Origin of the sequence: Hydrogenophaga sp., assembly GCF_050182545.1 — a bacterium.
Classification (GTDB): domain Bacteria; phylum Pseudomonadota; class Gammaproteobacteria; order Burkholderiales; family Burkholderiaceae_C; genus Hydrogenophaga.
In genome coordinates, this window is the sequence record NZ_JBFXCD010000023.1 from 1 (window position 1) to 53,177 (window position 53,177).

The window sequence follows — 53,177 nt, forward strand, 5'->3', positions numbered from 1 at the left end:
CGACTTGCATGTGTAAAGCATGCCGCCAGCGTTCAATCTGAGCCAGGATCAAACTCTTTAGTTCGATCTTGAAATTACTCATAAAAACGGAATTGAAGTGAACTTCACTTCTATTCTCATGAGCGTCTAAAGTCTTGCGACTCGGACTCTTTCGAGCCCATCTTCGCAATCGCCTTCAAACGCCCACGCTTATCGGCTGTATGTTTTTAATGATCCGGCCAACTCCAGCAGCTCTCACCGCCTTCATCAACCCCTCAGCCGCGATCAGCTGAGCCTCGTATTATGACACAGTTTTTTGCGTACTGTCAAAAAAGTTAGGGTTTTCACTCGCTTTTTTGCACCGCCTTTGCCTGGCGCATCTTCGCCGCCCTATCGGGCGTCTTGCGACATCTTGTCGAAGAGCGAAGCCTTGCAGTATACGACAGTTTTTGAGCTGTCGTCAAAGCCACAACAAACTTTTTCTCGACAGTGCGCGAAGGCAATGTCTCTTCGAGACTCTCATCTGTACCAAGCTGTACCAAGCTCGCCGCGCCATCACGTCGTCCCTCCAGGTCGGCTCGCTTGCGGCGTGGGACCAAGGAGCCCTCGGGGGATGCCACGGGGATAATCGCGTCACTTTCGACTCGGGCTTTTCATGGCACTCATCACCCTGCAGGATGCGCAACTGGCTTTTGGCCACGTTGCGCTGCTTGACCACACGGATTTCGTACTCGAGGCCCAGGAGCGCGTCGGCCTGATCGGGCGCAACGGGACAGGCAAGTCGTCGCTGCTGAAGATCCTCGCGTCCATGGAAAAACCCGACGACGGCACGCTGCAGGTTCAGACGGGTGTGCGCATCGCTTATGTGCCTCAGGAGCCTGTGCTGGATATGGCATCAACGGTCTTCGAAGCTGCCAGCGTCGGCCTCGCCGATGCACGAAATGCGCGTGATCTCTATCTGAGTGGCGCCGACGGGCTGGACCTGGATCAATTGCAAGGCCGTATTGAGGCACTGGATGCGTGGAACTGGGAGCAGCGGGTCGAGGAAACCCTGCATCGCCTGCATCTGGATGGGCAGACGCAAGTCGGCACACTCTCTGGCGGCAACAAGAAACGTGTGGCGCTGGCGCAGGCGCTGGTAAGCCGCCCAGACGTGCTGCTGCTGGACGAACCCACCAACCATCTGGATCTTGACAGCATCGCATGGCTGGAAGACCTGCTGCTGGAATACAAGGGCAGCGTGGTCACCATCAGCCATGATCGTGCGTTTCTGGATCGCGTCGCCACGCGCATGGTCGAACTCGACCGGGGACGGCTATTGAGCTATCCCGGCAATTTCGCGCAATACCAGATACTGAAGGAGGAGCAACTGGCGCAGGAGGCGGTGATCAACGCCCGCGCGGACAAGTTGCTGGCGCAGGAGGAGGTCTGGATTCGCAAAGGGGTGGAAGCGCGTCGCACCCGCGCGCAGGGACGCATCACGCGACTGCAGCGATTGCGGGAACAGCGCGCCCAGCGACGGGACGCGCTGGGGAACGTGAAACTGGACATCGCCAGTGGTCAGGCCAGCGGCAAGATCGTGGCGGAGTTGGAGAAGGTCACGCAGTCGTTCGTCACAAACGAGGGCGGTCTACGCACCGTGGTGCGGGACTTTTCGGCCACCATCCTACGGGGCGACAAGATCGGTCTGATCGGGCCCAATGGCGCCGGCAAGACCACACTGCTCAGAATCATCCTCGGCGAACTGCAACCCTCGAGCGGCACCGTGCGTCAGGGCAGCAAGCTCAGCGTGGCCTACTTCGATCAGATGCGAGATCAGCTCAACCTGGATGCCACGCTGGAGGACTTCATCAGCCCGGGCAGCGAGTGGATCGAGATCGGCAGCAAACGTACGCACGTGAAGAGCTACCTGAGCGACTTCCTGTTTTCACCGGCGCGCGCCCATGCGCCCGTGCGCACGCTGTCGGGTGGCGAACGCAACCGCCTGCTGCTGGCGCGCCTGTTCGCGCGCCCGGCCAATGTGCTGGTGCTGGACGAGCCGACCAATGATCTGGACATCGACACCCTGGAGCTGCTGGAGGACTTGCTGCAACAATATGAAGGCACCGTCTTCCTGGTGAGCCACGACCGGCGCTTCCTGGACAATGTCGTCACCAGCACATTGGTCTTCGAGGGCGAGGGACGCTGGCGCGAATACGTGGGTGACGTGCAGGACTGGCTTGTGCAGTCCGCGCGCGCCGAAGCCCTGCAGCGCGGAAGAGAGTCGCTAGCGCCCGTTCCTGTCCGGCCTGCCAATTCGCCGGTCAGCGAAGAGCCACCCAGGCAGGGAGCCCTCAAAAAAAAGCTCAGCTACAAAGAGCAGCGCGAGTTCGACGCCCTGCCTGCGCGCATGGCCGAACTTGAGGTCGAGCAGGTCAGCATCGCCAAGGAACTCGAAAATGGCCAACTTTTTCACAGCGATCCCGCCCGCGCGGCTCAACTTGCAGCCCGGCACGCCGAAGTCGAGGGGGAATGGCTTTTGGCTCTGGAACGCTGGGAGGCGCTTGGCGGCAGCTGAGGGCTCTGCACGGGGCACACTTGCCTTGGCACCACCTCACACACGCCCATGACGCCTGATCGTCTTGCTTTTGACTTGCAGCGCACGCTCAACGAGCTTGAGCATGAGCGCGAGCGCACGCAGAAGCTGCTGGGAGAACTCGAGCACCAGAACCGCGAGCTCGACCGCCTGCGCGGCACGGTGCACCGCGAGTCCAATAGCCGCCTTCTGGCCGAAGAAGCGCTTGACGAGACCCGCGACCGGCTGCAGCTGGCCGTGGACGCCGCCGGCCTCGCGCTGTGGGACTGGCAATTGCCGGCCACCCAGGTGTTCCTGACGGCCCGTTGGGGTGAGTTGCTGGGCGACATCGCTGCCGACGGCTACTGGGAGGTCCCCGACCTGCGCGCACGCCTGCACCCGGACGACCTGGAGCCCTTGCGGGCGCTGGTCATGGCGTTGCTCGAAGGTCGCAGCCAGCGAGGCGTGGCGCAGCACCGCGTCCGCACCGCCGATGGCTGGCTGTGGGTGGAGGCGCACGCCATGGTGGCCGAGCACGACCCCAAAGGCAAACCACTTCGGCTTATGGGCACGCTGGCCGACATCAGCGAGCGCAAGCGCATCGAACATGATCGCGTTCGGGCGCAGGAAATGGCCGAGCAGGCCAGCCGCGCCAAGAGCGAATTCCTGGCGAACATCAGCCACGAGGTTCGCACGCCCCTGAATGCGATCATGGGCCTGACGCGCATGCTGACAGACTCGCCCCTGAATACTGAACAGGCCGAGTGGCTGGCGCTCATGGACAGCTCCGCCCACACATTGCTGGGGTTGCTCAACGACATACTGGATCTCTCGCGCATCGAGGCCGGCAAGCTCGACATCGAGAACCTTCGCTTTGACCTGCACCAGACGCTCGAACAGGTCACCGCGGTCTACGCGGAGCTGGCACGTGCCAAGTCCCTGAATGTGCGTTTCGATCTTTCGTCGGCGTTGCCGCAGTGGGTGATGGGCGACGCCGAGCGGTTGCGCCAGGTGATGAGCAACCTGTTGTCCAACGCCGTCAAGTTCACGCCGGAAGGAGGCCTGATCGAAGTCCGCGCCACCGCGCTGGCGTCAGCCGGCGACGCGCAGCAACGCCTGCAGGTGCAGGTGCGCGACAACGGAGTCGGTATCGCGCCCCATCTCCAGGCCACGATCTTCGATGCTTTCACCCAGGCCGACGCGTCCACTGCCCGCAGCCACGGCGGCAGCGGGCTGGGCCTGGCCATCTGCGCGCGCCTGGCGCGCCTGATGGGAGGCGACATTGCGTTGCAAAGCGCGCCCGGCGAAGGCAGCATCTTCACCCTTGCGCTGCCGCTGCGCGAGGTGCCGACCCTTGAGCGCAGCCCACAAAGTGCCCCTGCCGAGCTGCTGGAGCTTGCTCAGGCCGGGCCGCGCTATGTCGGGCTGGTGGTCCTGCTGGCCGAAGACCACCCGGTCAACGAACTCATGATGCGGCAACTGCTGCTGCGCCTGGGCTGTACCGTGCGCGTGGCGCGCGGCGGCGTGCATGCCGTGGCGCAATGGGAACAGGGTGGCATCGACCTGGTGTTGATGGATGTCCAGATGCCCGGCATGAGCGGCCTGCAGGCCACGCAGGAGATTCGTGACATCGAGGCCCGCCGCAAGATGCCCCGCACACCGATCGTGGCGGTGACGGCCAACGCCATGCCCGGCGACCGTGAAGCCTGCCTGGCCGCCGGCATGGACGGCTACACCGCAAAACCTGTGAGCCCGCAGGCGCTGATCGAGGAAATGGACCGCGTGCTGAAGGTGAGCGAATCCACCGGCGTCCCGCGTGCCCCTTCGGCGGAGCAGGCGCAAACCGCGCCTGCGGCGGGCTCGGCGCGAGCTGCGGCGCACCTCGAAGCGCTGGACGTGGAGAAGCTCTTGCGCCGTCTTGATGGTGACGAAGAAACGCTCAGTCAACTGGCGCAGGCGATGCGCGCCGATCTGGCCTCCCGCCAGCACGATCTGCAACGCGCGCTCGCGGAACGCGACACGGCAGCGGCTGTGGCCCACGCACATGGTCTCAAGGGCTCGCTGGGCAGCATGACCGCTGAACGCGGTGCCCGCCTGGCCAAAGGCCTGGAACTCGCCGCGCGTGCCGGCGACTGGCACCTGTTCGCGCGCGCGCTCCCGCTGCTGCAGGCCGAAGCGCGCCAGATCGATCAGGCTCTGGCCGAGTTGCTGCACGCGCGCGGCCGCGACCTGTTCGACACGCGGCTCTGAAGCACGGGCCTCAGCCCGAGGCCCTCAGGCGCGCAAACACACGCCAGAAGGCCGCATCCTGTGTCGTCGCGAAGTTGATGCGCATGAGCGTGCTCGGTGTGCGCGCCGCGTGGAACAACGCCCCAGGCGCGATGAGGTAGCCCTCGTCCAGCATGCGCTGCGCCAGGGCGTCGGTATCCACCCCTGTGTCGACCCAGCCGAACAAGCCCACCGGCTCGGCGGCAAACGTGCAGCCCGCGCCCAGCGCCAGCTTCACGCTGCGCGCGCGCGCCGCGTCGAGCCTCGTGCGGATCCGCTCGGCGTGGCGGCGCAACTGCCCTTGCTCGATGCACAGCGCCAGCGCCCTCTCCAGAAGCGCTGGCGTGGTCAGCGTGGACAGCAGCTTGGTATCGAGCAGAGGCTCCACCAGGGCTGACGGCGCTGCCAGGAAGCCGATGCGCCAGTTGGGTGCGAGGATCTTGGCAAAACCGCTCACGTAGATCGTGCGCTGCAGGCCATCGAGTGCCGTCAGGCGCGTGGCGTGCTCGGGCGCGATGTGGCTGTAGGTGTCGTCCTCGACGATGTGAAAGCTGTGCTGGTTGGCCAATTGCAGCAAGCGGTGCGCGCTGCCCGGGGAAAGGCAGTAGCCCGTGGGGTTGTGGAACACGCTCACACTGACGTACATCTTCGGCTTGTGCACCTCGCAATACCGGGCCATCACCTCCAGATCGGGACCATCGGCCCGCCGGGGCACGGGCAGAATGCGCATGCCCAGGGCGGCCAGTCGCGCGAATTCCACCGCCCAGCCCGGCTCTTCCACCATCACCGGATCGCCCGCGCGCAGCAAGGTGCGGCTCACGATGTCCAGCGCATGGGTGGCGCCCACCGTGGTAATGATGTGGTCAGGCTCGGCATGCACGTTGAGCGTGGCGAGCTTCTGCGACAGCACGCGACGCAGGCCAGCATCACCGAGCGGCTCGCCGTACTGGAGCGAAAAATCCTGCAGCGCGCGCGTGCCGGTGACCTTGCGCACCGCGGCGGGCATGAAGGTGGATTCGAGCCAATCCGGCGGAAACACTCCCATGCCGGGGTGCGGCTTGTTGCTCACCTTGTGGAACATGCCCCGGATCAGCGCCGTGGCGTTGACGGGCGATGCAGCGGCTCCATTCGCGGCGCGCACGGCCGAGCCCGGCACGGTCCTGGCACCATCGGACACCCGGCCCTCGCCACGCGGTGTTGCCATCTCGCGCACGAAGAAGCCCCGGTTCTTGCGCGCATGCACGAGGCCCTGCGCGAGCAGCTGGTCGTAAGCGGCAACCACGGTGGACGGGCTCACCCCATGTTGCTGCGCGCACTGGCGCACCGAGGGCAGGCGCGCGCCGGGCGCCAGCAGCCGGCTGCGAATGCGGTCGGCAAACCGCAGGGCGAGCTGCTCGGTCAAGGACTGCGCAGAGGTCTTCATCAGCATGGCGGGGACTTTCTTGGCGGGGCGTGTACTGTCGAAACAGGCAATACAGTTTCACAACTGCCATGGCCATCTGTACTGGTCGTGTACTGGCACTGAACATTACATTGAACCTTCCGCATTGACAAGCCCGACCATGAGCGCCACCGAGCTGACCGCCCTGCTGCTGTTTGCCACCGCGATGAGTTTTTCGCCAGGCCCGAACACCACGCTGTCCACGGCGCTGGCCGCCAATCTGGGCCTGCGGCGCGCCATGCCTTTCTGCCTGGCCGTCCCGACCGGATGGACACTGCTGATGCTGGCCTGCGGCCTTGGGCTGGGTGCCCTGGTGCTCAACGTGCCGACCCTGCGCTGGGGCGTGAAGCTGCTGGGCGTGGCCTACATGCTGTGGCTGGCCTGGAAGGTCGCTGGCGCCTCAACGCTGTCCCGGCTGGACGGTGCGCGCCTCGACATCACGTTCCTGCAGGGGGTCGGCCTGCAGTTCCTCAACATCAAGGCCTGGATGCTCGCGCTCACGCTCACTGCGGGCTGGGTGGTCAACGCCGCCGGGCAACCCGCGAGCAATCCTGGCGAGCGCCTGGCCATCATCTGCGGCGTGATGGTGTTCTTTGCCTTCACCAGCAACTTCGTCTATGCGCTCACGGGTTCGCTGCTGCGGCAGTGGCTCACCCAGGGCAGGCGACTGGTGTGGTTCAACCGCGTGCTCGCCGGCGTGCTGGTGGCCACGGCGTTGTGGATGGTCACCGTATGAACACCCAGGCACTGCCCGCGCCACGCTGGATCGACCAGCCCGCCAACCGCGGCCTGCTGCTGGGCCTGCTGGGCGTGACGCTGTTCGCGCTCACGTTGCCGATGACACGCCTGGCGGTCGGGACGGTCGACGCGCCGCAGATGTCGGGCGTGTTTGTGGCGCTGGGCCGGGCGGTCGTGGCGGCGTTGCTCTCCTCCGTGTTTCTCGTGGCCACGCGCGCACCGCTGCCCGGGCGGGACGACCTCGTGCCGCTGGCCATCACGGCGGCCGGCGTGGTGTTCGGCTTTCCGCTGTTCACGTCCGTGGCCATGCGCTACGTGGAAGCGGTGCACGCGAGCGTGATCGTGGGGGTGCTGCCACTGGCCACGGCCGCTGTGGCCGCACTCCTGCACCGCCAGCGGCCATCTGGCGGCTTCTGGTTCTGCGCGGCGCTGGGCAGCGCGCTGGTCATCGGCTTTGCCCTGCTGCGCTCGGGCAGCGCCGGCCTGGCCCTGCACCCGGCAGACGCGCTGCTGCTGGCGGCCATGCTCTGTGCGGCCATTGGCTACGCCTACGGCGCGCGGCTGTCACGGCACATGCGGGCCGAACACGTGATCTGCTGGGCACTCGTGATCGCGCTGCCGATCACCCTGCCACTGGCCACCCTGGCCCGCCCTCAGACAGCGCTGGATGCCTCGGCCTGGTGGGGTTTTGCCTACACCGCCGTGTTCTCGATGTGGATCGGCTTCTTTGCCTGGTACCGCGGCCTGGCCCTGGGCGGCACCGTGCGCGTGAGCCAGGTGCAACTGGTGCAGCCCATCCTGGGCATGCTGTTTGCCGTGCCCCTGCTGGGCGAACGGCTGGACGCGCTCTCGCTGGGCTTTGCCGCCGCCGTGATCGCCACCGTCTTCATCGGCAGGAGAATGCCCGTGCACGCGAGCGAACGCGCCATCACCGAACGGAACTGACCGGAGAAACCATGAAACCCGACGACCTGCCCACCCCGTCTCCTGCCGCCACGCCCTGGACGCTGGCGCGCCGCGCCGAGCGCATGAACCCTTCGGTCATCCGCGAGATCCTCAAGGTGACCGAGAAGCCGGGCATCATCAGTTTCGCGGGCGGCCTGCCCTCGCCCAGGACCTTCCCGGTCGCCGAGTTCGCCGCCGCCTGCGCCCAGGTGCTGGCGCACGACGGCCAGGCCGCGCTGCAGTACGCCGCCAGCGAAGGCTACGCCCCCTTGCGTGAAGCGGTTGCCGCGCAGCTGCCCTGGCCGGTGGACCCGGCCCAGGTGCTGATCACCACCGGCAGCCAGCAGGGTCTGGACCTGGTGGCCAAGGTGCTGGTCGACAGCGGCAGCCGCGTGCTGGTGGAGACGCCCACGTACCTCGGCGCGCTGCAGGCCTTCACGCCCATGGAGCCTGACGTCCGAGGGGTGGCCAGCGACGCCGAGGGCATTGACGTGGACGATCTTGAGCGGCAGGCGGGCAACGGCGCGGACCGCGCGCGCTTCCTCTATGTGCTGCCCAATTTCCAGAACCCCACCGGGCGCAGCATGAGCGAGGCGCGCCGCGCCGCGCTGGTGGCGCGCGCCGCCGCGCTGGGCCTGCCGATCGTGGAAGACAACCCCTACGGCGACCTCTGGTTCGATGCGCCGCCGCCATTGCCGCTCGCCGCGCGCCACCCCGAAGGCTGCATCTACCTCGGCTCCTTCTCCAAGGTGCTGGCCCCAGGCCTGCGACTGGGTTTCATCGTCGCGCCGGCCGCGGTCTACCCCAAACTGCTGCAGGCCAAGCAGGCGGCCGACCTGCACAGCCCGGGCTTCAACCAGCGCATGGTGGCCGAAGTGATCAGGGACGGCTTCCTCGAGCGCCACGTGCCCACCATCCGCGCGCTCTACAAGGCCCAGTGCGCCACCATGCTCGCCAGCCTGAACAGCGAGATGCGCGGCCTGGGCGTGCAATGGAATTCGCCCGACGGCGGCATGTTCCTCTGGTTGCGCCTGCCCGCCGGCATGAGCGCAATCGAGCTGCTGCCGCGCGCCGTGGACAAGGGCGTGGCCTTCGTGCCCGGCGCCGCGTTCTATGCCGACGCCCCCGATGCGCGCACCCTGCGCCTGAGCTTCGTCACCGCCAGCGAAGAGCAGATCCGCACCGGCATCGCGGCGCTGGCACAGGCCATCCGGGAACAGCAGGAAACATGAGCGCCATGCACCTGTGGGGCCGGCTGAGCTCGATCAATGTGCGCAAGGTGGTGCTGTGCGCGCAGGTGCTCGGCATCGAACTGCCGCGCACCGACGCGGGCTTGACCTACGGTGTGGTCGACTCCGCCGACTACCGCGCGCGCAACCCGAACGGGCTGGTGCCCCTGCTGGAAGACGGTGACTTCGCGCTCTGGGAAAGCAACACCATCGTGCGCTACCTGTGCGCGAAGCACGACCGCCTGTATCCCGCCGAGCTGCGGCAGCGCTTCGACGCCGAGCGCTGGATGGACTGGCAGCAGACCACGCTCAACCGCGCCGGTGGCCCGGCCTTTGTGCAGTGGATCCGCACCCCAGTGGAGCAGCGCAACCCGCAGGTGATCGCGCAATCGGTGGCCGCCACCGAGCCGCTGTTCGCGCTGCTGGACGCACACCTGGCGCGCCAGCGCTTCATGGTCGGTGACGAGCTGTCCATGGCCGACATTCCGATTGCCTGCGAAGTGCACCGCTGGTGGGGCCTGCCGCAGCCACGCCCGAGCTGGCCACACCTCGAGCGCTGGTACGCGGGCTGGCTCGCGCTGCCCGCGAGCCGCGGCGTGCTCGACCTGCCCCTGTCCTGAACCCTGGAGACGACCGATGGCGAAACAGCGCCCGTTCAAGCAAGTTGACGTGTTCACCGACACCCCCTACCTGGGCAACCCGCTGGGCGTGGTGCTCGACGGCAGTGGCCTGGACACCGGGGTCATGCAACGCTTCACCGACTGGACCAACCTGTCGGAATGCACCTTTCTGTTGCCGCCCACCGACGAAGGTCGGGCCGCCGGCGCGGACTACCGCGTGCGCATCTTCTGCCCGGGGCGCGAACTGCCCTTTGCCGGCCACCCCACCCTGGGCAGTTGCCACGCCTGGCTGCAGGCGGGCGGCCAGCCGCGCGCCGGACAGCACGTGGTGCAGGAATGCGGCGTGGGCCTGGTGCGCATCCGGCGCGACGGCGCGCGCCTGGCGTTTGCCGCGCCACCACTGCGGCGCAGCGGCCCGCTCGCCGAAGTGGACGTCGCCCGAATCGCACAGGGTCTGGGCCTGGCGCGTGAGGACATCGTCGCGCACGCCTGGTGCGAGAACGGTCCGCACTGGCGCGGCGTGATGCTGCGCACGGCCGCACAGGTGCTGGCGGTCCAGCCCGACGCCGCGGTTCTCGACGGCATGGAGATCGGCCTCGTCGCGCCGCAGCCGGCCGGGTCCGACACCCACTTCGAGGTGCGCGCCTTCTTCCAGGGCCACCAGGCCCTGACCGAAGACCCGGTCACCGGCAGCCTCAACGCCGCCGTCGCGCAATGGCTGATCGGCGCAGGGCTCGCGCCGCCCCACTATGTGGCCGCGCAGGGCACGGCCCTGGGTCGCGCCGGGCGCGTGCACGTGGAGCGCGATGCCGACGGCACGATCTGGATCGGCGGCGGGTGCGTCACCTGCATCGATGGCGAGGTGGCGCTGTGAAACCCGTGTCCATCACCGCCGACGACGACCTGCAGGCCGTGTACACCGGCGGCCAGTGGCGCTTCGCGCGCAAGGACGGCACACCCTATGAGTGAGGAACGCAGCCGCATCGACCATCTGGTGGTGGCCGCCCGCACGCTGGAAGAAGGCGTGGCCTGGAGCGAATCCACGCTGGGCGTGACGCCCGGTCCGGGTGGCACGCACCCGCTGTTCGGCACGCACAACCGCCTGCTCAGGCTCGATGGCAGCGGCTCGCCGGCGGCCTATCTCGAGATCATCGCCATCGACCCCAAGGCCATCCCCACGCGGGCGCCCCGGCAGCGCCGCTGGTTCGACCTGGACGACCCGGCCATGCGCGCGCGGCTGGCGCAGCACGGGCCGCAACTGGTGCACTGGGTCGTGGGCGTGCCCGACATCGCCGCAGCCGTGGCGGCGCTCCAGGCCATCGGCATCCAGCGCGGGCCGGTGATCAGTGCCTCGCGCCAGACCCCGCAAGGGCTGCTGCAGTGGCAGATCAGCGTGCGCGACGACGGCCAGCGGCTGTTCGACGGTGCACTGCCCACCCTGATCCAGTGGACGGGCACACACCCCACCCACCACATGCCCGACAGCGGCGTGTCGCTGCACCAGCTGCGCTTGCGCCATGCGGGCGCGGCGGGTCTGCGTGCGGCCTTGCAGGCGCTGGGGCTGGACGGCCACGCCGTGAGCGAAGGTCCCGCCGGCCTCACGGCCGAACTCGACACCCCGGCGCGGGGCCGCGTGGCGCTGCTCTCCTCGCCATGAACCACGCCCTGCCCACCCTGCACGAGATCGAGGCCGCCGCACAGGTGGTCTACCGCGAGTTCGCGCCCACACCCCAATACCACTGGGCCACGCTCAGCGCGCGCCTGGGCGCCGACTGCTGGATCAAGCACGAGAACCACACCCCCGTGGGCGCCTTCAAGGTGCGCGGGGGTCTCACTTACTTCGACCAGCTCAGGCACCGCGGCGAGCTGCCGCGCGAGGTGATCGGCGCCACGCGCGGCAACCACGGCCAGAGCATCGGCTGGGCGGCGCGCGCGCACGGTGTGGCCTGCACCATCGTCGTGCCGCGAGGCAACTCGGTCGAGAAGAACGCCGCCATGCGCGCGCTCGGCGTCACGCTGATCGAGCACGGCGACGATTTCCAGGACAGCCGCGAACACGCCACCGAACTGGCCGTGGCACGCGGCGCTCACATGGTGCCCAGCTTCCACGCCGACCTGTTGCGCGGCGTGAGCACCTGCTGGTGGGAGTTTCTTCGCGCCGTGCCGCAACTCGATGTGCTCTACGTGCCGATCGGCCTGGGTTCGGGCGCGTGCTCGGCGATCGCGGCCAGGCTCGCGCTGAGGCACCCGGTGCGCATCGTCGGCGTGGTCAGCGCGCACGCCACCACCTACGCCGACTCCCTCGCTGCCGGCCACGTCGTCGAGGCGCCGGTGAGCACCGCGCTGGCAGACGGCATGGCCTGCCGCCTGGCGGACGCCACCGCACTCGAGGTACTCGGGCCGCACCTGGACCACATCGTGCAGGTGACCGATGACGAGGTGGCGCAAGCCATGCGCATGCTGTTCGCCGACACGCACAACGTGGCCGAAGGCGCGGGCGCCGCGGGCTTCGCCGCCGCCTGGCAGGAGCGCGAATCCCTGCGGGGACAGGTGGTGGGCACCACCTTGAGCGGGGGCAACGTGGACAGCAGCGTGCTGGCCTCGGTGCTGAACGGGCGCTGATCCTGGCCTTGCGCCGAGGTGCCCCTGCTGTCAGTCTGGCTTGACCAGGCGCGCCACCACCTCGCAGAAGGCCTCCACCGCGTCGGTCTTGAAGACCACTTCGCGCACGCCGGCCGCCTTGGCCTCGGCCTGGAGTTCGTCGGTGATGTAGCCCGAAGCCACCGCCACCGGCAGGCTCGGGCTGAGCGCCAGCACCGCGCGCGCCACATCCAGACCCGACATGCCGGGCATGTTGTAGTCGGTAAGCAGCAGATGGAAGCCCTGGGGGTTTTCGCCCACGGCCTTCACCGCCTGCTGCTGGTCGGTGAACGCGGTCACGCGGTAACCGCGCCGCTCCAGCAGCCGACGCACCAGGAAAACGAGCGTGTCGTCGTCGTCCAGGTACAGGATGTGGGGTTGTTCGGCGGGCAGGGCATCGGCCATGGAAAGGGTCTCCGTTCGGTCGGTCTCTGGTTCCTCTGGGGAGCAAGTGGTCATTGTGACGGGATCGGCGGTCTTTGGAATGGCGGCGGGATCAGGGGTCGGTGGTGGCGGACCGTCGGGCGCCGCGGGGAAGTACAGCGTGAACGTCGTGCCCTGGCCAGGGTGGCTCTGCACGTCGATGGCACCGCCGTGCACCTGCACGATGCCCAGCACCACGGGCAGGCCCAGGCCGGTGCCCCGGCCCACCGCCTTGGTCGTGAAGAAGGGTTCGAAGATCCGGTTGCGCACCGCCTCGGTCATGCCGCAGCCGTTGTCGCTCACCCGCAGACGCACCGCGCCCACGCGCGCCTTGGTGCAAACCGCCGCCACATCGGCAGGCAGTCGCGGGTCGTTGCCGGGCAAACCATCGAGCCGGCATTCCACCCGACCGGCGCGCCCCTCCAGCGCGTGCACGGCGTTGGTGCCGAGGTTGATCAGCACCTGACCGAGCTGCGTGGCGTCCGCCAGAACAGCCGGTGTGTCCGGGTGGCACTCGTGCAGCAACTGCACGTGCGGCGGCACCGCGCTGCGCATCAGCCCGCAGGTCTCCGTCAGGATGGCCCCCACGTCCACGCGCGTGCGCTCGGCCGGCTGCTGGCGGCTGAAGGCCAGGATCTGGCGCACCAGCTCGCGCCCCCGGCGCGCGGCGGTGCTGATCTCGTGAAGGCTTTCGCGCGCCGGCGCATCGCGCGCAAGGTCCTGCCGCGCCAGGTCGGCGTTGCCCAGGATGGCGGCCAGGATGTTGTTGAAGTCGTGCGCCACACCGCCAGCCAGCGTGCCCAGCGCCTCCATCTTCTGCGACTGCGCCAGTTGCGCCTGCAGCACCTTCTGTTCGCCCTGCGCCGTCTTGAGCGGGGTGATGTCGATGAAGGTCAGCACCACGTGGCGCAACGCCCCCTGGGCGTCGTTCTCGGGATAACCGTTGCACAGCGCCCAGCGCACCTCGTCGCCGTCGCCCACGGGCACGCCGACCACCACGTTATTGACCGGCAACCCCGTCGCCAGCACGTGCTCGAAGGGCATGTCGTGACGGCGCATGGGCTGGCCATCCTCGCGCAGCATCTGCCAGCCCGGCCCGGTGGGCTCTGCCAGTGCGGGGTTGGCACCGCCCTCGCTCCAGCCAAAGAAGCGGCGCGCGGCGGTGTTGATGCTGGAGATGGTGTGATTGGGTCTGTACACCACCACGCCCGCGCTCAGGTTGTCGACCAGCGCGCGCGAATTGGCCTCGCGGGTCTGCAGGTCCTGGCGGGCCCGTTCGCCATCGACGCGCAAACGGTATGCCACGAGCGCTCCGCAGAGCACCGCGCGCAGCAGGCCTGCGAGCATGAAGAAGAAGATCGTCGCGGGCACCACCTGCTCCAGCGCCAGGCCACCGATCGGCACGGCGGCGGTGAAGGTCACGAGGGCCAGCAGTTCCACCACGGTCAGCGCCTTGAGGGCCTGGAGCTCGGGTACGCGCTTGAGCGGATCGGCCCGAACCATGTCGCGCAGCGCCAGCAGGGTCGCCCCGACCGTGAACAGCGCGAACCCGGCCTGGCGGGCCTGTGGCAGGTCCCAGGCCCAGCGAAAGGCGAGCTGAAGCACCAGCGCCAGGAACGAGGCGACCAGCACGCGCCCCATGGGTCTGGGCAGTTGCAGGTAGCTGCGCACGCCCATCCAGAACAGCAGGGGAATCACGCTCAGCGCCGCGTTGCCGATGCCGTACGTGAACACGTCGGGCACGCTGCCACGCAACCACAGGCCCACCGATCCCATGATCGACACCAGTGACGCGACACTCCACCAGCGCGGCCCACCGATGCCCGGGTAGCGGCGCACCAGGCCCCAGAACGCGAGGGCGATGAGCACGTCAATGCCGACCCGAACCGCCAGCAGGGTAGGTATGTCAAACAGCATGTGGGCACAGGTAGGGAAACATACACGGCCATTGAAGCACGGGGCACTCGCCGCCTAGGGCGGGAAAAGCACCGCAAAGCCGCGCGAGTTCCATCGACCGGGCGCTCCCGGCCTCGCCCACGGACACCTGCGCGACTGCCACGGCGCCACACAGTCGCTGTCGGGACAAATCGCAACCCCCGCAGCGCCACAGAATGCCGCCCATGGGAACCCTCTACCTTGTGCGCCACGGCCAGGCCTCGTTTGGCGCGGACGACTACGACCAGCTCAGCGCGATGGGACAGCGGCAGAGCGCGCAACTCGGCAGGTACTGGGCCGAGCGCGGCGTGCAGTTCGACGCGGTGATCACCGGCACGCTGCGCCGCCACCAGCAGACCTGGGCCGGCATCGCCGAAGGCGCGGGCCTGTCGCACGAGCCACTGGCCTGGCCCGGGCTGAACGAGTACGACAGCGAAGCGGTGATCCGCGCCATCCATCCGCACCCGCTGCAGAAGCCGCGCAACGCGGAGGAAGCGCCGGAGCTCTACCGCCACCATTTCCGGCTGCTGCGCGACGGGTTGACGCAATGGATGGCCGGCACCGTGAGCCCGCAGGGCATGCCGAGCTACAACGAGTTCGTGCGCGGCGTGACCGGCGCGCTCGACCATGTGCGTACGAACCACACGGGGAAAACCGTGCTGCTGGTCTCCAGCGGCGGCCCGATCTCGACCGCCGTCGGCCACGTGCTGGGTCTGAGCCCGGAGGCCACGATCGAACTGAACCTGCGCATCCGCAACAGCGCCGTGACCGAATTCCAGTTCAACCCCAAGCGCCACACGCTGCTGACCTACAACACCTTGCCCCACCTGGACGGCAAGGACTTCAGGGACTGGGTCACCTACGCATGAATCGTTTCGGTCGCCCCGGGCGCTGTCTGCAGACCCAGGGCGAACGGATGCGAGAGAACGCGATCAGTCCGCCCGGGTGCCGGCGCGGTACGCCGTGCGCTCGCTCAGCGTGTCGGGGGGCAGCCGGTCGATTTCCGTCAGCAATTGCGCCAGTGCGCGACCGGCCGCCTCCAGCACGGCGCGCCCTTTCTCGGCGCTGGCGGCGCCCGCATTGCCGACCGCGCCGGTGGCGTTGTAGTCCTGCATCTGCCAGGCCAGCTTGGCGCTCTTGCCGTTGCCCAGGATGGGGAAATCGCGCGCGCGGTCCTGCGAGGTGGAGCGGAAGTACTCGGCCTGTTCCATGCGCACCCGCCCGGGCGCGAGCGCGAGCATCAACGACGTCTCGATCTCGCCCGCATGGATGCCGAAGCGGTGCTCATCGGCGCTGAACAGCGCGTTGACGTCCTGGCCTTGCGCGTCGCGCAGCGGCAGGTGGAACCAGTTCACGCTGTAGACCAGCAGCCCCAGGCGCGCGCGCAGGTCGCGCGCCACGAGGTCCAGCGCGCCCACCTGCCCCCCGTGCGCATTGAACAGCACCAGCTTCTTCACCCCGCTGGCGGCCACACACTCGCCAAGCTCGGTCCATACCCGCAGCAGGGTCTCGATCTTGAGCGTGAGCGTGCCGGCAAAACGGGTGTGTTCGGGGCTGAAACCCACCGCCTGCGTCGGCAGGAACAACGCCGGCAGGTCGGTGGCCAGGTGCGGCAACGCGGCTTGCACGATGCCGTTGACGATGTCCGTGTCCACCGACAATGGCAGGTGCGGGCCATGCTGTTCGATGGCCGCCACCGGCAGCACGGCAATGGCGCGCGCGAGGTCCAGCGAGGCGAAATCGGCCGTGGACAGGTCGGACCAGAAACGGGCGGGGGCGGCGGGCATGCGCGCATCTTAAGCCCGCCCCGTAAGATGCCCGCATGACACAGGACCTCTTCCGCCAGGACGCCTACCTGCAGCAGTGCGAAGCGCGCGTGAGCGCCATCGACGAACACGGCATCGTGCTCGACCGCACCGTGTTCTACCCGCTCGGCGGCGGCCAGGCGGGCGACACCGGCGTGCTCACGCAGGCCGACGGCAGCACCATCGCCATCATGGACACGCGCAAGGGCAAGGACGCCGACGGCAGGCCGACCGCGGCCATCGTGCACGTGCCCGCGCCGGGACAGGATGCGCTGCTCGCGCGGCTCGCCGTTGGCACGGAGGTCGGTGCGCGCATTCACTGGGCGCGCCGCCACCGGCTGATGCGCTTTCACACCGCCACCCACCTGCTGTGCCATCTCATTCCCGTGCCGGTGAACGGCTGCTCGATCACGCCGGACTACGCGCGCATGGACCTGCACATGACCGATCCGCTGGACAAGGACGAACTCACACAGGGCCTGGCGCGGCTGGTGGCCCAATCGCACCCCCTGACGGTGGGGTCCATCACCGACGAAGAGCTCGACGCCAACCCCTCGCTCGTCAAGAGCATGAGCGTGGCACCGCCGCGCGGCAGTGGCGCGGTGCGCACCATCCGCATTGGCGACGCCACGCTGATCGACCTGCAGCCCTGCGGTGGCACGCACGTGGCCAACACCGCCGAAATCGGCCGCGTGGTGGTCACGAAGATCGAGAAGAAGTCGGCCAGCACCCGGCGGGTGGTGCTCGGCTTTGCGGACTGACTACGGGTAGATGAACCGCCGCGACCAGGGCAGGCCCTGCGCGCGCTGGCCGGCGGCGCGGCAGATCACCTGGTAGATCGACACCTCGTCGTGCTCGAAGGCCCAGGCGCAGCCGGCCAGATAGACGCGCCAGATGCGCCACTTTTTCTCGTCCACCAGCGGCTTGATCTGCGCCGTGCGCGCCTCGAAGGCCTCGCTCCAGAGCTGCGTGGTGCGCATGTAGTGGCGCCTCAGGCTCTCCACGTCGAACGCCTCCAGGCCGCCCTCCTGCATGGTGCGCAGCACGGTGCCGATGTGCGGCAGCTCGCCTTGCGGGAACACGTAGCGGTCGATGAAGGTTCCGCCACCATGGCGGGTTTCGCCATCGTGCGCGTCGGTGCTGGTGATGCCGTGGTTCATCGCCCAGCCATCCGGCTTGAGCAGCGCGCGGATGTGCCCGAAGTATTCGGCCAGGTGGTTCAGCCCCACGTGCTCGAACATGCCCACGCTGGTGATGCGGTCGAACGGGCCGTCGTTCACGTCGCGGTAGTCCTGCAGGCGGATGTCGATGCGGTCTTCCAGACCCGCGGCCTTCACGCGCTCGCGCGCCAGGGCGTGCTGGTTCTTCGACAGCGTCACGCCCACGCAGCGCGCGCCGAACTTCTGCGCCGCGCGCAGCACCAGCGCGCCCCAGCCGCAGCCGATGTCAAGCAGGCGCTGGCCCGGCTGCAGCTGGATCTTGGTCAGGATGTGGTCGATCTTCTTGACCTGCGCCTCGTCCAGCGTCTCATCGCCGTTCTCGAAATAACCGCAGGAATAGACCATGCGCTCGTCCAGCCACTGCGCATAGAACTCGTTGGACACGTCGTAGTGGTATTCGATGGCCTTGCTGTCGCTCTCGCGCGTGTGCGAGAAGCGCCGGCGCAGGCGCCCGAGCAGACCCCCTTCGGGCTGGGCGTTCTCGGCCAGCCGGTGGGCCACGGCCAGGATGTCGGCCATCGAGCCGTCGACGTCGATCAGTCCCTCCACATAGGCCTGGCCCAGCGTGTCCAGCCCAGGGTCGATCAGCAGCGGCAGGGCCGAGGTGTCGCGCACGCGGATCTCGACTTGCGGCTCCTCGAACTCCCCCAGGGCGAGCGAAGAAGCGCCGCGCTCACCCCAGCTCAGGCGAACCGGCAGGTTCACCCGCGTCTTCATCCGTTGCGCCCAGGGCAACAGGGCACGTTCCACGATCGATCCCATGCACGACCTCCATTTGGGCAAACCCTTCCCGCCCCCGGTTGTACCGAAAGCCGAAAAACCTGTGAAGCCTGCATGACAAAGACACCGGCTGTCGCAGGCAGACGAATAGCGCTCGCTTATATTTGAACGCCCCGCGGGGCCAGGAACTTGGCGCGAGCCGCCCCCTCCAAAAAGGCCTGGCGTCCTGCCACCTATCCCTCCCCCGCTCCCTCCCGTCCTGGTATCCGATGCCGCTTTCGCTTTCCGCTCTTTCCCCCCGGCGCGCCCTCGTCCGCCTGTGCGGCGCCGTGCTGTGTGTCGGGCTGCCTGTTGCCGCGCTGGCCCAGGGCCTCCTGTCTGGCACCCCGACCGCCCAGACCGTGGTGCAGAGCGACCAGGCCCGCGCCGAGTTGCTGGCCCATGCGCCCGAGGGCGCTGCCCCCGGGCAGCCGGTCTGGGTCGGCCTGCAGATCACCCACGCGCCCGAGTGGCACACCTACTGGAAGAACTCGGGCGACTCCGGCCTGCCCACCGAACTGCAGTGGACGCTGCCGCCAGGCGTCACGGCCGGGCCCATCGCCTGGCCCACGCCGCGCAAGTTCCCCATTGGCAACCTGGCCAACTACGGCTACGACGGCACCGTGCTGCTGCCGGTGCCGCTCACCGTGGGCCCGGGCTTCACCGGCGAGTCCATCGACGTCAAGCTCTACGCGGCCTGGCTGGTCTGCCGCAAGGAATGCATTCCGGAAGAAGGCCAGTTCGCGCTGCGCATCCCGGCCCGGGGTTCGACCGCACTCAACGGCGCCGCGTTCGACGCCAGCTTCAAGGCCGCCCCCGTGGACCAGCCCGCGCGGGACAGCCAGGTGACGCCCGACGCCAAGGCCCTGGCCGTCTCGCTGGCCGGGCTGCCGGCCGCCTGGCAAGGCCAGCCGCTCGAATTCTTCCCCGAAGCCCCGGGCCTGATCGAGCCCGGCGCGGCCTGGTCCCAGGCCTGGGAAGGCGAACGCTGGACCGCGCGCGTGCCACTTTCCGCCTTCCGCAGCGACAGCCCCGCGCGAATGGACCTGGTGGTGGCCCCGGCAGCGCCAGCCGGCCACGGCCCGGGCAGTCCCGGCGTGCGGCTGGAGGTGCCGGTGCAGGGGGCGTGGCCCGCCGCCGCGCCCCTGCCGGGCGCCGTGCCCGCGGCCTTGCAGGCCGCGCTGGACGCCAATGCCGCGCGCGCCGGCGATGCGGCGGCGGCACCCCTGACGAGCGCCACCGCGCTCAGCCTGGGCGCGGCCTTGCTGGGCGCCCTGCTCGGCGGCCTGATCCTCAACCTCATGCCCTGTGTGTTCCCGGTGCTGGCCATCAAGGTGACCGCCTTCGCCCGCCATGCGGACGACCGCGCCGCCCTGCGCGCCAACGGCATCGCCTACACCGCCGGCGTGGTGCTGTCCTTCACGGCGCTGGGCGCGCTGCTGCTCGCGCTGCGCTCGGCGGGCGAGCAGCTTGGCTGGGGCTTCCAGTTGCAAAGCCCGGCGGTGGTGGCGGCGCTGGCCCTGCTGTTCACGCTGATCGGCCTGAACCTGGCGGGCCTGTTCGAAATCGGGCGCGTGCTGCCCAGCCGCGTGACCAACCTGCAGGCGAAGAACCCGACGGCCGACGCCTTCCTCACCGGCGTGCTCGCCACCGCCATCGCCTCGCCCTGCACCGCGCCCTTCATGGGCGCCTCGCTGGGCCTGGCCATTGGCCTGCCGGCCGGGCAGGCGCTGGCCGTATTCGCCACCCTGGGCATGGGCATGGCCCTGCCTTACCTGGCCGCGAGCTGGGTGCCGGCGGTGGCCCGCGCCCTGCCGCGCCCGGGCGCGTGGATGGACACTTTCCGCCGCTTCATGGCGTTCCCCATGTTCGCCACCGTGGTCTGGCTGCTGTGGGTGCTGGGCCAGCAAAGCGGCATCGACGGCGCGGCCGCGCTGCTCATGCTGCTGGTGGTGGTGGCGTTGCTGGTGTGGGCGCTCGGCCTGCGTGGCAGGAGCCGCGCGGTGCTGGCCAGCCTGTCGCTGGCGGGCCTGGCCTGGCTGGGCTGGGCCATCGGCCCGAGCGTGACGCGCCTGCAGGAGACAGCGCCCGGCGAGACCGTGGCCACCGCCGTCAGCGGCCTGAACTGGCAACCCTGGAGCCCGCAGGCGCAGGCCGCGCTGATCGCGCAGGACCGGGCGGTGTTCGTCGACTTCACCGCCGCCTGGTGCGTGACCTGCCAGTACAACAAGCGCACCACGCTGGCCGACGCGACCGTGCTGGGTGACCTGGCCAGCAAGAACGTGGCGCTGCTGCGCGCCGACTGGACGCGCCGCGACCCCGCCGTCACCGCCGCGCTGGCCGAACTGGGGCGCAACGGCGTGCCGGTGTACGCGATCTACCGCAAAGGGCAGCCGATCCAGCTGCTGTCCGAAGTGCTGAGTGTCGAGGAGGTCCGCGAGGCGCTGGCCCGACTGTGAACCGCCCGGCGCCTCAATTTGTGTTCTTCAACCGTTCCCTTGTCCGCCCACAGGAGTCACACCATGCAACGCCGTCCCCTGCTCGCTCTCGCCGTCTTCTCGCCCCTGGGCACCATGCTGGTCGCGCCCGCGTTCGCCGCGGCGGGCGTGGGCCAGGCCGCACCCGACTTCACCCTGATGGACACGGCCGGCAAGCCGGTGAAACTCTCGGACTTCAAGGGCAAGACCGTCGTGCTGGAATGGAACAACCCCGGCTGCCCCTTCGTGCGCAAGCACTACCAGGGCAACATGCAGGCGCTGCAGAAGGAGGCCACCGGCCAGGGTGTGGTCTGGCTGGCGATCAACTCCACCCGCGACGACAGCGCCGACTACCAGACCCCGCCCCAGCTCGGCCGCTGGATGGCCGAGAAGGGCGCCAGCCCCACGGCCACGTTGATGGACGAGGACGGCAAGGTGGGTGAAGCCTATGCCGCGCGCGTCACGCCGCACATGTACATCGTCAACCCGCAGGGCGTGCTGGTGTACGCCGGCGGCATCGACAGCATCCCTTCCGCTCGGGTGGACGACATCCAGAAGGCCACCAACTACGTGCGCCAGGGCCTGAACGAACTGCGCGCCGGCAAGCCGCTGAGCGTGGCCACCAGCCGGGCCTACGGCTGCAGCATCAAGTACCGGAACGGCGCGGCGTAAACGCTGGCTCCTTGGGCCGCCGCGGTATCGGCGCAACCGCTTCGCCTAGGTGGCGACGCGTTGCGCCTGCGTGTCGCTCCACCAGTCGCCCAGCGCATCGATCAGCGGAATCAGCTTGAGGCCAACCGGGGTCAGCGCGTAGTCCACCCTGGACGGATAGCCTTCAAAGGCCGTGCGGCGCACGATGCCGGCCTTCTCCAGCTTGCGCAGTTCCAGCGTGAGCATGCGGTGCGAAATGCCCGGATTGTCCCGTTGCAACTCGCTGAAGCGTTTCGTGCCGTCCTGCATGTAGTAGAGCAACAGCGTCGGCCAGCGGCCGCTGAGCAAGACCATCGCCTCTTCGATCGGGCATTCGGATACGGCGGTTTTCATGGGGTTTCCATCCAGTCACAAAAAAGTGCGTCATTTACGTCGGCCCCGTTGCGCGGCAGAGTCCAGGCTCCTGCAACTCAACGGACCTCCCCAATGACTCCTGTGCTTGTTTACGGCATCCCCGCCGGCAGTTCGATGGGCCTCGTGGCCTCCCTGGAATGGCTGGGTCAGCCCTACCGCCTGTGCCGGGTCGACATGCTGGGCGAGATGCGCGAAGCATCGTACGCCCGCATCAACGCCCGCCACGAAACCCCGGTGCTGATCACCGATGACAGCCGCTCGCTGAGCGAAACCATGGCCATTGCCGCATGGCTTGAAGCACGCGACACCGGGCGTCGCATCAGCTTCGAGCCGCACTCCCCGCAGGCCGACCGCATGCACCAATGGATGGCCTTCATCAACACCGGCTTCACCGGCGCATTCGCACCGCTGTGGACGGCGCTGGAGATGGACCCGCCCGACCCGGGCCAACAAGCTGCGCTGCGCCGCTTCGGCCGTGAAGCCGTCATCGAACGGCACGACAAGCTCGAAGCGATGCTGCGCGACAGCCCGCACGCCTTTCTGGCGGGCGAGCGCCCGACACTGGCCGACGGCCTGCTCATCGGCGTGGCGCGCTGGCTGGACTTCCACGCCGTCGCCGAAGCCGAGCGCTGGCCACGCCTGGCCGCCCTGCGCGCGCGCCTGGAGGCCGATGCCGCCGTTCAGTTCGCGCTGGCCATCGAAAACGGCGAGCAGCCGCGTGGCTCGGGCGCGTTTCGCGGACACATTGCCCTCTCGGACCTGCTTGAACAAGCCGTGCCTGCCTGAGGTCCGGGCCGGGTGTGGCGGGGTTCTGGAAAACCGCAGCGCGACCCACACGGGATAATCCCCCGGATACCCCCACCCGCGTCCAGCACCTCGACATGCCCTTTGCCCCCCTGCAGAACGACACATTCCTGCGCGCCTGCCTGCGCCAGTCCACCGACCACACGCCCGTCTGGCTCATGCGCCAGGCCGGGCGCTACCTGCCCGAGTACCGCGCCACGCGCGCGCGGGCCGGCAGTTTCATGGGGCTGGCCACCAACGTGGGCTACGCGACCGAGGTGACGCTGCAGCCGCTGGAGCGCTATGCGCTGGACGCGGCGATCCTGTTCAGCGACATCCTCACAGTGCCCGACGCCATGGGGCTGGGCCTGTCGTTCGCGCTCGGCGAAGGCCCGAAATTCGAGAAGACCGTGCGCACCGAGGCCGACGTCGCCGCGCTCGCCGTGCCCGACATGGACCGGCTGCGCTATGTGTTCGACGCGGTCACCTCCATCCGCAAGGCGCTCAACGGCCGCGTGCCTCTCATCGGGTTCTCGGGCAGCCCCTGGACGCTGGCCTGCTACATGGTCGAGGGGGGCGGCTCGGACGACTACCGTGCGGTCAAGTCGCTCATGTACAGCCGCCCGGACCTGATGCACCGCATTCTGGCCATCAATGCCGACGCGGTGGCCGCCTACCTGAACGCGCAGATCGAAGCCGGCGCGCAGGCGGTGATGGTGTTCGACAGCTGGGGCGGCGTGCTCGCCGACGGCAAGTTCCAGGACTTCAGCCTGGCCTACACCCGGCGCGTGCTGTCGCAGCTCAAGCGCGAGCACGAGGGCGCGGTGATCCCGCGCATCGTCTTTACCAAAGGCGGCGGACTGTGGCTCGAAGACATGAAGGACCTGGACTGCCACGCGCTCGGCCTGGACTGGACGGTGAACCTGGGCCGCGCGCGCGCTCTGGTGGGCGAAGGCCCGCAGGCCAAGGCCCTGCAGGGCAACATCGACCCGAACGTGCTGTTCGCGCCGCCCGATCGCATCGAGGCGGAGGTGGCCTCGGTTCTTGAGAGCTTTGGCACGCCGCACCAGGGCGCGGGCACCGGCCCCTCACACATCTTCAACCTCGGCCACGGGATCAGCCAGCACACGCCGCCGGAGCACGTGTCGGTGCTCGTGGATGCGGTGCATTCGCATTCACGAAGGCTGCGCGCGACCGTCTGAAGCGCTGCGGATTTTGCAGCTGAACCGGGTCTGCGGGCGTGCTCCAGCGCGGTTCGCAGCCCTGTCCCAAGGGTTTGTGACACTGTCATCCGGCCGTCAAACTGGCGCCGTTCCAAGGTCCCATAACACAAAAAAAGCCGAAAAAGTCACTTGACAGGCTTCACTTATGCACAAAACCTGTGCTGCGGTGCGCCATAAAAAGTGGTCGGCCCGAGACAGTAGGAATTTCCCGCAATGTCTTTGCAAGTCGTTGATTCATATAGGTTTTAGTTTGTGCTTTTTTTGCGGGCATTTTAAGAAAACCCTTGATTTTCAAGGCCTCCAACGGCACGAACTCAAACTATCAACAAAGTTATCCACAAAAAGTCTGGATATGTCTTCATGCGCTGTCAAATCAACAACTTAGAGCGACTTCCGACAGAACAGCTCAAGAACAGGCGCTAAGCATGGCTTTCTGGCCCAGCGTCGTCGTGGCCACCCCGGCCCACAGCGGGGTGGGCGCGGCCCTGACCTATCGAAGTGAGTTGTCGCTCGCGCCGGGCACTTTGGTGCGGGTGCCGCTGGGCGCGCGCGAGGTGCTGGGCGTGGTGTGGGACTGCCCGTTGCAACCGCCGGCAGGCCTGTCCGAAGCCCAGACCCGGGACGTGGGCGGCGTGCTCGAAGGTCTGCCGGCGCTGAATGCCAGCTGGCGCCAGCTGGTGCGTTTTGCCGCGCAGTACTACCAGCGCAGCCTGGGCGAGGTGGCCCTGGCCGCGCTGCCACCGCAGTTGCGCGAACTCAGCAGCGCGCAGCTCGCGCGCCGCCTCAAGAAGCGGGCGCTGGCCGCGCAAGCCATCGGTGGGGGGGTGCCACCCGTGGCCGACGGCGAGGCCCCGGACGGCCCGGACCTCAGCGACGAACAATCCGAATCCCTGCGGGCGCTGGCACAGGCACAGGCGCCGGTGTTGCTGTTCGGCGCCACCGGCAGCGGCAAGACCGAGGTCTACCTGCGGGCCACGCTGCAGGCGCTGCGCTCGCATGCCGACGCGCAGGTGCTGGTGATGGTGCCCGAGATCAACCTCACGCCGCAGCTCGAGGCGCGCTTTCGCGAACGCTTCGAGCCCTTGTTCGGCGCTGGCGCGCTGGTCTGCCTGCACAGCGGCATGACGCCCGCCCAGCGCCTGGCGGGCTGGCTCGCGGCGCACACCGGCAGCGCGCGCATCGTGCTGGGCACGCGCATGGCGGTGCTGGCCAGCCTGCCGGGGCTGCGCCTGATCGTGGTCGACGAGGAGCATGACCCGAGCTACAAGAGCCAGGAAGGCGCGCGCTACTCGGCGCGCGACCTGGCGGTGTACCGCGCGAAGGTCGAGAGCGAAGCGCTCGCAGCGGGCGGCACGGGCGCACGCTGCCAGGTGGTGCTCGGCTCGGCCACGCCTTCGCTGGAGAGCTGGCACGCGGCGGACCAGGGGCGTTACCTGCGCCTGGCCATGCCGGCGCGCATCGGTGGCGGCGCACTGCCGCGCCTGCGCCTGGTCGACATGAACCACCAGCCCAAAGGGGCGGTGCTGTCCCCGCCGCTGGTGGCGGCGATGGCCGAGCGCATCGCGCGCGGCGAGCAGTGCCTGGTGCTGCTGAACCGGCGCGGCTATGCGCCGGTGCTGGCCTGCCACGACTGCGGCTGGAAGAGCGGCTGCCCGCATTGCAGCGCCTACCGCGTATTCCACAAGCTGGACCGCACGCTGCGCTGCCACCACTGCGGCTTCACCGAGCGCGTGCCACGCGCCTGCCCCGATTGCGGCAACCTCGACATCGCACCCGTGGGCCGCGGCACCGAGCAGGTGGAGGAGCAGCTCGCGGGCCTGCTGGCCGACGTGAAGCGCCCCGACGGCGGGCCCGCGCGCGTGGCGCGCATGGACGCCGACTCGACTCGCCTCAAGGGCAGCCTGGAGCTGCAGCTGGCCACCATGCACAGCGGCGAGGTCGACGTGCTGGTAGGCACGCAGATGATCGCCAAGGGCCACGACTTCCGGCGCATCACGCTGGTGGCGGCCATCAACGCCGACGCCGGCCTGTTCGCCAGCGACCACCGCGCGCCCGAGCGCCTGTTCGCGCTGCTGATGCAGGCGGGTGGACGTGCGGGACGCGACGCCGCCTTCATCACCGAGCAGGGCAGCGCCAGCGAACTCTGGGTCCAGACCTGGACGCCGCAACATCCGCTGTTTGCCGCGCTGCGCGCGCACGATTTTCCGGCCTTCGCGGCGCAGCAACTGGCCGAGCGCGAGAGCGCGGGCATGCCGCCTTTTGGCCACCAGGCGCTGCTGCGCGCCGACGCGCGCACGCAGCAGGCGGCGCAGGCCTGGCTGAACGCTGCCGCGCAGGCTGCCGAAGGCCTGCCGCACCGCGCGGACGTGACGCTCTACCCTGCCGTGCCGCTGACCATCCAGCGCGTGGCCAACGTGGAGCGCGCGCAACTGTTGGTCGAGGCCGCGTCGCGCGGCGCGCTGCAGCGTTTCCTGAGCGCGTGGCAGCCGCTGCTGCTCGAGTGCCGCAATCTGCCCGAGGCCCGTGGCCTGGTGCGCTTCGCGGTGGACGTCGACCCGTTGGTGGTTTAGGGCCTGTTCACGCGGCCAGCGGTTCGGGTGCGGGCCAGAGCTGCTCCAGCGTGTGGATCACGTCGCGCAGCCGGAACGGCTGCAGCAACAGCCGGCGCACGTCAAGTTCCTTGAGCTTCAGCACCAGGTCCGCGTTGCCCTCGCGCGCCATGGCCACCACGGGCAGGTCTGCGGCGCAGGGCAGGCTCCCCGCACGCAGGCGCTGCAGGAATTCCAATGCCGTCTCGCCTTCCGCCAGCGACAGCAGCAGGGCCTGGGGCGACCCCGATTTCAGCCACTGCTCTCCTGCCGCCACGCTGATCTCCTGGCGCACCCGGGCCAGTTGCAGCTCGCGGCACACCGAGGCCACCGTGCCGCGCACCAGACCGTCGGGCTCGATCAGCAGGATCTTGGGCAGCTTGCCGAACGGGCTCACGACACCGCCTCCTCGCGCCGGAACAGCTCTTCCACCACGAGGTCGCGCAGGCCACCCAGGATGGCCTCGTCGAGTTTGTCGAATTCGCGCGGGCGCCGGTCCATGATGCACAGCGTGCCCACCACCTGGCCATAGGGCAGCCGCAAGAGCGCCCCGGCATAGAAGCGGATGTAGGGGTGGCCGGTCACCATCGGGTTGTCGGCAAAGCGCGGGTCGCGCAGCGCGTCGGGTACCACCAGCGTCTTCGCCATGGCCACGGCGTGACCGCAAAAGGAAATGTCGCGTGGCGTCTCCTGCACGTCCTCCAGGCCGAAGGACGACTTGAACCACTGCCGGTCCTGGTCGACCAGCGAGACCAGCGCGATCGGCACATCGAATTCCTTCGCGGCGAACGCCGAGATGCGGTCGAAACGCTCTTCGGGCGGCGTATCGAGGATCACGAGATCGCGCAAGGCCTTCAGGCGCTTGGCTTCGTTGTGGGGCAAGGGGGCCTTGATCATGGGTGCTCCGCGCCGGCGGCGCTGGGCCGGCCTGACTACTACATCGGCAGTAGTTTCAGGAACGTAAGCCCTGGGGGACTTGATTCGCATCAAATATAAGCAAACTGCGATATAAGAGACTGGCACACCCACTGGAGACCCGCCCGTGACCCGATTAACCTCCCGCTGGTGGCTGGCGCCGCTGATGGCCCTGGCCTTTGCCGCCCACGCCCAGACCACCCCGCCCGCCGACACCGGCCCGGCCATGAAGGCGCAAGCCGTCGGCCCGCACAGCCACTACGTCGAAGGCCTGACGCAACTGGGTTCACCGAAGAACCAGAACTTCATCAGCAACGCCGGTTTCGTGGTCACGCCTGGGGGCGTGGTGGTGATCGACGCGCTGGGCTCGCCGCGCCTGGCCGAGCGGCTCACCCGGCTGATCGGCCAGATCACCGACCAGCCGGTGACGCACGTGATCCTGACCCACTACCACGCCGACCACATCTACGGGCTGCAGCATTTCAAGCAGTTGGGGGCGCAGATCATCGCCCACGGTGCATCACGCGAGTACATCCAGTCCGACACGGCGCGCCTGCGGCTGGAGGCCTCGCGCACCGACCTCGCGCCCTGGATCGACGCGCAGACCCGCATCGTGCCGGCCGATGTCTGGATCGACGGCCCGACCGCGCTCAAGGTCGGTGGCGTGGTGTTCGAGCTGGTGCCGGTGGGGCCGTCGCACACGCCGGAAGACCTCGCGGTGTTCGTGCCCTCGGAGCAGGTGCTGTACGCGGGCGACCTGTTCTTCAACGGCCGCCTGCCCTTCGTGGGCCAGGCCAACAGCCGGCAATGGATCCTGTCGCTGGACCGCCTGCTGGCCTTCGACGCGCGCACCGTCGTGCCCGGCCACGGCGCGGCCTCGACCAACCCGAAGAAAGACATTGCCACCACGCGCGACTACCTGCGGCATTTGCGCCAGAGCATGGGCGATGCGGTGGAGAACTTCGTGCCTTTCGACGAGGCCTACGAGAAGACCGACTGGTCGGCGTTTTCGGCCATCCCCATGTTCGGACCGGCCAACCGCATGAACGCCTACAACACCTACCTGCTGCGCGAGCAAGAAGCCTTGCAGGACCAGGCGCCCTCTACGTCGTCAGCGACACCGCCGCCGAAAAAGTGAGGAAGGCCGCGGCGGTGGTCACGAGGATGATGCGCGCGATGCGGCCGTTGTCGGCGCCGAAGCGCTCGGCCAGCAGCGAGACGTTGCTCGCGCTCGGCAGCGCGGCCACCAGCACCATCACCGTCAGCGCGGCCGGTGCGAGCGGCAGGCCCATCTGGATCGCGCCCAGGCCCACGGCCAGCACCAGCAGCGGGTGCAGCAGCAGCTTCATGACGGCCACCGGCAGGTAGTCCGACAGCGGCATCGGGTGGTTGGACTGCATCTGCGCGCGCGCCAGCACCGCACCAATGGTGAACAGCGCCACCGGCGAGGCCGCATCCGCCAGCAGCCACAGCGTCTGTTCCACCGGCTTGGGCAGGGTGAAGCTGTACGCCGAGGCCAGCGCGCCCAGCACGATGGCCCAGGGCATGGGGTTGCCGAGCACGCCGCGCAGGGCCTTGCGGCCCGCGTCCAGCATGGCCTGACGGCCATGGCCCTCGGCATCGTCCAGACGCGAAAGCGCGATGCACAGCGAGCTGGTGACCACCATGTCGATCAACATGGTCAGGATCACGGTGCCGGCCGCCGACGCGCCCAGCAGCGCCACGATCAGCGGCACGCCCATGAAGCCCGAATTGGGAAACGCCGCCACCAGCGCGCCGAGCGAAGCGTCGTTCCAGCGGATGCGCCGGTTCATGGTGATGGCGATGCAGAAGGCCACCATCACCAGGGCGCACACCAGGTACACGCCGATCACCGTGGCGTCGAGCAGCTGCGCGATCGGCGTGGTGGAGCCGAAGCGGTACAGCATGCAGGGCAGCGCGAAGAACAGCACGAACCCGTTCAACCCCGGAATCGCCTCCAGCGGCAGCATGCGCCGGCGCGCCGCCACGAACCCCGCCAGCACGAGCGCGAAGAACGGGAAAGTGACGAGCAGGATGTTCAGCACGGGGCCGATTGTCTCAGGCGGGCGTGGGCCGACCGCGACACCCCGACCGGTATGATCCAGCGCTTGTCTCCGAAGCGTCTCCTGTCTCCCGCCTCCTCTCCATGTCCCACGGCCTGAACCTCGCCCAACTGGAAGCCGTGAACCACCTGGGCGGGCCTTGCCTCGTGCTCGCGGGCGCCGGGTCGGGCAAGACGCGCGTGATCACGCACAAGATCGGCCGCCTCATCCAGGCCGGCCTGGCGGCCGAGCGCATCGCGGCCATCACCTTCACCAACAAGGCCGCCGCCGAAATGCGCGAGCGCGCCGGCCAGCTGGTGGGGCGCGAGGCGAAGAAGGTGCTGATCTGCACCTTCCACGCGCTGGGCGTGCGCCTGTTGCGCGAGGACGGCGCCGCGCTCGGGCTGAAGAAACAGTTCAGCATCCTCGACACCGACGACATCACCAGCCTGCTCAAGGACTGCGGCGGCACCACCGACGCGGCCACCGCGCGCGGCTGGCAGTGGGCCATCAGTGCCTGGAAGAGCGCGGGCCTGAACGCGGCCCAGGCGCTGGCGCAGGCGAAGGACGAAAACGAACGCGTGACCGCGACCATCATGGCGCGCTACGAGGAGCGACTCAGCGCCTACCAGAGCGTGGATTTCGACGACCTCATCAGCCTGCCGCTGAAGCTGCTGAGCGAGCACGAGGACGTGCGCGCGCGCTGGCAGAAAAAGATGGGCCACGTGCTGGTGGACGAGTACCAGGACACCAATGCCACGCAGTACGAGCTGCTCAAGCTGCTGGTGGGCGAACGCGCGCGCTTCACCGCCGTGGGCGACGACGACCAGTCCATCTACGGCTGGCGCGGCGCCACGCTGGACAACCTCAGGCGCCTGCCCCAGGACTTCCCCGAGCTCAAGGTCATCAAGCTGGAGCAGAACTACCGCTCCACCAGCGCCATCCTGCGCGCGGCCAACAACGTGATCGGCCCCAACCCCAAGCTGTTCCCCAAGACGCTGTGGAGCGATCTGGGCGAGGGCGAGCCGGTGCGCGTGGTCGACGCGGACAACGAGGACCACGAGGCCGAGCGCGCGGTGGCGCGCATACAAAGCCTGCGCGCGAGCTCGCAGCACAAGGAGTGGCGCGACTTCGCCATCCTCTACCGCGCCAACCACATGGCACGCTCGTTCGAACAGTCGCTGCGAAAGGCCAACATTCCGTACAAGGTCTCGGGGGGTCAGAGCTTCTTCGACCGCGCCGAGATCCGCGACCTCTGCGCCTGGCTGCGCCTGCTGGTCAACAACGACGACGACCCGGCCTTCCTGCGCTCGGCGACCACGCCCAAGCGCGGCATCGGCCACACCACGCTGCAGCAGCTCGGCACCTTTGCCACCCAGTACAAGCTCAGCCTGTTCGAGGCGTTGTTCTCCAACTCGCTCGGCACCGCCCTGCCCGCGCGCGCCGTGGCCACGCTGCACGAGTTCGGCCGCGCGGTGAACGACCTGGAGTACCGCGCGAAGAGCACGGTGGGCCACGAGGCGGCGCGCGCCTTCCTGAACGACTGGCTCAAGGACATCGCCTACGAGAAGCACCTGTACGACAGCGAGGACAACGAGAAGGTCGCCGCCGCGCGCTGGACCAACGTGATGGACTTCTGCGACTGGGTGGCCGGGCGCTGCGGCGGCAAGATCGAGGACGAAGCCGGCGTGCAGGTCGAGACCGAGCGCAAGAGCCTGCTCGAGGTGGTGCAGACCATCGCGCTGCTGTCCACCCTGAGCGAGCGCGAACAGGACCAGAACGTGGTCACGCTCTCCACGCTGCACGCCTCCAAGGGCCTGGAGTGGCCGCACGTGTTGCTGGTCGGCGTGAACGAAGGCCTGTTGCCGTTCAAGATGGACGAGGAGCCCGGCCAGAGCGACGCCGCCGCCGAGAACATGGCGCAGCGCCTGCAGGAAGAGCGGCGCCTGATGTACGTGGGCATCACACGCGCGCAGCGCACGCTGGCGGTGAGCTGGCTCAAGCGGCGCAAGAAAGGGCGCGAGAGCATTCCCGGCCAGGCCAGCCGCTTCATCCAGGAAATGGCGCTGGACCAGAACACGGTCAAGGAAGACCCGCGCGAGAAGCTGCGCGCGCTGCGCGCCGAGTTCGCGCAACGCGCTACCGAACAGGCCGCGCAGAAGGCGGCGGACATCGCGCCATGACCCGCTGTCTGCCGCTTCTCGCCCTGACGTGCGCCGCGCTGGCCCTGCCCTCTGCCGCGCAGACATCCGCGACACCGGCACCCACCTGCACGCAGCCGACCGACTTCGCGCCACAGCAGCTCTACGGCCTGTGGCAACTCCATCTGTGGCCCGTTGAAGGCGGCAATGACTCGGCCCCCAACTCGACCGGCGCGCTGCTGTTCGAGCGCCACCCCGAACACCCGGGCAGCGTGCGCGGCAGCCTGAAGCGCAGCACGCCCGGCAACGACCGGCAGGCGCAGGTGGTCGGCGACGTGACGAACGGTGGCGAGTTCCACCTCGACGAGTCGGCCGACGGCGTGACCATGGACGCGGTGTGGGAGGGTGAAGTCACCGCCAGCGGCTGCGGGCAGGAACTGCGCGGCGTGCGCCGGCCCGCCGAAGGCCGCGGCAGCGGCGAACCGCTGATGCAATTCGTGCTGAAGAAAGCGCCCGGCTGGCGCTGAAAGCCCGGGGTGGTGCTGGCTCAGTAGCCGTCGGCCAGCGGATCGGCGGCCCGCTGCTGCGACTGCTCCATGGACTTCTGCAGTTGCTGCCGCACCTGTTCCTGCGTGGCCCGACCCTGTTCCATCTCGTTCTTCTTGATGGCGCCCGCCGTGGCGGCCGTGCCGGCGGTTTCCACGCCGCAAGCGGTGAGCAGGCACAGCCCCGACACGGCCAGGGCGATAGCGCGGGTTCTACAAAGCGTCATGGGCGCCATTCTCGCCCCGCACCCCGGGTCGTCAAGCCGCCTGGGCGTGCTGTGCCGACTGGCGGTCAAATCCCTCGCAGAGCAGGTCGGCCAGCATGGCCGGCACGTCGTTGTCAAAACTCATCAGCAGCTCAGTAGACACAGCGGCCGAGGCCGCCTGCAGCAACTCGAGCACGGCCGTCCGCTGCGCGTCACTGGCCGGGTGGCCGAGCCGCGCGGCCAACGCGCCCAGCACGGCATCGCGCGTGCGATCGGCCCCGAGCACCTGCCACGCGAAGTCGATCTCGTACCGCGCCACCAGATCGTTGAGGCTCTCGCCGTCCAGGCGCGCTTCTTCGGCCATGTGGCCCAGCGTGCGGGTGCTGAGGCCTTGCTGGACACGGGCGAGCAACGCGTCGTGCCCGGATGGGGGGTGGTTGGTGTTCATGCGGAATCCCGAAGAAGAGAACCGGGCACAAGCCCGGCGGCCAGCGTGCGCGGCCCGGAAAAGCAAAGGCCCATCGCGGTGGATGGGCCCAAGTGCGAGATGTCGGGTGACCCCGCTGCGGGGTCGGTGGACCAGGGAAGTGTAAGGCCACGCGCGCAGCCCCCGCCGCGGTCCCTCAGACGGCGTTGACCACCCCGCCCACGGCGCCGGAACCTGTCTGCAACACGGGATGAACCGCCCCGGCTTGCACTGCATTTGCACCGGATTGGACGGTCTGACTCATGCCGCCTTTTTGCGCCGGTTTGGTTGACACCAGAAAGCTGGCCAACAACGCAGCGCTTGCAGCCGCGAATGAAGCCCCGGTCTCCAGGCCAGGTGCGAAAAGCAACCAACAGAGAGACAGGCCACAGGCAACGGCGGAAATCACGCGGAAGAAATAACCAGCATTGCGAGATCGTAGAAATCAATCGTGCATGTAGAAACGCCCCAGAACCCTAAATGGGCGCTGAGGCGCATAAATGCTGGTGGCCTGGGGCGGAATCGAACCACCGACACGCGGATTTTCAATCCGCTGCTCTACCAACTGAGCTACCGGGCCTTTGAGAGAAGCGAGATTGTAGCAGCTTCAACGGGCCTGTTTTCCCGCGACGGGGATGCTCAGAGTGCGTTGCGTTTGCTGCGCGCGAGGTCCACGCCAAGTTGCTTGAGCTTGCGGTAGAGATGGGTGCGTTCGAGGCCGGTTTTTTCGGCCACGCGGGTCATGGAGCCGGACTCGCGGGCCAGGTGGTATTCAAAGTAGGCCTTTTCGAATTCGTCGCGCGCTTCGCGCAGTGGGCCGTCCAGGTTGAAGGACTGCAGGCACTGCGGGCCGAGGTCCACCATGGGCTCGGGCAGTGTGCCCCCGGTCATGGCGGTTTCCACGGTGAACTCCGCCGAGAGCATGTTGCCGCCCACGCGTAGGGCCGTGGCGGGCGCCGCATGGTTGGGCTTGGCCGGCGCCTTGTTGAGACCCTGGTCCACCGCCTTGAGCAGCTTGGCCATGGTGATGGGTTTTTCCAGGAAGGCCGTGGCGCCGATGCGCGTGGCCTCAACCGCGGTGTCGATGGTGGCGTGGCCACTCATCATGATCACGGGCATGGAGAGCAATCCGTTGCTGGACCACTCCTTGAGCAGCGTCACGCCATCGGTGTCTGGCATCCAGATGTCGAGCAGCACCAGGTCGGGCCGCAGCTGGACGCGCACGGCGCGAGCCTGTGCGGCGTTCTCGGCGAGCTCGACGGTGTGGCCCTCGTCGTTCAGGATCTCGGAGAGCAGATCCCGGATGCCCAGTTCATCGTCTACGACCAGAATTGTTGCCATGGCGCGGAGTGCTTTCCTCGGAGCGTGTTGTCAATTAGCAACTGCGAATGATAACGACACTTGGGCGCCGATGACCTTGCCTTCGGTCATGCGGTTGCTCAGATCGACGCGGCCGCCATGCTCGTCCATGATTTTCTTGACCACCGCCAGCCCCAGGCCGGTGCCCTTGACCTTGGTGGTGACGTAGGGCTCGAAGGCGCGCTTGAGGATGTGTTCGGCGAAGCCGGGGCCCTGGTCAAGCACGGACAGGCGCACCCACTGCCCGGAATCCGAGCGGCGCGTGCGCAGCACCACCTGGGCGTCGGGCACGCCGGCCATCGCGTCCTGAGCGTTCTGCACCAGGTTGTGCAGGGTCTGGCGCACCTGCTGCGGATCGACATTGGCTCTGGGCAGGTCGTCGGCCAGTTCAAGACGCACCGGCACGGCAGCGTGGTCGTACAGGCCGACGATGTCGCGCACCAGGGCGTTGAGGTCGGTGGGCACGAGTTGTGCCGCCGGCAGGCGCGCGTAGTCGCGGAACTCGTTGACCAGGCGCTTCATGGCATCGACCTGGTCGACGATGGTGCGCACCGATTTGTTGAGGATGGCCTGCTCGGGCGGCTGCACCTTGCCTTCGAGCTTCATGGCCAGGCGCTCGGCCGAGAGCTGGATCGGTGTGAGCGGGTTCTTGATCTCGTGCGCCAGGCGGCGCGCGACCTCGCCCCAGGCCTTGGCCCGCTGGGCAGAGACCATCTCGGAGACGTCGTCGAACACCAGCAGGCGTTCGTTGTTGGGCAGCAGCGCACCCCGCGCGATCAGGGTGATGCCTTCCTCAAAGGGCGTGTTGCCGTTGGCGCCCAGCTCGAACGATTGTTGCCAGTAGCCGCCCTCATGCTGCGCCTGATCCGACAGGAAGCGATCGAACTGCTGCAGCACGCCGGAGGCGAAGGCCTCCAGGCCCGGCACCTGTGCCAGCGGCTGGCCGAGGTGCAGCGCCAGCGGCGTGTGCAGGATGCGCGCCGCGCCGGGGTTGACGCTGTGCACGCGGCCCTGCTCGTCGAGCACCACCACGCCGGCGGTGAGGTTGTCCAGGATGGTCTGCAGGTTGTCGCGCGCGGCGTCCACCTGTTCCATGCTTTTCTGGACGGCGGCACGGGCGTCGGACAGGTCCTGCGTCATGTGCGCGAAGGTGCGCGTGAGGCTGGCGAGTTCGTCGCGCGAGGCCAGCGCGGTCTTGGGCGCGAGGTTGCCGGCGGCCACCTCGCGCATGCCTTCGGCCAGCACCAGCAGCGGGCGCACCAGCTGGTTGCCCAGCAGCACCGCCAGCAGCACCGCGCCAAACACAGCCAGGAACAGCGCCAGCGTGAGTGTGCCGATGTACATGCGGCGCAGGCCTTCGCGTGTGAGCGCACGCTCCTGGTATTCGCGGTTGGCCACCTGCACGGCCAGCGCGTCGGTCACGAGCGCCCCCGGCAGCGGCATGATGACCTGCAGGTAGCGCGGTTCGGCGTTGAATCCGAAGCTTGGTGGCGTGACCACGGCCAGCACCTTGATGCGCGCCTGTGTGGCCGCCACCAGGGCCTCGAGTTCGTCGCCGCCGCTTTCCTCCAGCCCTTCGATCTGGGCCAGCACGCGCGAGCTGCGCGCGCTGCGCAACTGGGTGGCGGTGGGGCGTTCGGGGTTGATGTCGAAGCGCGAGAGGCCCGCGCTGCCCAGGGCCTGGCCGCTGGCGCTCCAGAGCACGAGATCGGTCACGCCCAGCTGTTCGCGCAGGCGTTCCAGCGCCAGCACGGCCGAGGCATTGGGCACGCGCGAGAGGCTGTCCGCGGCGACGCGGGTCTTGGCACTGAGGTCGGCGGCCAGGATGTCGAGCGTGGTGCGCCCGAGGTTGAGGCCTGCCACCAGCGCGGATTCCACGCGCACATCAAACCAGCTCTCGATCGAGCGTGAGACGAACTGGTAGGACACGGTGTAGATCAGCAGGCCGGGCAGGATGCCCACCAGGCCGATGATGGCGGCCAGTTTGATCAGCAGGCGGCTGCCGAACTTGCCACGCTTGAGCCGCAAGGCCAGCCGCAGCGCCAGCCACAGGATGACCAGCAGCAGGAATGCCGCGACGGCCACGTTGATGCCGACGAGCCACGGGAAGTTCTGCTCGTAGAACGCGCGGTTGTTCGTCGCCAGCGTGAGCAGGAACAGCAGCACCATGCCCAGACCAGTCATGAACACCAGGCCCGCGCCAATGGCCCAGCGCACCGCGGCGGGCTTGGTCCGCGGTGGCGTGGTGTGCACCGGTTTGAGCGTGGGTTCGGGGCCGAAGGGCCCGTGCGCGCTGGCCATGGCCGTTCAGCGCGCGGGCTCGCTCACGATGGCCTCGCCCGTGAGCTCGACGGCCTGCACGCCCGCACCAACGTCCGGGCCGCGGTCGGGCTCGGCCTGGCCGGGCACCGGCAGCGCCTGCCGCAGCTCGACCGTCCACTCAGGCTGGTTACCCATGCCGATCTGGAAGGGTCGCGGCAGCAGGGAGAGATCGAGCCCGAACGAGAACTCCACCTCGTGCCTGGCCTCGGGGTCCAGTTGTGCGCTGTCGGCCAGCCGCCAGCGCACCACCCTGCCCACGCCGGCCAGGGCTTCGTTGAGGGAGTCGAAGTTCTGGTGCAGGGCGTACTGCAGGCTGGCACCGCCCGATGTGGCCGCGGTCTCGTTGGACAAGCTCACCCGCCAGCGCCGCGTGAGCGGTTGATAGGCCAGGCGCAAGGTGCGCGTGGCGCTGGCCACGCGCTTGTCGGTCCAGTACCAGCGCTGGCGGTACACGTCGGCATGCCACACGAAGTAGAGCGGAACGGCCTTGTACAGGGCGTCTTCCACCACCGGCGAGGGTTGCAGCGCCATGCGGGCCGACAGGAACAGCGCTTCGGGCGTGCGCTGCAAGACCAGTTGCTCCACCTGAGGGGCCTGGGCATGCACCGGCCAGAGCGCGAGCAGCGACAGCACCAGACCCAGAAAAAGGCGGGGCCAGACCCTCATGGCGTGGCCTGGCTCAAGGCGGGGCCTTGTCGAGGCAGGCGTAAAAGAATCCGTCGTGTCCACCCGAATGATTGTCGTTGAACTCCCCTGTTGGAGCGGCCGCCCCCGGCAGCAAATGCCCCGGTGAAGGCTGTTGGCGTGCATCAGTGTGGTGCACAAGGAACGTCCGCACCTGCTCGGCGCCTTCGGCACGGAACACCGAGCAGGTGGCGTAGACCAGCAGCCCGCCGGGTTTGAGCAGGGGCCAGAGCGCGTCGAGCAGCGCGCGCTGCGTGGCCACAAGCGCGTCGACGTCGCTGGCGCGGCGCAACCAGCGCACGTCCGGATGGCGCCGCACGATGCCGGACGCGGTGCAGGGTGCATCGAGCAGGATGGCATCGAAGGGCTGGCCGTCCCACCATGCGGCGGGTCGCGCGGCGTCGGCGCAGCGCACCTCGGCACGCAGGCCCAGGCGCCTGAGTGTGTCTTCCATGCGCGCGCAGCGGCGCGGGTCGACGTCGAGCGCGAGGAGATTCAGGTCGGCGCGCTCAAGCAGGTGGGCGGTCTTGCCACCGGGGGCGGCACAGGCGTCGAGCACGCGGTCGGCCGGCGCCCAGGCGCGGCCGTCGAGCAGCAGACCTGCCGCCATCTGGGCGGCCGCGTCCTGCACCGAACAATGGCCCTCGGCGAAGCCGGGCAGGCGCTCAACCGGCTGTGGCGCCTCCAGCACCAGGCCGTCGCCGCCCACGGGATGGGACACCAGGCCGATGGCCAGAAGGGCCTGCCGGTAGGTTTCGCGGTCGGTGCGGCGGCGGTTCACGCGCAGCGCCATCGGGCCAGGCTGGTTGTTGGCGCTCAGAATGGCCTGCCAGTGCTCGGGATGGTCGCGCCGCAGGCGCTCGATCCACCACATCGGGTGGTTCCAGCGCGCGACCGGGTCGCTCTCGATCTCGGCCAGCAAGTCGGCGCGTTCGCGCAGGAAGCGGCGCAGGCAGGCGTTGACGAAGGCCGCCTGGCGTTCGATGTGGCGGTCCTTTCGGGTCGCTTCCACCGCCTGATTGACCACCGTGTGGGGCGCATAGCGCGGGGTCTCCTCCCCTTCGGCCTCATCGAGCAACAAGGCGACCGCGCTGCACAGCAGGGCATGCACCGCCGGCGCCGGCTTGCGCTGCGCCAGCAGGGCCACGAGAGCGCGCGCCGTGCCCAGCCGGCGCAGCACGTGGAAGCTCAGGGCCTGCACGCCGGGACGCAGCGCCGGTGGCAGCGCCGGCAGCACCTCGCTGAGCGAGCGCCCTTCCACGACCGCCTGCACGCAGGCAGCGGCATGTCGCAACTGGGTCGCCAGGGTAGGGCCGTGAGGCGCCGACGCGGGCGGGGGATTCGAAGAGGAGGCCTGGGCGGTCAAGGCGGAATCTTCCGGGACAAAGGGTCGATGGGCAGCGGAGACGGCGAGTGTCACACACGCCTGCCGGCGCGTTCAGCTCAAGGTCCAGCCCGCCGTGTTGTCGCCGGCGGCGGCCGGAGCGACGGGGGTGGTCGTGGCCGCGGCAGTTTCGGGCTCTTCGCGCAGCAGCGGCAGCGGCCCCATGTCGCGGCCATAGATGCGGCGGATGCGCAGCGCCAGTGGCGGATGCGAGTCGAGCCAGTGCTCCGTCTGACTCGCGGTGCCCTGGTTGGCCACCAGCAGCATGTGCTGCACCGAAGAACCCGCGCGTTGCGCCACCACGACCGCGCGACGCTGGCTCAACACCTTGCGCAGCACACCGCCCAGGCCATCGCGGCTGCGCGTCCACTGCACGGCGCGCGCGTCGGCCAGGTACTCGCGCTGGCGCGAGACCGCCGCCTGCAGTGCATGGCCCGCCAGCCAGCCCAGCCAGCCCGCGGCCATGATGGCCAGACCGATCAGCGCGGCGACGGTGCGGCGGTCGCGGGTGTCGGGCTGGAACAGGTCCTGGCCCAGGCGGAACAGCATCTCCAGCCCGAACACCATGCCGACCAGGCGCATGTTCAGCCGCGTGTCGCCCTCGCCGATGTGGCTGAACTCGTGCGCCACCAGCCCCTGCAGCTCCTCGCGCGTGAGGTGCGTGAGCGCGCCCTGCGTCACGGCGACCACGGCATCGTCTTCGTCCCAGCCCGCGGCGAAGGCGTTGATGCCCTGGTCGCGCGCGAGCACCATGGCTTGAGGGCGCTTCATGCCCGAGGAGACGGCCATTTCGTCAACGATGTTGCAGAAGCGCTGTTCGTCAAAATCGCCAGAGGGCCGAGCAGCCCGGGCACCCATTTGTTCGGCCAGCCGCGGACCGCCGCCATCGGCCAGGCGCGAGGTCTCCACCCACCAACCTCCCAGCACGAAGAGCAGCGTCACGCCCGTGTTGACGGCGAAGAAGTGGCGCGGAAAGCTGAGCTCACCCGGCATCCAGAAACCCCAGGTGAGTCCCCAGGACAGTGCCAGCGCGGCATTGACCGCGACCAGCAGCAGCACCACGGTAAGACAGAAGGCAAGCAGCAGGCGCCGGGTCTCGCCTCGGGCATTGCGCTGGAATTCGAAGAAGCGCATGTCACATCGTGATGCGCAGCGTCTCTCGCTCGGCTTCGCTGGTGGTCGATTCCAGCATCGTCTGAGGCTGGAAGCCGAACAGCCGCGCGATGATCAGCGCGGGGAACTGGGCGGCGGCGTCGTTGTACTCCAGCACGTGGTCGTTGTAGGCCTGGCGCGCGAAGCCGACGCGGTTCTCGGTGCTGGTCAACTCTTCGCTGAGTTCGCGCATGTTCTGGTCGGCCTTGAGGTCGGGGTAGTCCTCGACCACCGCGAACAGTTTGCCCAGTGCCCCGCCCAGCAGTTGCTCGGCCCCGGCCAACGCTCCCAGGGCGCCCGCATTGAGCGGGTTCCCGGCGGCCGTCTGCTCGGCGGTGCGGGCCTGGTTGCGTGCGGCAATCACGGCCTCAAGCGTCTGGGCCTCGTGCGCGAGGTAGCGGCGCGCCACCTCCACCAGGTTGGGAATCAGGTCGTAGCGGCGCTTGAGCTGCACATCGATCTGGCCAAACGCGTTGGCAATCGCGTTCTTCAGGCGCACCAGCCGGTTGTAGGCCCCCACCGCCCAGAAGAACACCACCAGACCCAGCGCCAGCACCACCCACAGCGAGACGGACATGTTCTCAACCCCTTCCTGTGAAACCCCTGCCCCGGCGGCAGGCGCGGCCAATATACCCCGCGCCCCGCCGTTCACGCGGCACCAGACCCAACGAAAAAAGCCCCCGGTCGGACGACCGGGGGCTTTTGATGGGCCAGTGGTGCGCGGGGGTGCGACTTACTCAGTCGCTTCGTTCGCGCTGCTCGACGCGTCCGCCTGGTCGGCGGCCAGCGAGATTGCATCGGCCTCGGCGATGGCACGGCGCTCCTCGTCGTCCATCTTCTCCTTGACCTTGCGCGCCTCGTGATAGGCCATGCCAGTGCCGGCGGGGATCAGGCGACCCACGATCACGTTCTCCTTCAAGCCACGCAACTCGTCGCGCTTGCCCATGATGGCCGCCTCGGTCAGCACCCGGGTGGTTTCCTGGAAGGAAGCCGCCGAGATGAACGAGTCGGTGGACAGCGACGCCTTGGTGATGCCCAGCAGGATGTTGCTGTAGGTTGCGGGGATCTTGCCTTCGGCGCGCAAGGCGTCGTTGGTGTTGAGGATCTCCGAACGCTCGACCTGCTCGCCGGCGATGTAGCTCGAATCGCCCACGCCTTCGACCACGACGCGGCGCAGCATCTGGCGCACGATCACCTCGATGTGCTTGTCGTTGATCTTCACGCCCTGCAGCCGGTAGACGTCCTGCACTTCGTCGACGATGTAACGCGCCAGCTCTTCCATGCCCAGCAGGCGCAGGATGTCCTGCGGGTCGGCGGGGCCGTCCACCACGCTCTCGCCCTTGTTGACCACCTGACCTTCGTGCACCAGGATGTTCTTCTCCTTGGGGATGAGGTCGTCCCAGACCTTGCCTTCCGGATCGGTGATCTGCAGGCGCACCTTGCCCTTGGTTTCCTTGCCGAACGACACGGTACCGGTCATCTCGGCCAGCATGCCCTTGTCCTTCGGGCTGCGGGCCTCGAACAGCTCGGCCACGCGCGGCAGACCGCCGGTGATGTCGCGCGTCTTCTGGCCTTCGACCGGAATGCGCGCCAGCACATGGCCTGGGCCCACGTCCTGACCGTCGCGCACTTCCAGCAGCGCGCCGATCTGGAAGCCCACCGTCACCGAGTGGTCGGTACCCGGAATCTTCACTTCATTGCCGGACGCATCCAGCAACTTCACCAGCGGACGCACCACCTTGGCCGAACCACGGTGCTTGGGATCGATCACCACCAGCGACGAAAGACCGGTCACGTCGTTGACCTGCTTGGCCACCGTCAAGCCTTCTTCGACGTTCTCGAACTTCACCTGGCCGGCGAACTCCGTGATGATGGGTCGGGTCAGCGGATCCCAGTTCGCCAGGATCGCGCCCGCCTTGATCTGCTGATCGGCCTTGACCGCCAGAATGGCGCCGTAAGGCACCTTGTGGCGCTCGCGCTCGCGGCCATGCTCGTCGTGAATCACGATCTCGCCCGAACGCGCGATCACCACCAGTTCGCCCTTGGTGTTGGTTACGTAGCGCATGGTGGTGTTGAAGCCGATCACACCACTGGACTTCGCTTCCACGCTGGAAGCCACCGCCGCGCGCGACGCCGCCCCACCGATGTGGAAGGTGCGCATGGTCAGCTGCGTGCCGGGTTCGCCGATGGACTGCGCGGCAATCACGCCGACGGCCTCGCCGATGTTCACCAGGCCACCGCGGCCGAGGTCGCGGCCATAGCACTTGGCGCAGATGCCGAAGCGGGTCTCGCAGGTCAGCGCGGTACGCACCTTCACCTCGTCCACAGCAGCCGCTTCGAGCACGTCGAGCAGGTCCTCGTCGAGCATCTCGCCGGCGGGCACCAGCACCGCGCGGGTTTCCGGGTGGATCACTTCCTCGGCCGTGGTGCGACCCAGGACGCGCTCGCGCAGCGACTCGATCACCTCACCGCCTTCAACGATGGCGCGCATCAGCGTGCCGTTGGTGGTGCCGCAGTCGTGCTGGTTGACCACCAGATCCTGCGTCACATCCACCAGGCGGCGCGTGAGGTAACCCGAGTTCGCCGTCTTCAGTGCTGTGTCCGCCAGACCCTTTCGGGCGCCGTGCGTCGAAATGAAGTACTGCAGCACGTTCAGGCCTTCACGGAAGTTGGCCGTGATGGGCGTCTCGATGATGGAGCCGTCGGGCTTGGCCATCAGGCCGCGCATCCCGGCGAGCTGGCGGATCTGCGCGGCGGAACCGCGCGCACCCGAGTCGGCCATCATGTAGATGGAGTTGAACGATTCCTGGTCCACCTCCTTGCCGTTGCGATCGGTGGTCTTCTGCTTGGCCAACTGAGCCATCATGACCTTGGAGATCTCGTCACCAGCCTTGCCCCAGATGTCGACCACCTTGTTGTAGCGCTCGCCCGCCGTCACCAGACCGGAAGCGTACTGCTGGGCGATTTCCTTCACCTCATTCTCGGCACGGTCGATGATGGTCGGTTTCTCCTTCGGCACCAGCATGTCATCCACGGCGATCGAGATGCCCGCGCGCGTGGCCAGGCGGAAGCCGTTCTGCAGCAGCTTGTCAGCGAAAACCACGGTCTCCTTCAGGCCGCACTTGCGGAACGAGGCGTTGATCAGGCGCGAGATTTCCTTCTTCTTCAGCGCCTTGTTCAGCACATCGAACGGCAGGCCACGAGGCAGGATCTCGGAGAGCAGCGCACGACCGACCGTGGTGTCCACCAACGAAGTGGAAGCCACGTACTCGCCGCTGGCCTTGTCCAGCAGGTACTGCGTCAGGCGCACGCTGATCCGGGCGGTGATCTCCACCACGCCGTTGTCCAGCGCGCGCTGCAACTCGGCCAGATCCGCGAAGTACATGCCTTCGCCGCGGGCGTTGATCTTCTCGCGCGTGGCGTAGTACAGGCCCAGCACCACGTCCTGTGAAGGCACGATGGAGGGCTCGCCGTTGGCTGGGAACAGAATGTTGTTCGAGGCCAGCATCAGGGTGCGCGCTTCCAGTTGCGCCTCCACCGAGAGCGGCACGTGAACGGCCATCTGGTCACCGTCGAAGTCGGCGTTGAAGGCAGCGCAGACCAGCGGGTGCAACTGGATCGCTTTGCCTTCGATCAGGATCGGCTCGAACGCCTGGATGCCCAGGCGGTGCAGCGTCGGTGCGCGGTTGAGCATCACCGGGTGTTCCTTGATCACTTCTTCCAGGATGTCCCACACCACCGGCGTGCCGGCTTCCACTTCCTTCTTCGCGGCCTTGATGGTGGTCGCAATGCCCATGGCTTCGAGGCGCGAGAAGATGAAAGGCTTGAACAGTTCCAACGCCATCAGCTTGGGCAGGCCGCACTGGTGCAGCTTGAGCGTGGGGCCGACCACGATGACCGAACGGCCCGAGTAGTCGACGCGCTTGCCCAGCAGGTTCTGGCGGAAGCGGCCGCTCTTGCCCTTGATCATGTCGGCCAGCGACTTCAGCGCGCGCTTGTTGGCGCCCGTCATGGCCTTGCCACGGCGACCGTTGTCCAGCAGCGAGTCCACGGCTTCCTGCAGCATGCGCTTCTCGTTGCGCGCGATGATCTCAGGGGCCTTCAATTCCAGCAGGCGGCGCAGGCGGCTGTTGCGTTTGATGACGCGGCGGTACAGGTCGTTCAGGTCGGAGGTCGCGAAGCGGCCGCCGTCCAGTGGCACCAGCGGACGCAGGTCCGGCGGCAGCACGGGCAGCACGTCGAGCACCATCCACTCGGGCTTGATGCCCGACTTCTTGAAGGCTTCCAGCACCTTGAGGCGCTTGGCGTTCTTCTTGATCTTGAGCTCGGAGCCGGTGAGGTCGTTGCGCAGCTTCTCGATTTCGATGTCGAGGTCAATGGCCTGCAGCAGTTCCTTGATGCCCTCGGCGCCCATCTTGGCAATGAATTCGTCACCGAACTCCTTGCGCTTGGCGTCGTAGTCGTCCTCGCTCATGATCGCGAACTTCTTGAGCGGGGTCATGCCCGGGTCGACGATCACGTAGGCTTCAAAGTACAGCACGCGCTCGATGTCGCGCAGGGTCATGTCCAGGATCAGGCCCAGACGCGAGGGCAGCGACTTCAGGAACCAGATGTGCGCGCAGGGCGCGGCCAGATCGATGTGGCCCATGCGCTCGCGGCGCACCTTGGTCTGCGTGACCTCGACGCCGCACTTTTCGCAGATGACGCCACGGTGCTTGAGGCGCTTGTACTTGCCGCACAGGCACTCGTAGTCCTTGATGGGGCCGAAGATCTTGGCGCAGAACAGACCGTCGCGTTCCGGCTTGAACGTCCGGTAGTTGATGGTCTCGGGCTTTTTGACTTCGCCGAAAGACCACGAGCGGATTTTCTCCGGCGATGCCAGGCCGATGCGGATAGCATCGAAATGCTCGTCGGGCGTGAACTGCTTGAACAGGTCGAGTAGTGATTTCATGGGTTCAATCCTTGTCTTGGCGGCGAATTAGGAGCGTTCCAGTTCGATATCGATACCGAGCGAACGGATCTCCTTGACCAGCACGTTGAACGACTCGGGCATGCCTGCGTCGATCGTGTGCTCGCCCTTGACGATGCTCTCGTACACCTTGGTGCGACCCTGCACGTCGTCGGACTTGACCGTGAGCATTTCCTGCAGGATGTACGAAGCGCCATAGGCCTCCAGCGCCCACACCTCCATCTCGCCGAAGCGCTGGCCACCGAACTGCGCCTTACCGCCCAGCGGTTGCTGGGTGACGAGCGAGTACGGACCGGTGGAGCGGGCGTGCATCTTGTCGTCGACCAGGTGGTGCAACTTCAGGAAGTGCATGTAGCCCACGGTGGTCTTGCGCTCGAAAGCGTCACCCGTGCGGCCGTCGTACAGCTGCGCCTGGGTGCGGGTTTCGGTCAGGCCCTTGAGCTGCGCGATGTCGTCCGGGTAGGCCAGCTTGAGCATGGCACGGATCTCGTCTTCCGAGGCCCCGTCGAACACCGGCGTGGCGAACGGCACGCCGCTCTGCAGGTTCTCGGCCATCTCGATCACCTCGGCGTCGCTGAGCGCGCCCAGGTTTTCCTTCTTGCCGGCCTGGTTGTAGATGCTCTCCAGGAACTGGCGCAGCTCGGCCACTTTGGCTTCGGCCTGGAGCATGTCGCCGATGCGCTGGCCCAGGCCCTTGGCAGCCCAGCCCAGGTGCACTTCGAGCACCTGGCCCACGTTCATGCGCGAAGGCACGCCCAGCGGGTTGAGCACGATGTCGGCGGGAGTGCCGTCGGCCATGTGCGGCATGTCCTCTACGGGCACGATCTTGGAGACCACACCCTTGTTGCCATGGCGGCCGGCCATCTTGTCGCCGGGTTGCAGACGGCGCTTGACGGCCAGGTAGACCTTGACCATCTTGAGCACGCCCGCCGGCAGTTCGTCACCCTGCGTGAGCTTCTTGCGCTTCTCCTCGAAGGCGAGGTCGAAGCTGTGACGCGTCTGCTCCATCGAGTTCTTGATCGACTCGAGTTGCGCGGCCACGGTGTCGTCCGCCGGGCGGATGTCAAACCAGTGGTACTTCTCGACGTCGTCCAGGTAGGCCTTGTCGATGGTCGTGCCCTTGGACAGCTTCTTCGGGCCACCGTTGGCGGTCTTGCCGATCAGCAGCTTCTCGATCCGGTCGAAGGCGTCCGCCTCCACGATGCGCAACTGGTCGTTGAGGTCCAGGCGGAAGCGCTTGAGCTCATCGTCGATGATCTGCTGGGCGCGCTTGTCGCGCGTGATGCCTTCACGGGTGAAGACCTGGACGTCGATCACGGTGCCCTGCGAACCCTGGTCCACCCGCAGCGAGGTGTCCTTCACGTCGGACGCCTTCTCGCCGAAGATGGCGCGCAGCAGCTTCTCTTCCGGCGTCAGCGTGGTCTCGCCCTTGGGCGTGACCTTGCCCACCAGAACGTCGCCCGGCAGCACCTCGGCACCCACGTAGATGATGCCGGAGTCGTCCAGGCGGTTGAGCTGCTGCTCGGCCAGGTTGGGGATGTCGCGGGTGATTTCTTCCGCGCCCAGCTTGGTGTCGCGCGCCATCACCACCAGTTCCTCGATGTGAATCGAGGTGTAGCGGTCGTCGGCGACAACGCGTTCGGAGATCAGGATCGAGTCCTCGAAGTTGTAGCCGTTCCAGGGCATGAAGGCGATCAGCATGTTCTGACCGATCGAGATCTCGCCCAGATCGGTCGAAGCGCCATCAGCGATCACGTCGCCAGCCGCCAGTTTGTCGCCCTTCCTGACGATGGGGCGCTGGTGGATGTTGGTGTTCTGGTTGGAGCGCTGGTACTTGATGAGGTTGTAGATGTCCACGCCCACTTCACCCGCCACAGCTTCGGCGTCGTTCACGCGGATCACGATGCGGGTCGCGTCGACATAGTCGACGACGCCACCACGCTTGGCTGTCACCACGGTGCCGGAGTCGATCGCAGCGACGCGTTCGATCCCGGTGCCCACCAGCGGCTTCTCTGGACGCAGCACAGGCACGGCCTGGCGCGACATGTTGGCGCCCATCAGCGCGCGGTTCGCATCGTCGTGCTCCAGGAAGGGAACGAGCGAGGCGGCCACCGAGACGATCTGCGCCGGCGACACATCCATGTACTGGATGGTGTCGGCCGAGGTCAGGATCGATTCGCCTTTCTCACGGGCGGAAACCAGGTCACCACTGAGGCGGCCTTCGGCGTCGAGGGCGGCGTTGGCCTGCGCGATGACGTACTTGCCTTCCTCGATGGCGGACAGGTAGTCAATCTGGTTCGTGACCTTGCCATCGACCACACGGCGGTACGGCGTCTCAATGAAGCCGTACTCGTTCAGGCGCGCGTACAGCGCCAGCGAGTTGATCAGGCCGATGTTCGGGCCTTCGGGCGTTTCGATCGGGCAGACGCGGCCGTAGTGGGTCACGTGCACGTCGCGCACCTCGAAGCCGGCACGTTCGCGGGTCAGACCGCCCGGGCCAAGGGCCGACACGCGGCGCTTGTGGGTGATCTCGGCCAGCGGGTTGGTCTGGTCCATGAATTGCGACAGCTGGGAAGCACCAAAGAACTCCTTCAGGGCCGCGGAAATCGGCTTGGAGTTGATCAGGTCGTGCGGCATCAGTGGTTCCTGCTCGGCCTGGCCCAGACGTTCCTTCACAGCCTTCTCGATGCGCGCCAGACCGGTTCGGTACTGGTTCTCGGCCAACTCGCCCACGCAGCGCACACGGCGGTTGCCCAGGTGATCGATGTCATCGACCTCGCCACGGCCATTGCGCAGATCCACCAGGATCTTGACCACGGCCAGGATGTCGTCGTTGGACAGCACCATGGGGCCGGTGGATTCGTCACGGCCCACACGGGCGTTGAACTTCATGCGGCCCACGCGCGAGAGGTCGTAGGTGTCCGGGTTGTAGAACAGGCGGTGGAACAGGGCCTGCACCGCGTCCTCGGTCGGCGGCTCGCCGGGGCGCATCATGCGGTAGATGGCCACGCGCGCGGCGAACTCGTCAGCGGTCTCGTCGCTGCGCAGGGTCTGCGAAATGTAGGCGCCCTGGTCGAGTTCGTTGGTGTAGAGGCACTGCAGGTCCTGAACGCCGGCCGTGCGCAGCTTCTTCAGCAGGGCTTCGGTCAGCTCCTCATTGGCCTTGGCAATGATCTCGCCGGTGTCGGCGTCCACGATGTTGCGCGCCACCACGCGGCCGATCATGAAGTCTTCGGGCACGCTGATGTGCGTGGTGCCCGATTGCTCAAGCTCGCGGGTGTGGCGCACGGTGATGCGCTTGTCCTTGGCCACCACGACCTTGCCGCTCTTGTCGGTGATGTCGAAGCGGGCCACTTCACCGCGCAGGCGCTCAGGCACAAAGGCCATCTGCGCGCCGCTGTCCATCAGGCGGAAGTGGTCGTTGACGAAGAAGTTGGCCAGGATGGTTTCCGGCGTCAGGCCGATGGCCTTGAGCAGGATGGTGACCGGCATCTTGCGGCGACGGTCGACGCGGAAGAACAGCACGTCCTTGGGGTCGAACTCGAAGTCCAGCCAGGAACCGCGGTAGGGAATGATGCGGGCCGAGAACAGCAGCTTGCCCGAGCTGTGCGTCTTGCCCTTGTCGTGTTCGAAGAACACGCCCGGCGAACGGTGCAACTGAGACACGATCACGCGCTCGGTGCCGTTGATGATGAAGGAACCCTTCTCGGTCATCAGGGGCACTTCCCCCATGTAAACCTCTTGCTCCTTGACTTCCTTGATCACCTTGGACTGCGCGGTCGAGGACTCGCGGTCGTAGATGATGAGCTGCACGCGCGCACGCACCGCCGATGCGAAGGTCAGACCGCGGGTCTGGCACTCGCGCACATCGAACGCCGGCTTGGCCAGGTTGTACTCGACGAACTTCATCTCCACGAAGCCGTTGTGGGAGACGATCGGGAAGGCGGCTTCGAACGCCGCCTGAAGGCCTTCGTTGGTGCGTTTCCTGGGGGCACTGTCGGCCTGCAGGAACGCGGTGTAGGCGTCCTTCTGCATCTGCAGGAGATAGGGGATCGCGAGGACGTTTTCGCGGGTGCCAAAACTCTTGCGGATGCGCTTGCGTTCGGTGTATGCGTATTTCGATGCTGAGGCCATGAGATCTCCGGGTGAGCTCTTTGGCGACTGTCTGGCCGACCGGGTGGGGCTACCCGGTGGCTTGCTTGGTGGCTGGCCTCTACCAACCTTGGCGGACGGCCCGTGCATTGCACACAGGCCCGAACCAAGTCGTCTTCTGCAGTCGGGGTCAGAAGACACTCAAAAGCCGTGGCATACAGGTGTTCCGTCGACCGCGGGGTCATCGGAAACCGGTCAGGCCACCGGTTTTTGGGTGTGCTCTGAAAGCACCAAAGGCTGGAGGCCCTGTCGAGCGCTCCAGCCCCTGTAGGCAACCGAATTACTTCAGTTCAGCCTTGGCACCGGCTTCCACCAGCTTCTTCACGGCGGCGTCGGCGTCGGCCTTGGCAATGCCTTCCTTGACGTTCTTCGGAGCGCCATCGACCAGGTCCTTGGCTTCCTTGAGGCCCAGGCCGGTGATTTCGCGCACGGCCTTGATGACGGAGACCTTGTTCGCGCCGGCTTCGACCAGCACGACGTTGAATTCGGTCTTCTCTTCAGCGGCTGCGGCGGCACCACCACCGGCACCACCCGCTGCGGGAGCGGCCATGGCGGCGGCGCTCACGCCAAACTTCTCTTCGATGGCTTTCACCAGGTCGTTGAGTTCCATGACCGTCATGCTGTCCAGCGCGGTCAGAAATGCGTCTTTATCGAATGCCATTTTGATTTCCTAACAATTGGGTTGAACGAACGTGCCGCGCCACTCAGGCGGCGGCCGCCTCTGCTGCCGGTGCGGCAGCGCCTTCGCCTTTTTTCGCCGCCAGCGCGCCCAGCACGACGGCCGTGCGCGAAATGGGCGACTTCAGCAAGCCACACAGCTGCGCCAGCAGAACTTCCTTCGAAGGGATGCTGGCCAGCGTCTTCACGCCGTCGACGTCCAGGGCCTTGCCTCCGTACACGCCACCGCGAATCACCAGCTTGTCGTTGGTTTTCGCGAACTCGGCCACCACTTTCGCGGCAGCCACGGCGTCTTCAGAGAAGCCATAGATCAGCGGACCGGTCATCTGGTCAGCGGCCACTTCAAACGGGCTGCCAGCCACCGCACGGCGGGCCAGGGTGTTCTTCAACACACTCAGGCTCACACCGTTGCTGCGGGCTGTCACGCGCAGTTTGTCCATGTTCGCGACCGTGATGCCACGGTATTCCGCCATCACGAGCGTTTGAGCTTTTGCGGCGAGGCTGGTCACTTCGGAAATGACCGCTTCTTTCTCACTGCGATTCAGACTCAAGGTCTACTCCTTAAATGTGCTCCCGGCCGGTTGGGGCCTGAAACACGCCTCATTGCAGCGACCAACTGTTTTGGAACGGGTTCCATCTGCAGCGGGATCGCCATCTGCGTTGGCATTTCACAATTAAGTCAAGCGATATCCCGAAGGAATGGGCCCGACACCAACGGTCTTGGATGGCCCCACAAAAACGATCCTGCGACCGCCTTGCGGGCCCACCACACTCGGGCAACCAAAGTCACCCGAATTCTTCCTGTCTCCGCGATTACGCCGAGATGGATTGCATGTCCACGCGGACACCGACACCCATGGTCGACGAAACTGCCACCTTGCGCAGGTAGACACCCTTGCTCGTGGCCGGCTTGGCCTTGGTCAGCGCGTCCAGCAACGCCACCAGGTTGCCCTGGAGCTTGTCGGCATCGAACGAACGACGGCCGATCGTGCCGTGCACGATGCCGGCCTTGTCGACGCGGAACTGCACCTGGCCGGCCTTGGCGTTCTTCACGGCCGTGGCCACGTCCGGCGTCACGGTTCCCACCTTGGGGTTGGGCATCAGGCCTCGCGGACCCAGCACCTGACCCAGGGTACCAACAATGCGCATGGCGTCCGGCGAGGCGATCACCACGTCGAAGTTCATGTTGCCCGCCTTGATGTCGGCGGCAAGGTCGTCCATGCCGACGATGTCGGCACCGGCGGCCTTGGCTTCTTCGGCCTTGGCGCCCTGGGCGAACACGGCCACGCGCTTGGTCTTGCCGGTGCCGTTGGGCATCACGACAGCACCGCGCACGACCTGGTCGGACTTCTTGGCGTCCACGCCCAGTTGCACGGCCACGTCGATGGACTCGTCAAACTTGGCGTTGGCGCAATCCTTGACGATGGCGATGGCTTCGGTCAGGGCGTACAGCTTGTTGCTGTCGACCTTGCCCGCGAATGCCTTTTGCTTCTTGGTCAGCTTGGCCATTTACACGCCCTCCACAATCACGCCCATCGAGCGGGCCGAACCAGCAATGGTGCGCACGGCGGCGTCCACATCGGCAGCGGTCATGTCCTTCATCTTGGTCTTGGCGATCTCCTCAAGCTGGGCTCGGGTGATCTTGCCGACCTTGTTCTTGTTGGGCACGGAAGAGCCCTTGTCGAGCTTGATGGCCTTCTTGATCAGGGTCGTCGCGGGCGGCGTCTTGATGATGAAGGTGAAGCTCTTGTCCGCAAATGCCGTGATCACCACGGGCAGCGGCAGACCGGGCTCGACGCCCTGGGTCTGGGCGTTGAACGCCTTGCAGAACTCCATGATGTTCAGGCCGCGCTGACCCAGCGCCGGACCGATCGGGGGAGAGGGGTTGGCCTTACCAGCTGGCACCTGCAGCTTGATGAAGCCGACGATTTTCTTCGCCATTTTTAGCTCCTGCGAGTGCAGACGGTCGCCACATGGACAACCTCCTCGCGGTTGAGGACCCGGAAAAGATCAGATGACGCAGACGTCGGGCCGACCCGTCTGCGCCACGGAAACTCAGGTCTTCTCGACCTGGCTGAATTCGAGCTCGACCGGCGTGGCGCGACCGAAAATGGTGACCGACACGCGCATCTTGTTCTTCTCGTAGTTGACTTCCTCGACCGTGCCGTTGAAGTCGGTGAACGGACCTTCCTTGACACGCACGTACTCGCCGACCACGAATTCCACCTTGTGACGCGGCTTGTCGGTGCCCTCCTGCATCTGGCTGACGATCTTCTGCACATCTTCCTCGGAGATCGGCGCCGGGCGGTTCTTGGCGCCACCGACAAAGCCGGTGACCTTGTTGGTGTGCTTGACCAGATGCCAGGTGTCGTCGTCCATCACCATTTCCACCAGCACGTAGCCGGGGAAAAACTTGCGCTCGGTGGTGCGCTTCTGGCCGTTTTTCATCTCCACCACTTCTTCGGTGGGGACCAGGATGCGGCCGAACTTGTCCTGCATGCCGGCGCGGTTGATGCGTTCGATGATGTTGCGCTCGGCCGCCTTCTCCATGCCGGAGTAGGCATGCACCACGTACCAGCGCATACCCTCGGCGGCGACGCCATCGGTCACGGGACTGTGTTGTTCGGTCATCATTTTCTCCAGCCCAGGATCAGGTCGTAAAACACCCACTCAAGGGTCTTGTCGGTCAGCCACAGGAACAAGGCCATCACAAACACGAACGCGAACACATAGGCCGTCATCTGGATGGCCTCCTTGCGCGCGGGCCACACCACTTTCTTGACTTCACGCCAGGCGTCGCGCCCAAAGGCGATCAGCTGCTTACCGGATTCGGACACCGCAAACGCCACCACCGCAGCCACAAGACCCGCAATCAAGGCACCCCACTGCACCAGCGCGCCGCGCGAGGACAGCAGATAGAACGCCACGAAGGCGCCCAGCAGCAGAAGAATGGCCGCCGCCAGCTTGGCCTTGTCGGCGCCGGAATGGACGGTTTGAACTTCGGAAGTGGCCATGTGGATCCAGACAATACGTATCAAAAGGCGCGCCCGAAACCCGAAAGCTTGAGACACGCAAGCCCACCAGAGGTCTTCGCGACTTCGGTGGGCTTGTTTTCAACCACTCGACAGAACAGACTCAGCTTGCGTCTGCATGCCATCGGGTGGCAGGGGCAGTAGGAATCGAACCTACAACCTTCGGTTTTGGAGACCGACGCTCTGCCAATTGAGCTATACCCCTACTGGCTTGTGCCCCACTGAGGGCTGCAAATCAAAAAGATCAGACCACGTCGCTGCGCGAGAGTTCTGACCCGCAATGCCCTTACTCGATGATCTTGGCAACCACGCCGGCGCCGACGGTGCGGCCGCCTTCGCGGATGGCAAAGCGCAGGCCTTCTTCCATGGCGATCGGCGCGATCAGCTTGACCGTGATCGACACGTTGTCACCCGGCA

The 53,177-nt window shown here is 67.2% G+C and carries 43 protein-coding genes, 2 tRNA genes, 1 rRNA gene and 1 pseudogene; 19 read left to right on the plus strand and 28 right to left on the minus strand.

What is annotated here, in order from left to right:
- A 16S ribosomal RNA gene (locus AB7P10_RS18095) occupies window positions 1–64 on the minus strand; the annotation flags it as partial.
- Window positions 65–634: 570 nt separating this feature from the next.
- Here AB7P10_RS18095 and abc-f point away from each other — a divergent pair.
- Together abc-f and AB7P10_RS18105 are read left to right on the plus strand one after the other, a co-directional pair.
- On the plus strand, window positions 635–2,536 hold the full coding sequence (gene abc-f, locus AB7P10_RS18100) for a ribosomal protection-like ABC-F family protein (RefSeq protein WP_428295240.1): 1,902 nt from the start codon (window positions 635–637) through the stop codon (window positions 2,534–2,536).
- A gap of 48 nt (window positions 2,537–2,584) precedes the next feature.
- Window positions 2,585–4,783 (plus strand): ATP-binding protein, encoded by a 2,199-nt coding sequence (locus AB7P10_RS18105; RefSeq protein WP_428295241.1) that lies wholly within the window; start codon window positions 2,585–2,587, stop codon window positions 4,781–4,783.
- A 10-nt stretch (window positions 4,784–4,793) separates the two neighbouring features.
- On the opposite strand, the gene AB7P10_RS18110 is transcribed toward AB7P10_RS18105, so the two are convergent.
- On the minus strand, window positions 4,794–6,230 hold the full coding sequence (locus tag AB7P10_RS18110) for a PLP-dependent aminotransferase family protein (RefSeq protein ID WP_428295242.1): 1,437 nt from the start codon (window positions 6,228–6,230) through the stop codon (window positions 4,794–4,796).
- A 133-nt stretch (window positions 6,231–6,363) separates the two neighbouring features.
- Between AB7P10_RS18110 and AB7P10_RS18115 the strand changes: the two genes are divergently transcribed.
- The 7 genes from AB7P10_RS18115 (at window position 6,364) to AB7P10_RS18145 (ending at window position 12,396) form a co-directional block, all read left to right on the plus strand.
- Window positions 6,364–6,978, plus strand: coding sequence for a LysE family translocator (locus AB7P10_RS18115; RefSeq protein ID WP_428295243.1), 615 nt, complete (start codon window positions 6,364–6,366; stop codon window positions 6,976–6,978).
- A complete protein-coding gene (locus tag AB7P10_RS18120; RefSeq protein WP_428295244.1) occupies window positions 6,975–7,925 on the plus strand; it encodes a DMT family transporter in 951 nt (316 codons plus the stop codon). The genes AB7P10_RS18115 and AB7P10_RS18120 overlap by 4 nt, the downstream gene beginning before the upstream one ends.
- An 11-nt stretch (window positions 7,926–7,936) precedes the next feature.
- Window positions 7,937–9,157 (plus strand): PLP-dependent aminotransferase family protein, encoded by a 1,221-nt coding sequence (locus tag AB7P10_RS18125; RefSeq protein WP_428295245.1) that lies wholly within the window; start codon window positions 7,937–7,939, stop codon window positions 9,155–9,157.
- Window positions 9,154–9,774: a glutathione S-transferase family protein gene (locus tag AB7P10_RS18130; protein ID WP_428295246.1), complete on the plus strand. Its 621-nt coding sequence runs from the start codon at window positions 9,154–9,156 to the stop codon at window positions 9,772–9,774. The genes AB7P10_RS18125 and AB7P10_RS18130 overlap by 4 nt, the downstream gene beginning before the upstream one ends.
- 16 nt (window positions 9,775–9,790) lie before the next feature.
- Window positions 9,791–10,648 carry a PhzF family phenazine biosynthesis protein gene (locus tag AB7P10_RS18135; protein WP_428295247.1) on the plus strand — a complete coding sequence of 286 codons (858 nt, stop codon included), beginning with the start codon at window positions 9,791–9,793 and terminating at the stop codon, window positions 10,646–10,648.
- An 87-nt stretch (window positions 10,649–10,735) separates the two neighbouring features.
- Window positions 10,736–11,431 (plus strand): VOC family protein, encoded by a 696-nt coding sequence (locus tag AB7P10_RS18140; RefSeq protein ID WP_428295248.1) that lies wholly within the window; start codon window positions 10,736–10,738, stop codon window positions 11,429–11,431.
- Window positions 11,428–12,396 carry a threonine dehydratase gene (locus tag AB7P10_RS18145; protein WP_428295249.1) on the plus strand — a complete coding sequence of 323 codons (969 nt, stop codon included), beginning with the start codon at window positions 11,428–11,430 and terminating at the stop codon, window positions 12,394–12,396. The genes AB7P10_RS18140 and AB7P10_RS18145 overlap by 4 nt, the downstream gene beginning before the upstream one ends.
- A 30-nt stretch (window positions 12,397–12,426) precedes the next feature.
- On the opposite strand, the gene AB7P10_RS18150 is transcribed toward AB7P10_RS18145, so the two are convergent.
- Entirely contained in the window at window positions 12,427–14,754 is a 2,328-nt protein-coding gene (locus tag AB7P10_RS18150; protein ID WP_428295250.1) for an ATP-binding protein, read from the minus strand.
- A 203-nt stretch (window positions 14,755–14,957) separates the two neighbouring features.
- Here AB7P10_RS18150 and AB7P10_RS18155 point away from each other — a divergent pair, with 203 nt between their 5' ends.
- The gene (locus tag AB7P10_RS18155; RefSeq protein ID WP_428295251.1) at window positions 14,958–15,641 is read left to right on the plus strand and encodes a histidine phosphatase family protein; all 684 of its coding nucleotides are present in this window, start codon (window positions 14,958–14,960) and stop codon (window positions 15,639–15,641) included.
- Window positions 15,642–15,704: 63 nt separating this feature from the next.
- Here AB7P10_RS18155 and AB7P10_RS18160 read toward each other — a convergent pair whose 3' ends face one another.
- Entirely contained in the window at window positions 15,705–16,559 is an 855-nt protein-coding gene (locus AB7P10_RS18160; RefSeq protein ID WP_428295252.1) for a creatininase family protein, read from the minus strand.
- Between the two features lie 35 nt (window positions 16,560–16,594).
- Between AB7P10_RS18160 and AB7P10_RS18165 the strand changes: the two genes are divergently transcribed.
- A complete protein-coding gene (locus AB7P10_RS18165) occupies window positions 16,595–17,338 on the plus strand; it encodes an alanyl-tRNA editing protein (RefSeq protein ID WP_428295253.1) in 744 nt (247 codons plus the stop codon).
- Here the strand turns inward: AB7P10_RS18165 and AB7P10_RS18170 are convergent, their stop codons facing one another.
- Window positions 17,339–18,559 (minus strand): class I SAM-dependent methyltransferase, encoded by a 1,221-nt coding sequence (locus AB7P10_RS18170; protein ID WP_428295254.1) that lies wholly within the window; start codon window positions 18,557–18,559, stop codon window positions 17,339–17,341.
- A 227-nt stretch (window positions 18,560–18,786) separates the two neighbouring features.
- Here AB7P10_RS18170 and AB7P10_RS18175 point away from each other — a divergent pair, with 227 nt between their 5' ends.
- Both AB7P10_RS18175 and AB7P10_RS18180 read left to right on the plus strand, forming a co-directional pair.
- Window positions 18,787–21,015: a protein-disulfide reductase DsbD family protein gene (locus AB7P10_RS18175; protein ID WP_428295255.1), complete on the plus strand. Its 2,229-nt coding sequence runs from the start codon at window positions 18,787–18,789 to the stop codon at window positions 21,013–21,015.
- 63 nt (window positions 21,016–21,078) lie between these two features.
- Window positions 21,079–21,705, plus strand: coding sequence for a thioredoxin family protein (locus AB7P10_RS18180; protein WP_428295256.1), 627 nt, complete (start codon window positions 21,079–21,081; stop codon window positions 21,703–21,705).
- A gap of 45 nt (window positions 21,706–21,750) precedes the next feature.
- Here the strand turns inward: AB7P10_RS18180 and AB7P10_RS18185 are convergent, their stop codons facing one another.
- Window positions 21,751–22,077 (minus strand): winged helix-turn-helix transcriptional regulator, encoded by a 327-nt coding sequence (locus AB7P10_RS18185; RefSeq protein WP_428295257.1) that lies wholly within the window; start codon window positions 22,075–22,077, stop codon window positions 21,751–21,753.
- A gap of 93 nt (window positions 22,078–22,170) precedes the next feature.
- On the opposite strand from AB7P10_RS18185, the gene AB7P10_RS18190 reads away from it, so the two are divergent.
- The 3 genes from AB7P10_RS18190 to priA all read left to right on the plus strand — a co-directional run bounded on the left by AB7P10_RS18190 (window position 22,171) and on the right by priA (window position 26,674).
- Entirely contained in the window at window positions 22,171–22,884 is a 714-nt protein-coding gene (locus tag AB7P10_RS18190) for a glutathione S-transferase family protein (protein ID WP_428295258.1), read from the plus strand.
- Between the two features lie 95 nt (window positions 22,885–22,979).
- Entirely contained in the window at window positions 22,980–24,083 is a 1,104-nt protein-coding gene (hemE, locus tag AB7P10_RS18195; RefSeq protein WP_428295259.1) for a uroporphyrinogen decarboxylase, read from the plus strand.
- Window positions 24,084–24,529: 446 nt separating this feature from the next.
- The gene (priA, locus tag AB7P10_RS18200; RefSeq protein ID WP_428295260.1) at window positions 24,530–26,674 is read left to right on the plus strand and encodes a replication restart helicase PriA; all 2,145 of its coding nucleotides are present in this window, start codon (window positions 24,530–24,532) and stop codon (window positions 26,672–26,674) included.
- A 7-nt stretch (window positions 26,675–26,681) separates the two neighbouring features.
- On the opposite strand, the gene AB7P10_RS18205 is transcribed toward priA, so the two are convergent.
- Together AB7P10_RS18205 and AB7P10_RS18210 are read right to left on the minus strand one after the other, a co-directional pair.
- A complete protein-coding gene (locus AB7P10_RS18205; protein WP_428295261.1) occupies window positions 26,682–27,089 on the minus strand; it encodes a hypothetical protein in 408 nt (135 codons plus the stop codon).
- Window positions 27,086–27,589, minus strand: coding sequence for a GAF domain-containing protein (locus tag AB7P10_RS18210; RefSeq protein WP_428295262.1), 504 nt, complete (start codon window positions 27,587–27,589; stop codon window positions 27,086–27,088). The genes AB7P10_RS18205 and AB7P10_RS18210 overlap by 4 nt, the downstream gene beginning before the upstream one ends.
- A gap of 145 nt (window positions 27,590–27,734) precedes the next feature.
- Between AB7P10_RS18210 and AB7P10_RS18215 the strand changes: the two genes are divergently transcribed.
- On the plus strand, window positions 27,735–28,745 hold the full coding sequence (locus AB7P10_RS18215; RefSeq protein WP_428295263.1) for an MBL fold metallo-hydrolase: 1,011 nt from the start codon (window positions 27,735–27,737) through the stop codon (window positions 28,743–28,745).
- Here AB7P10_RS18215 and AB7P10_RS18220 read toward each other — a convergent pair.
- A complete protein-coding gene (locus AB7P10_RS18220; RefSeq protein ID WP_428295264.1) occupies window positions 28,711–29,673 on the minus strand; it encodes an AEC family transporter in 963 nt (320 codons plus the stop codon). The two genes, AB7P10_RS18215 and AB7P10_RS18220, sit on opposite strands and share 35 nt — an antisense overlap.
- Before the next feature lie 101 nt (window positions 29,674–29,774).
- Here AB7P10_RS18220 and AB7P10_RS18225 point away from each other — a divergent pair, with 101 nt between their 5' ends.
- Together AB7P10_RS18225 and AB7P10_RS18230 are read left to right on the plus strand one after the other, a co-directional pair.
- Complete coding sequence (locus AB7P10_RS18225; RefSeq protein WP_428295265.1) at window positions 29,775–31,853, plus strand: ATP-dependent helicase; 2,079 nt, start codon at window positions 29,775–29,777, stop codon at window positions 31,851–31,853.
- Entirely contained in the window at window positions 31,850–32,338 is a 489-nt protein-coding gene (locus AB7P10_RS18230; RefSeq protein WP_428295266.1) for a hypothetical protein, read from the plus strand. Before AB7P10_RS18225 ends, AB7P10_RS18230 begins: the two co-directional genes overlap by 4 nt.
- Before the next feature lie 20 nt (window positions 32,339–32,358).
- Here AB7P10_RS18230 and AB7P10_RS18235 read toward each other — a convergent pair whose 3' ends face one another.
- The 19 genes and pseudogenes from AB7P10_RS18235 to AB7P10_RS18325 form a co-directional block, all read right to left on the minus strand.
- On the minus strand, window positions 32,359–32,583 hold the full coding sequence (locus AB7P10_RS18235) for a hypothetical protein (protein WP_428295267.1): 225 nt from the start codon (window positions 32,581–32,583) through the stop codon (window positions 32,359–32,361).
- A 31-nt stretch (window positions 32,584–32,614) separates the two neighbouring features.
- Entirely contained in the window at window positions 32,615–33,010 is a 396-nt protein-coding gene (locus tag AB7P10_RS18240) for a hypothetical protein (RefSeq protein ID WP_428295268.1), read from the minus strand.
- A 522-nt stretch (window positions 33,011–33,532) separates the two neighbouring features.
- A tRNA-Phe gene (locus tag AB7P10_RS18245) sits at window positions 33,533–33,608 on the minus strand.
- A gap of 59 nt (window positions 33,609–33,667) precedes the next feature.
- Complete coding sequence (locus tag AB7P10_RS18250; protein ID WP_428295269.1) at window positions 33,668–34,369, minus strand: response regulator; 702 nt, start codon at window positions 34,367–34,369, stop codon at window positions 33,668–33,670.
- Between the two features lie 30 nt (window positions 34,370–34,399).
- Entirely contained in the window at window positions 34,400–36,688 is a 2,289-nt protein-coding gene (locus tag AB7P10_RS18255) for an ATP-binding protein (RefSeq protein ID WP_428295270.1), read from the minus strand.
- 6 nt (window positions 36,689–36,694) lie between these two features.
- The gene (locus AB7P10_RS18260; protein WP_428295271.1) at window positions 36,695–37,375 is read right to left on the minus strand and encodes a DUF4390 domain-containing protein; all 681 of its coding nucleotides are present in this window, start codon (window positions 37,373–37,375) and stop codon (window positions 36,695–36,697) included.
- Between the two features lie 13 nt (window positions 37,376–37,388).
- Entirely contained in the window at window positions 37,389–38,687 is a 1,299-nt protein-coding gene (rsmB, locus tag AB7P10_RS18265) for a 16S rRNA (cytosine(967)-C(5))-methyltransferase RsmB (RefSeq protein ID WP_428295272.1), read from the minus strand.
- 144 nt (window positions 38,688–38,831) lie between these two features.
- Entirely contained in the window at window positions 38,832–39,911 is a 1,080-nt protein-coding gene (locus tag AB7P10_RS18270) for a M48 family metalloprotease (RefSeq protein ID WP_428295273.1), read from the minus strand.
- 1 nt (window position 39,912) lies between these two features.
- Window positions 39,913–40,506, minus strand: a complete 594-nt coding sequence (locus AB7P10_RS18275) for a LemA family protein (protein ID WP_428295274.1) — start codon at window positions 40,504–40,506, stop codon at window positions 39,913–39,915.
- A gap of 156 nt (window positions 40,507–40,662) precedes the next feature.
- Complete coding sequence (gene rpoC, locus AB7P10_RS18280; protein WP_428295275.1) at window positions 40,663–44,880, minus strand: DNA-directed RNA polymerase subunit beta'; 4,218 nt, start codon at window positions 44,878–44,880, stop codon at window positions 40,663–40,665.
- Window positions 44,881–44,907: 27 nt separating this feature from the next.
- The gene (rpoB, locus tag AB7P10_RS18285; protein ID WP_428295276.1) at window positions 44,908–49,032 is read right to left on the minus strand and encodes a DNA-directed RNA polymerase subunit beta; all 4,125 of its coding nucleotides are present in this window, start codon (window positions 49,030–49,032) and stop codon (window positions 44,908–44,910) included.
- Window positions 49,033–49,330: 298 nt separating this feature from the next.
- Window positions 49,331–49,711, minus strand: a complete 381-nt coding sequence (rplL, locus tag AB7P10_RS18290; RefSeq protein ID WP_428295277.1) for a 50S ribosomal protein L7/L12 — start codon at window positions 49,709–49,711, stop codon at window positions 49,331–49,333.
- Between the two features lie 43 nt (window positions 49,712–49,754).
- Window positions 49,755–50,279: a 50S ribosomal protein L10 gene (gene rplJ / locus AB7P10_RS18295; RefSeq protein ID WP_428295278.1), complete on the minus strand. Its 525-nt coding sequence runs from the start codon at window positions 50,277–50,279 to the stop codon at window positions 49,755–49,757.
- A gap of 262 nt (window positions 50,280–50,541) precedes the next feature.
- Window positions 50,542–51,237: a 50S ribosomal protein L1 gene (rplA, locus tag AB7P10_RS18300; RefSeq protein ID WP_428295279.1), complete on the minus strand. Its 696-nt coding sequence runs from the start codon at window positions 51,235–51,237 to the stop codon at window positions 50,542–50,544.
- The gene (rplK, locus tag AB7P10_RS18305) at window positions 51,238–51,669 is read right to left on the minus strand and encodes a 50S ribosomal protein L11 (RefSeq protein WP_137922451.1); all 432 of its coding nucleotides are present in this window, start codon (window positions 51,667–51,669) and stop codon (window positions 51,238–51,240) included. It lies immediately after the preceding gene.
- A gap of 114 nt (window positions 51,670–51,783) precedes the next feature.
- Window positions 51,784–52,362, minus strand: coding sequence for a transcription termination/antitermination protein NusG (gene nusG, locus AB7P10_RS18310; RefSeq protein WP_428295280.1), 579 nt, complete (start codon window positions 52,360–52,362; stop codon window positions 51,784–51,786).
- A complete protein-coding gene (gene secE, locus AB7P10_RS18315) occupies window positions 52,359–52,742 on the minus strand; it encodes a preprotein translocase subunit SecE (protein WP_428295281.1) in 384 nt (127 codons plus the stop codon). The genes nusG and secE overlap by 4 nt, the downstream gene beginning before the upstream one ends.
- 147 nt (window positions 52,743–52,889) lie before the next feature.
- A tRNA-Trp gene (locus AB7P10_RS18320) sits at window positions 52,890–52,965 on the minus strand.
- 81 nt (window positions 52,966–53,046) lie between these two features.
- A pseudogene (locus tag AB7P10_RS18325) lies at window positions 53,047–53,177 on the minus strand (elongation factor Tu); the annotation flags it as partial.

Bases quoted from the DNA above. Each gene is read 5' to 3' on its own strand.
- secE (WP_428295281.1), bottom strand. From the start codon at position 52,742: ATGGCCACTTCCGAAGTTCAAACCGTCCATTCCGGCGCCGACAAGGCC.
- AB7P10_RS18210 (WP_428295262.1), bottom strand. From the start codon at position 27,589: ATGATCAAGGCCCCCTTGCCCCACAACGAAGCCAAGCGCCTGAAGGCC.
- AB7P10_RS18145 (WP_428295249.1), top strand. From the start codon at position 11,428: ATGAACCACGCCCTGCCCACCCTGCACGAGATCGAGGCCGCCGCACAG.
- AB7P10_RS18150 (WP_428295250.1), bottom strand. From the start codon at position 14,754: ATGCTGTTTGACATACCTACCCTGCTGGCGGTTCGGGTCGGCATTGAC.
- rplA (WP_428295279.1), bottom strand. From the start codon at position 51,237: ATGGCCAAGCTGACCAAGAAGCAAAAGGCATTCGCGGGCAAGGTCGAC.
- AB7P10_RS18275 (WP_428295274.1), bottom strand. From the start codon at position 40,506: ATGTCCGTCTCGCTGTGGGTGGTGCTGGCGCTGGGTCTGGTGGTGTTC.
- AB7P10_RS18240 (WP_428295268.1), bottom strand. From the start codon at position 33,010: ATGAACACCAACCACCCCCCATCCGGGCACGACGCGTTGCTCGCCCGT.
- AB7P10_RS18140 (WP_428295248.1), top strand. From the start codon at position 10,736: ATGAGTGAGGAACGCAGCCGCATCGACCATCTGGTGGTGGCCGCCCGC.
- AB7P10_RS18230 (WP_428295266.1), top strand. From the start codon at position 31,850: ATGACCCGCTGTCTGCCGCTTCTCGCCCTGACGTGCGCCGCGCTGGCC.
- AB7P10_RS18175 (WP_428295255.1), top strand. From the start codon at position 18,787: ATGCCGCTTTCGCTTTCCGCTCTTTCCCCCCGGCGCGCCCTCGTCCGC.
- AB7P10_RS18185 (WP_428295257.1), bottom strand. From the start codon at position 22,077: ATGAAAACCGCCGTATCCGAATGCCCGATCGAAGAGGCGATGGTCTTG.
- abc-f (WP_428295240.1), top strand. From the start codon at position 635: ATGGCACTCATCACCCTGCAGGATGCGCAACTGGCTTTTGGCCACGTT.
- AB7P10_RS18225 (WP_428295265.1), top strand. From the start codon at position 29,775: ATGTCCCACGGCCTGAACCTCGCCCAACTGGAAGCCGTGAACCACCTG.
- AB7P10_RS18160 (WP_428295252.1), bottom strand. From the start codon at position 16,559: ATGCCCGCCGCCCCCGCCCGTTTCTGGTCCGACCTGTCCACGGCCGAT.
- nusG (WP_428295280.1), bottom strand. From the start codon at position 52,362: ATGATGACCGAACAACACAGTCCCGTGACCGATGGCGTCGCCGCCGAG.
- rpoC (WP_428295275.1), bottom strand. From the start codon at position 44,880: ATGAAATCACTACTCGACCTGTTCAAGCAGTTCACGCCCGACGAGCAT.
- AB7P10_RS18190 (WP_428295258.1), top strand. From the start codon at position 22,171: ATGACTCCTGTGCTTGTTTACGGCATCCCCGCCGGCAGTTCGATGGGC.
- AB7P10_RS18130 (WP_428295246.1), top strand. From the start codon at position 9,154: ATGAGCGCCATGCACCTGTGGGGCCGGCTGAGCTCGATCAATGTGCGC.
- AB7P10_RS18105 (WP_428295241.1), top strand. From the start codon at position 2,585: ATGACGCCTGATCGTCTTGCTTTTGACTTGCAGCGCACGCTCAACGAG.
- hemE (WP_428295259.1), top strand. From the start codon at position 22,980: ATGCCCTTTGCCCCCCTGCAGAACGACACATTCCTGCGCGCCTGCCTG.
- AB7P10_RS18155 (WP_428295251.1), top strand. From the start codon at position 14,958: ATGGGAACCCTCTACCTTGTGCGCCACGGCCAGGCCTCGTTTGGCGCG.
- AB7P10_RS18135 (WP_428295247.1), top strand. From the start codon at position 9,791: ATGGCGAAACAGCGCCCGTTCAAGCAAGTTGACGTGTTCACCGACACC.
- AB7P10_RS18115 (WP_428295243.1), top strand. From the start codon at position 6,364: ATGAGCGCCACCGAGCTGACCGCCCTGCTGCTGTTTGCCACCGCGATG.
- rpoB (WP_428295276.1), bottom strand. From the start codon at position 49,032: ATGGCCTCAGCATCGAAATACGCATACACCGAACGCAAGCGCATCCGC.
- AB7P10_RS18270 (WP_428295273.1), bottom strand. From the start codon at position 39,911: ATGCGCTTCTTCGAATTCCAGCGCAATGCCCGAGGCGAGACCCGGCGC.
- AB7P10_RS18120 (WP_428295244.1), top strand. From the start codon at position 6,975: ATGAACACCCAGGCACTGCCCGCGCCACGCTGGATCGACCAGCCCGCC.
- rplK (WP_137922451.1), bottom strand. From the start codon at position 51,669: ATGGCGAAGAAAATCGTCGGCTTCATCAAGCTGCAGGTGCCAGCTGGT.
- AB7P10_RS18170 (WP_428295254.1), bottom strand. From the start codon at position 18,559: ATGGGATCGATCGTGGAACGTGCCCTGTTGCCCTGGGCGCAACGGATG.
- AB7P10_RS18180 (WP_428295256.1), top strand. From the start codon at position 21,079: ATGCAACGCCGTCCCCTGCTCGCTCTCGCCGTCTTCTCGCCCCTGGGC.
- AB7P10_RS18250 (WP_428295269.1), bottom strand. From the start codon at position 34,369: ATGGCAACAATTCTGGTCGTAGACGATGAACTGGGCATCCGGGATCTG.
- rplL (WP_428295277.1), bottom strand. From the start codon at position 49,711: ATGGCATTCGATAAAGACGCATTTCTGACCGCGCTGGACAGCATGACG.
- AB7P10_RS18255 (WP_428295270.1), bottom strand. From the start codon at position 36,688: ATGGCCAGCGCGCACGGGCCCTTCGGCCCCGAACCCACGCTCAAACCG.
- AB7P10_RS18260 (WP_428295271.1), bottom strand. From the start codon at position 37,375: ATGAGGGTCTGGCCCCGCCTTTTTCTGGGTCTGGTGCTGTCGCTGCTC.
- AB7P10_RS18235 (WP_428295267.1), bottom strand. From the start codon at position 32,583: ATGACGCTTTGTAGAACCCGCGCTATCGCCCTGGCCGTGTCGGGGCTG.
- AB7P10_RS18110 (WP_428295242.1), bottom strand. From the start codon at position 6,230: ATGCTGATGAAGACCTCTGCGCAGTCCTTGACCGAGCAGCTCGCCCTG.
- AB7P10_RS18125 (WP_428295245.1), top strand. From the start codon at position 7,937: ATGAAACCCGACGACCTGCCCACCCCGTCTCCTGCCGCCACGCCCTGG.
- priA (WP_428295260.1), top strand. From the start codon at position 24,530: ATGGCTTTCTGGCCCAGCGTCGTCGTGGCCACCCCGGCCCACAGCGGG.
- AB7P10_RS18165 (WP_428295253.1), top strand. From the start codon at position 16,595: ATGACACAGGACCTCTTCCGCCAGGACGCCTACCTGCAGCAGTGCGAA.